Source organism: Algibacter marinivivus, from assembly GCF_003143755.1.
Lineage (GTDB): Bacteria > Bacteroidota > Bacteroidia > Flavobacteriales > Flavobacteriaceae > Algibacter_B > Algibacter_B marinivivus.
In genome coordinates, this window is record NZ_QFRI01000001.1 from 519,043 (window position 1) to 576,713 (window position 57,671).

Genomic DNA, 57,671 nt, shown 5'->3' on the forward strand with positions numbered 1-57,671 from the left:
AATCATAACAGCATCAGGGTTTTCTTTTTGGATTTTTAATGACGCATATAAAATACAAGGTGCTGTATTTCGCATTGCAGGTTCTAAAACTACTTGTCGTTGTTCTACTTCTGGTAATTGTTCTAAAACTAAATCATTATAACGTTCATTAGTTAAAATGAAAATATTTTCCTTTGGAATTAAATCCGCTAAGCGATGAAATGTTTTTTGTATTAAAGTGTCTCCAGTTCCTAACATATCATGAAACTGTTTTGGAAAATCTTGCGTACTTACTGGCCAGAACCTTGATCCTACACCTCCAGCCATTAATATGGCATAATAATTTTTATTCATTTTACTAATTTATCAATTCTACTTCTGCATTTGGATTAAACAAATATAATCTTCCTGTTTTAACCTCTGTACATTCATAACGTTTTACTCTCTTTTTTCCCATTTTAAATACTTTTCCATTATGTAATTTAAAAGTACTGCCCAAAGGTACCTGAAAAACATAGGTCTTGTTATTGTGTTCGTCGAATTGCTTTAAAGCTAAGGCCAATGGCGCATCTGTATCGCTAGAGGCTTTTGGGTTTTTAAAATGTTTAGCTAATAAAGGTAATAATTCATTTGGGAAAATTTCTGGGTTTATAAAAGGCAACATTAAATGCTGAAATGTACGCTTCCATTCTAAACCATGTGGTTTAATAAATCTTCCGTAGTTTTTATAAGCCTCAAAATGAGCTATTTCATGAATTAATGTGATTAAAAAACGGTACTGGTTCAAATTTGAATTTATAGTAATTTGATGTTTACCATTTGGTAACGGTTTATAATCGCCATGGCGTGTTTTACGTTCCTTTTTTATTTTAACAATAAGATTATCATGCTCTAAAAACGAAATAACTTTCGGGATTGCATGTTCTGGAATATACGCTTGAAGTTGTGATTGCATTACTGCTAAAATAATAGATTTCTCAAGAAAAGGTAATTCATTTCATTAGATATTTTAAGCTCTACAACATTCCTAAAAGGTCATCCATACTACCAAAAGTTTTATTAACTAAGGTTTCAAGTTCATTATTATAATCGTGCTCTGTATAGCCATAAACATCAAAACCTCCAGTTTTGGCTGCTTTTACTCCAGAGACACTATCTTCTATAACTAAACATTCGCTTGGTATAAATCCCATAGTTTTGGCCGCCCAAAGAAAAATATCTGGTTCTGGTTTCCATTTTTGAATGGCGTAGCAACTAAAAATATTCCCTTCAAAAAATGGCAACAAATCTGTGATTTCTAAATTAAGACGAATTTTATTTTCTGGTCCACTAGAAGCCACACAAAAAGGCACATTCAAACTCTGAACGACGTCTTTAATGCCCTTTATAGGTTGAATATCTTTACGAAATGCTTCAAATGTATTAATACGATAATCTTGTTCAAAATGAATTGGTAATGGATTATTAATACGTTTAGAAATAACATCCATACATAAATTAAGTGCTTTTCCTTTTAAACTAATAAGAGACTCTTTAAAATCCATATTAGCACCCAAATCATTAGCCATATCCACTAAAACCTTTATGGCTATAGATTCGCTATCAATTAAAACACCATCACAATCAAATATGATGCATTTGTATTTACTCATTAAATTTATATTTATGAATATTAATCTTTAATTATAAGAGCCTTTGAAGTGTTATTTGTTCTTAATATATATATACCCGAAGTTAAAAACATAGGTAAACTTATGCGCGTTTCTTTGGTGTATTCATTATAACTTTTATCAATAAAATTTATCAGTCTACCACTAATATCAAAAATATCAAAAGTATCTTCAGCGCTAGTATTGGTTATAAATAATTCCTTATTAATAATTGGGTTTGGATACACGATACTTGAAAGGTCATCACCTGAATTAGATGTTTTCCCAAAAAAATATGGCACTGCAAAATTAAATGCATCTACTCCCACTTTTTTACCAATTTTTCTTCCTGAAATATCATCAGCTGGTGGATGAATGCCTCCCCAAATTCTAGATAAGCTACATTGATCTGAGGCATCTCTATAGGTTGCCCATTGCAAAACAATATCTGTTGAAGGTCCTTCTTCAAATACTAAAAATTCGTTCTTTCTTGCTACAAACTCACCCATACCCCCAGGGAAATATTCATCACCTGTTATTAGTGTTAAAACCTCTGCTGCTGCTCTTGAATAGGTAGAATGACCAGAAACATATCCTGCAAATGGTGGTGTTACAAAAGATGGCCGTTGATATGGCCACCAATCTTCAGCTAATATCCAGCCTACTCCAGCTTGATCCGTTTCTACATTACCAATATAATCATGACCTTTCCAGGAATACACTTTAATCTTTCCTAAGTTTTGCGAATTAAATCCAACTAAAGGATCATTTTCTTCTACTGTTTCAATGTAACCATCAAATAATTTAACACCCTCAGGATGAAAATTAGATGCAGATGGGTCTGAACTTTGGCCTTTATCTGCCATATATCGAATAGCTGAAATAGGGCGTATATAATCATACCAACCTTTTATGCTCCAAGCAGAAATAGCTGAATCGTGCATAGCACCTCCTAAAATAAAATATGATTTCACATCCCATTCTATTGGAGAAAGAGATTCCCCTTCTCCTCTAAACTTTTTTGTTGACAATGGATGGTCACTTACATAATTAAGCAATGAAAACCAATGCCCTGGTGGTGTTTCAGAATCAGGTCCATCTGCCCAAAACTCTGCTAATACTCTAGCATAATCTCCTCTAGGGACTAATTGCTCATCGTATGCAATATTTGTTATAGGGTTTATGGTTCTACCTGTACCAACATCCCCACCTTCCAAGAGCTTATAAAATTGAGGATAGTCTTCAAAATTATCTGGTAAAGATTCAAAATCTATATTTCCAATCGATTTTGGTGAAATATCCCATAACACACCATCACTTGAATCTAAATGCGACGCCCATACTGATACTAACGAAAACCCCCACTTATATGCTTCACTTGATGCTGTTGTATTACTATCATCTAAGTAAGGTGGTGATAAAGGATCGTTATATACTAAATAATCATTTCCATCCCGTTGATAACTTGTTAAGTCATCATTTTTTAAAGAAAAAGGCAAAACATTTCCCCACTCAGGGTTTAAAAAATCTAGCACATTCCCTTCTATAGGATTTCCACTTTGATCTATAAACGTTTCTAAACTCAAAGGTTGCCATCTGTTTGGGTTTTCAATAAATTCATTACCTGAAAAATCTGGAGCCATAGGATTGTTTATAGGCTCATAATAAGCATTATCATAATTAGATGCTTCTCTAGAACCATCAGTGTTTCCGTAATTAATAATTTCTTGAGCAATGTAATTTCCTAATGCTGCTGCATTACCAGTTTCATAGTCTGTAGCGGTATAATTAGTATCATATCCTAATTGATTCATGATTAAATTGAACTTTTCCCCAGACACCTTAAATCCTGGCGAGCTGGAGAAACGATAATTAAGTAATCTATAAGCCGCATAACTTATTGCTTTGTTTATAGATTCCTCTTTACTTTCAAGAGGACTAAAATCTAAAAGTTCGCTATTATAGTTATTTATGGTATTACCCACTAAGTACGGTCTAGCAATCTCATCATAAATAGCCCAAGCATCATATAACGCTATACTGGTATGAAATAAATTTCTAGCATGAACTGTAGGGCGCGCAAAATCATTTCTAATAGCATCTAAAAGGGCTTCGTTCCATATTCTAGCAATTGATTTATCTAATTCAACATCATCAATACTTAAATCGACTTCTAAACTAGCTGTTAAACTAGAACAACTAGCTGTAATTTCTATAACAGATATAGTTCCAATTGCATCTACTCCCCATTTCACTTTAACACTATCGGTTCCTTGTCCTTCAAGTATTTCTCCTCCTACGATACTCCACTGCGTTGTTGAACTTGGTGGTATAGGGTAGCTATATGTTTCTTCTTTTAAAAAACCTGAAGCCATATTACCCGAAATGTTTTTAACTTCTAGATAAGTACAAGACCCATCATCAACATACGCATTTGGGTTGAAGGAACATGAAAGTGGATCTGTGCATCCAGAAATTTTTTCGCTTGGTTGAATATTTAAAACTTGATATCCTTGGCCTTCAATAGCCTTTATAGTCCTATTTGAATTTAGATTTTGATAGGTTTCAACCAAACCAGAGGGCCACTTAATAACTAATTCTGTAATATCAGTAGCATCATTTAATCCAAAATGAACGGGTGTTAAACTCTGACCTAAAAAACCTATTCCTGAATAGTGCCTTTTTATAGTTCTATTTGCTGTTGTTAAAGTTAATTGGGTTCCAATAGCATCTCTATTAGATTGAGTTCCTTGCAATATAACTTTAAACCAATTTAGACTATTGGTTTCATTAAAATTTAAAGTCTTATTTTCATAAAAATAAGATGGTCTATCATTATTAGTAACAAAAAGATCTATATCACCATCATTATCAAAATCAAAATCTACAGCGCTAACGCTAATCGTTAAATCCTTTAAATTTATACTTTCTGAAATCTCTTCAAATTCATCTTGACCTTCAACTAATAAATTTTTAAAATAGGCATTTTTCTCAGCACCAGAAAAGGAAAAAGAAAAGCCATTAACTACAAATAAATCATCATCTCCATCAAGATCAAAATCTGCAAATTTAGCATCCCAAGACCAGCCTACATCTTGTACATTTTTCTCTAAAGCTATATCAGTAAAAGTATTATCGCCATTATTTTCGAGCAAAATATTTTCGTTTATGTTTGTGACATAAAAATCAAAAAAGCCATCTCCATTATAATCTCCAATAGTAATACCCATATCATCTCCAGTATTAGCCAAACCATACGATTGAGCATCTTCAATAAATTGATTTCCAGATTGATTAATTAATAGTGGATTTGGGTTTTTTAAGTCATCTGAAATATACAGGTCCATCCATCCATCATTATTAAAGTCATAAGGGAAAGCTGAATATAGATTTTGTTTGCCTACTACTGGAAGTTTATCTGAAATATTAGTAAAAGTACCATCCTGATTATTCTCATAAAGTTTATCACTTTCGCAAGGTCCCCAAGTTGTAATGTGTAAATCTAAAAAGCCATCGTTATTATAATCAAACCATGTTGAACTAGGATTAATACAGCCATTAAAGCCTTCAATTCCCGAGCTCATTGTAACATCCTGAAAATTTTGACCTCCGTCATTTAAGAATAACTGAACTCTATTTGATGAGCTTACTAATATATCAGGAAAGCCATCATTATTATAATCTCCCCATGAAGCACCAAATTTATCTCCATTTAGAGCACCAGTTGGTATGGTTTCTTGTTGACTTAGAGTTGCAATTAACCCTGTAGCTTGGGTAACATCTGTAAATGTTCCGTCATTATTATTTCTAAAGAGTTTACTATGTGATTTTTCAACTCCATCAATATCTACACTTTTTGCAACAACATATATATCTAAATCATTGTCGCCATCATAATCTGCAACAGATGCTCCATTGTTTTCCTCTAGTGCATTTAAGGCAGCAATACTTTCTACGCGTTTAAAAGATTGCGCAGTAATTATATTATTAAAAACAAGGAGAAGTAGTAAACTACTCAAAAAGCGTAGTATATGCTGTTTACTTTTCATTAATTTTTTTTGATAAAGATACTAATTTGAGTGCTCCTTAAAAATGCACTTTACATATTCATTTTTTTTAGGGTGTAGAATTAGAAACTTGTAGTAGTTTGCCGTTGTAATATTTATTCCCATTAAGTGAAAAATCAAAAATATATTCTGCCATTTCTAAAGCTGTTGTAGGTGCTTGATACCCCGGAAAAGCTTCTTCTAACATTTCGGTTTGAACCGCTCCTAAAGCCAATACATTAAATGAAATCCCTGATTCTTTATACTCTTCAGCTAATAATTCTGTTAAAGTAATTACAGCTGCTTTACTAGAACTGTAAGCGGCAAGTCCTGGGAATTTCATACTGCCTTGAACACCGCCCATGGAGCTTATGGTTACAACATGGCTTGTTTTATTCATAAATGGTAAAACAACCCTTGTTAATTCTGCTACACCGTAAACATTAGTTTTATAAACACGCTCAAATTCAGACATAGAAGTTTCAGCAAATGGTTTATTTAAAAGTGCACCAGCATTGTTTATCAAAATATCTACATGTTTCCAATTCTCATTGATAAAATCTTCAACTTTCTTATAAGCTTCATTGTCATTCAAATCAAAAGAAAAGGATGTAACGTTCTTTAAATTTAAATTTTGAATCGGTTTTTCATTCCGCGAAAGCGCTAATACTTTATGTCCTGATTTAGCAAATAATTGTACCAACTCAAAACCAATACCTCTACTCGTTCCTGTAATTATGATGTGTTTACCCATTATTCATTTTAATTTCCTTAGTAGGAGTATTAATCATGCCTTCTAGCGCAGGAATCATTTTATTGATAAAGTTTGTCATGTGATTAAAATCCATTTTATCAGCCTCGTCATCTACGTGATGATAATATTCAAAATTAGTGAAATCAAAAGTAGAAATTGCATGTGCTGGCACTTTAAATTCCTTATAAAATGGATAATTATCTGATCTCATAAATAAGTTGAATTCTTTAGCTTTAGGAAAGAAACCAATCATTTCATCACCTCCATAGGCATTAAGTTTTTTAGCTAAATTAGACTTTCCATACCCAGACATATAAGCCATAATTTCGTTTTCAGCTCTTGGAACTCCAATCATTTCAAAATTAATCATGGTATAAAGGTCTAGATTTTGTTTTTTAAGGCGTTCTGCTAAATGCCCTGAACCTTTTAAACCCATTTCTTCTGCTGAGTACAATGTAAATAATATACTTCTTTTATTACTTTTAGTTTTAGAGAAGTGTTTTGCCCATTCTAAAACAGCCACAGTTCCAGAAGCATCATCATTGGCGCCATTTGCAATTTTATCTCCATTCACCTCTTTTGCTGTTCCTATATGATCATAGTGTGCACCAAGAATAACAAATTCGTCTTTCAACTTTGGATCATTCCCTTCAATATAGCCAACTACGTTATAGCCAACAATTTTCTTTACATTAAAACTGTCTCTATAAGTTTCAAAATAGGGTTTTATATTATTTTCTTTAAAAAGCTTCTCAATATAAACAGCTGCTTTTTCTATGCCTTCAGTTCCTGTATTTCTGCCTTCTAATTCATCTGAAGCTAAATACTCTAAACTTGTTTTTACATCTTTAAGATTGACATGTTTTTTTATTTCAATTGCTTTATTTTCAGCGATTTTTGTTTGTACTTCAGAAGTATTTTGAACTACTGTTTCAGGATTGGTTTCAATAATTTGCTTTTGTCCGCCACAGCTTAAAATGAAAACTAAAACGAGTAAACTGAATATTCTTTTCATAAGTTTTAAATATTAATTTTTAAAGATAAAAAAAACCTGCTTCAATTAATTGAAACAGGTTTTTAAATTTGAGGACTTAACTACCAACCTAACTTAAAGCCAAAAAGATTAAACTGATTATAATTCCATAGAAAAAAAGAAAAAATAGTTCTAGCTTATATTTTTTAAATTTTGAAACCATAATCAGCCATTTTCATTAACATCTAAAATATTGATAACTAATCTTGATTGCGTTTCTGATACACCATCTGAAACTTCAATGATAACTATGATAGATGTATTTTGCTCATAGTCAAAAGCACTTGCGTTAGCAATGTAAATCTCTCCATTTGTTGAGTTTATAGTTACGCTATTTGCTGGTGTTTGTGATACTATTGAATAAGTTAATACATCTTCATCTCTATCTGTTGCTATAATTGTAGTTAATAAATCTGATGTTGGATTTTCATCCATATTCATGGTTTGATTCTCAACTTCTGGTGCATTATTTTTTGGACTATCATCATTACTACAGCCTACTAGTGTTACTATTATAATTAATAGTATTAAGTTTTTAATTGTGTTCATAATTTTAAGATTTGGGGTTATTATTTATTTTATTCTTTAATGAGTTTTTTGGTGACAGTTCCTTTATCGGTTTTAATTCTAACAAAATAAACTCCAGAAACTAAGGTTTGGATATTATAACTATTAATATTCTTTTTGAAGAGCTTTAATTGCTTTCCTGAAATATCTAGAACTTCAACAGTTTCAATATTAGATTCTGTGTCAATTGAAAAACTATTTAATGTTGGATTTGGATAAAGTGAAATTGTATTTCCTAAGTCTATTTCTCTCACAGATAATAATGGATCTTTATACCTCCATAATTCATTACCTGCAGAACCATTATCTGCTGAAAAGAATAATAAATTATTAGCTACAATTAAATCTGTAGGGTTACTATTTCCTGATGGGTTTATATTACTAACCATAGTAGTTCCCGCATTTGTTCCATCAGTAACCCAAAGTTCTACACCATTAGTTCCATCTGTCGCAGAAAAATAAACTTTACCATTATACTCGGCAAAATCTGTAGGGTTACTATCTGGTGAAGAAGGAGATGTATTAATGTTCTTTACCAAATTTGTGGTAGCAGGAAACCCAGTAGTGGACCACAACTCAATTCCACTAATATTATCATCAGCTGAAAAATACAATCTTCCTGAGGAGGCATAAAGGTTTGAAGGGTTACTGCTACTACTTCCTGAAGCTATATTCTTCATATTAGTAAACGTTGTTCCACCCAATTTAAAGATTTCTGTTCCCAAAGATGGATGGGTTGCCGTGAAATAAAGTGCATTATTAAAAACAGTTAAGTTTTCTGGATTGTCCAAATCTTCAGCAACTGCATTTACATTTGCCATACGTTGAGTTCCAGCCAATGTCCCATCAGAAACCCAAAGTTCCCTACCATTCACACCATCATCTGCAGTAAAATATAAATTGCTGTTAAGAACAATTAAATCCATTGGATTAGAACTAGCACCACCGGAATTAATATTAATCAACATATTTGTTCCAGCATTTGTCCCATTGGTAACCCACAACTCCCTTCCATTTGTTCCGTCATCTGTTGCAGCGAAATATAGCAGATTATTAAAAACAGTATATGAATCTGGCGACGAGCTGTTTCCTAAAGGGTTTATATCCTTTATCATTATTTGGTCTCCTCCACCAGTCCAAGCATTCCCATTAAATCCGAGAATTTCCTCTCCATAAAATGGCGTAGATTGATTAAAAGCTGAAGGTCTTGCACTAAACACTAACAAATTCCCGAAAGTCGTAAGTAATCTTGGTGATGCTGAACCCGTACCACTTCTTATTGCTGGATAAGAGGAAATGGTTGTACCATTAGTAGAAAAAATATTGAACTTATTTTGTACACCAGCAGCTGAAAAATAAAGTTGAGAGTTAAATTCATGAAATCCATTTGGACTTGAATCGAGACCCCCAGATCTTACGTCGCTTAAAAGAATAGTTCCGGTACTCGTGCCGTCAGATTCCCAAAGTTCCATTCCATCTGCACCGTTATCGGCGGCAAATATGAGCTTCCCACCAAAAGCAATTCTATTTTTAGCATACGAAGGCATGCTACTTGGGAAACCCAAATTTATATCCTTAACTAAACTCTGCGCTTGAATAAAAGTATATGTCAATAATGACATAAAAAGTAATGTTCTTTTCATCATAAATAGGTTTTAAAAGTTTAATGTAAAAGTAAATTGGAGAGTAAAAGCATGTACTACCCAATTGGGTAGAAGTAAAAAAAGTATTTTTTAATGTGCTACAGCAAGTTTTCTTTATTTGCTTTCTGAACAGCTTCGATATTAGAGTTTACCTGAAGTTTAATATAAATGTTCTTTAAGTGAAATTTGATGGTATTTCTACTGATAAACAGTTGTTCAGCAATACTATCGTAAGTATTTCCCCGAGATAGCAGAGATAATACTTCTTTTTCTCTAGGAGATAATTCTATTTTACTAGGTTTTATTTGAAAAGAGCTTACCACCATTTTAGCAATTTTAATGCTCATTGGTGCTCCACCAGCTACACATTCGTTAAGTGCATCTTGAAGTTCTTTGGGACTTATGCTCTTTGTTAAATACCCTGATGCCCCAGCACATAATGCTTCAAAAACGATTCCAGAATTTTCAAAAACTGTAACCATTATTATATTAGCCTTTGGCGAAGCTTTTTTAATACGTTTTGTACCCTCTACACCATTCATTCCAAGTAATTCAATATCCATCAAAAAGATATTAGCATTATCGTATTTCAATCGCTCAATAGCTTCTTCACAATTATCATAACAGTTAATGAGTTCAAAATTATCAGTAGCTTTTATTACTTCCGCAAACCCATCTCTTAAAGGAATATTATCTTCAATTATTACTACCCTATGCTTCATCTTTTAATTTACCTATAAAAATTATGGTAGTCCCTTTTCCAATACTTGAATCAACATAAAGTTTACAATCAATTTTATTTGCTCTATCTTTCATATGAGATAACCCATTTAATGATTCCAAATCACTTTCTAAAACACCCACACCATCATCTTCACAAACAATTCTAAGTTCCATATTTTTATAATTAAACGAAAGTGTTACCACACTACTATTAGAATGCTTTAAGGCATTCGTAAGCGCTTCCTTAAAAATAAAAATCAACTGTTTACTCCAATGGTAAGGCAACTTTATATTATCAGAAATATTTTTGTTTACGATAAACTTAACTTCAGTTTTATTAAACATGTCTCCTCCAAAATCAGACAAATAAGTAGCAACCTCTTCTAAGTAATTACTATTAGATTTCAAAGAAAATATAAAATCTCTAGTTCCTTTATAAAGTCCATTAGCATCTTCACTAATTTGTTGAATCTTTGATTTTACTTGTGGATTTTTTATAGAAATTTCTCCACTTATTAAATTTGATAGTAGAGATATTCTTGCTAGTTTATTTCCAAGGTCATCATGAAAATCTTTGGCTATCTCATCTCTAACATCTGATAGTTCTTTTTCTAGTTTTAGTCGTTTTTCAATTGACAGTTTTAATTCTTGGTTCTTTCTTTGTGTTTTCTTTAATTGTATTCTTGTTCCAACAAATAAAATACATACAATTACTAATAATGCTATTATTAGCAATACTATTAGTCTTTTAATTTGAGCTTGCTTATTTTGAATTTCTAAAGTATTAATTGTTTTTTGCTGATTTAGACTTCTAATTTCGGCATCCTTCAATTCAGTTTCATATTTAGTTTCAAGCTCTTTAATTGACTTTATTCGCTCCAAATCATTTAATTCTCTAACAAATTGTTCTTTTTCTTCTAATGCTATTAATGCTAAATTAGAATTATTAAAGTGCTTATAAACTTCATGTTTAAAATTTGAAATTTCTATAGCAAAATACGGATCAGACTTAATTTTTAATAGATTTAACGAATCTATAAATGCTATGGCTTCACTCCTTTTATTTAATACCTTATTTACTCGCCCTAAAAGACAATAGGCATTTAAGATTAAAGGCTCTGTAATTAACTCTCTATTTTTTAATATTGAATTAGAGTAAGTAATAGCCTTTCTATAATCTCCATTTAAAAAACTGTGTTCACCTAAAACACAAAAACTAACTGGCTTTGTATAATCAAAGTTATTTTCTTCGGCAATTATTAATGCTTTTTCAGCATATCTCTTTGCTAAATCAGCTTCTTTAGCATATTTGTTTTTTTTTGATGCCTCCATATACTGCTCTGCAGCATAATTATATATAAGCGTTTCTAACAAATCATCTTGTATATCATTTTTTTCTATAACATCAACCGCTTTAGAAATATATTCTAATTGCTTTTCGTATTCTCGTTGTGCAGTATAAACCAAAGAAATACCGTAATAAGCATTTGCTTCTGATTTATAACTCTGCGTTTTATGTGAAGCCTTAGCTGCACTAAGGAAATGCTTAATTGCTTCGAAAAAGTTGTCTTGATTTTGATATAAAGTACCTAGTTTATTATGAAAATCCGTTTTTTTGACAATATCATTTATATGAGATGCTTTTTTAAGTCCCCTTTTGAAATAAGTTTCTGCTTCTTTGAAGTTTTGCTCAACTAAATGCCCTACGCCATTATATTTTAATGCTTCTATTTCTAAAGGAATATGTCTTATGGTCTGTGACAGCTTTAACGCCTTTCTTCCATAAAGAATAAGTGAATCTCCTTTCCCTGTAGTTTGATAATAATACTTAGCTAAATCTAAATAAGCATTTACCAGTAATGAATCATTAGACACTTCAATTTTCTTGCGTAGTTCAGACTCTAAGCTTTGAGAAAAAGTGAAATTTATTGCTAAAAGAAATAAGCAATGTCTAAAAAAACTATGTAAATACACCATTAGATTATTAAAACTTAAAAGTACAAAAACCTTTAAAAGCGAAAACCTACCCAATTGGGTAGGTTTAAAAAATCAATTCACAGTTTTCTTATGCTAAAAAGTAAAACAAAAGCATACTATAAAAAAGTGCTAAGAATAATTCTAGTTTGTATTTTTCAAAATAAGTCATCATATTTTCACTAACTTTTTAACACTTTTACCATTAATAGTCTTTATTGATACAAAATAAATTCCAGCGTCTAAACTTTCAATATCATAATAGTTCAAGTCGTTTTTGAAAGATATCATCTTTTTTCCTTCAAGATTTAATATATCTACTCCTTTTACAATCGCTTTCGTTTGAATAGTAAATCCTTTTTGAGAAGGGTTTGGGTATAAATTAAATTCATTTAATTCAGTATTGCTAATCGATAATGTAGGGTCTTTATACTTCCAAAGTTCTCTTCCAGACACGCCATCATCTGCAGAGAAAAACAATTCATTATTATATACAGTTAAACCTATTGGATCGCTGTCTGATCCTGCATTAATATTTGCAACCATAATCGTCCCATTTGTAGTACCATCAGTTACCCAAAGTTCTCTTCCATTTGTGCCATCATCTGCATTAAAATAAAGTTTTCCATTATATTCTGTAAAGCCCATTGGCGTGCTTTCTCCTATTGGGTCAATATCTTTAGTCATTACTGTTGTGAATGATGTTCCTGAAGTTTCCCACAATTCTATTCCATTTACACCATCATTTGTAGAAAAATAAAGCTTACCGTTAAAAACCGTTAAATTATTAGGAAAACTATCTGCTGCTCCAGGATTAATATTAGCTGCCTGAGTAATGTTCCCGTTAGTTCCAACGTAAAATAACTCATTCCCTACAACAGCGCTAGTAGCTGTAAAATAAAGCCTATTATTGTATATAGTTAAATTTTGAGGATTACTATCAACACTTCCTGGGTTTAAATCTAATACTAATTGTGTGCCACTAACCGTTCCATCTGTTTCCCATAGCTCACGTCCAGTTGTGCCGTTATCAGCTGTAAAGTATAATTTATTATTAAAGACAATTAAATTTTGAGGCCTACTATCATCATTTGGGTTAATATCAATTAGCAACTGTGTTCCTGATGTAGTTCCATCGGTAAAATAAAGCTCAATTCCTTCAGTAGCTATAGAGGTTCTGGCGGCAAAATAAAGCAATCCATTATACTCTGTAAATCCATCAGGATTGCTATCTGTGGTAGAAGTTGATGTATTTATATCTTTCAATCTTGTTGTTCCTGCATTAGTACCATCACTAATCCAAAGTTCACGTCCTGCGATACCATCAAATGCAGAAAAAATAAGATTTCCGTTATACTCTGTATAATATAATGGAGTTGAATTTGACGAACCAGGGTTAATATCTTTTAAAACAGAAAACGAAAGCCCGTTCCCTTTCCAAATTTCTTTGCCATCTGTATTGTTCTCGGCTGTAAAATACAAATTTCCATTATATGATATCAATCCAGTTGGCGAGCTATCTGCCGCTCCAGGATTATAATCTGCCACTCCATTTACAAACGCACCATTAGAATAAGACAATTCTTCACCTGTTAAACCAGTTACGGTAGTTGTAAAATATAACGTACCATTATGTACATGAAACTTTTGTGGAAAAGTACCTACTGACCCTGGAAAAAAATCATCTACAAGGCTTGCCTGCGAATTAGAATAAATTGATGTTAGAATAAAACATAAAAGTAATAATTGTTTCATAGTATATTAAGTTTAAAAGTTTTGAGTGCTACAAAACTATACCTAAGAAACATCTTTTCCGCCACCCCTCAGGGTAGAATTTCTATATCAAATTTTCTTTATTTGCTTTTTGAACTGCCATAACATTAGAGTTTACTTGAAGTTTAGCGTAAATTTTTTTTAGATGAAACTTAATTGTGTTTTTACTAATAAAAAGCTTGTTTGCTATAACACTATAACTATTTCCATCAGATAACATCATTAGGACTTCCTTCTCTCTTTCAGAAAGTGAAATTTCACTTTGTTTTTTTTGAAAGGAACCTACAACCATTTTTGCAATTTTTATGCTCATTGGCGCTCCACCTTCAATTGTTTCGTTTAAAGCATTGATTAATTTTTCTGGTGATAAACTTTTGGTAAGATACCCTGTTGCGCCAGCACATAAAGCATCAAAAACCATTGTAGAATTTTCATGAACCGTAACCATTAAAATATTACAATTAGGTTGCATGCTTTTAATTTGTTTTGTGCCTTCAACACCATTAATACCCGGCAAATCAATATCTACAAGATATATATCAGCATCATCCTTTTTTATATTTTCTATGGCAGTTTCACAAGTTTCGTATATACTAACAACATGAAAATTTTCTGTTTTATTTATACTGGTAGCAAAACCATGACTTAGCGGAATATTGTCTTCAATAATAACAACTTTATATTTCATTTTTATTCTTATTTATTCTGTTTTACCCTCAAAAGAAATAGTAGTTCCTTTATTTTCCACACTTATTATCTGTAGTTTTCCGCCAATTTTTTCAGCTCTTTTTTTCATGTTCAATAGTCCGTTTTTAGAGTCTAACAAAGCAGATTCAATACCAACCCCATTATCTTCACAACTAATTTTCAGCACTTCTTTAGCATACTCAAATTTTAAGATTAAAGTATCACTTTTTGAATATTTGAAAGCATTAGTCATCGCTTCTTTGAATATGTAAATGAGTTGTTTACTCCAATAATGAGGTAACTTTTTATTTAGATTGATATTTTTATCTAAAATGAAATTGATATTAGTTTTATCAAAATAATCTTCTGCAAAATCAGATAAATACGTAATTACTTCTTCCAAATAATCACTATTTGGTTTTAATGAAAAAATAAAGTCTTTAGTCCCTACATATAAACTTACTGTATCTTCTTTTACCTGTATTACTTTTTCTTTTACAGCGTTATTTGCTTCTGATAACTCATCTTCAACCAGTCTGGTTAAAAAAGAAATTCGAGCTAACTTATTTCCTAAATCATCATGAAAGTCTTGAGCTATATTATTTCGTACATTCATAAGCTCTTTTTCTAATTCTAATTGTTGCGTGATAGCTCGCTTTAATGCACGATTTTTTCCACGGCTTTTTTTAAGTTGAGTTATTTTTAGTATTAATCCTCCTAATAAAATAATGGCTATTGCAATTATTAATAACGTCCACAATCGCTTTATTTCAGCATCTTTTAGTTCAGTTTGGTATTTGGTTTCAAGTTCATTTATAGCCTTATTTTGCTCAATTTCTTTCTTTTTATTTTCAAAATCGAAATAACTATCTAAAGCTTCAAAAGCTAAATCAAAATCATTAAAAGTTTTATATGAAGTATACCTATACTTTTCAATTATTGAACCATAATAAGGACGTTCTCTTAGTTTTAAGTTATGAAGCGAATCCAAATAAATATAACATAATTCTTTTTCATTTTTTGATCTATGAATATGAGCTAAAGTCATAAAAACATTAAGCTTAGTATCCTGCTTCATATATTCCGTATAACCTAACGCTTCTTCTGAATATTTTTGAGCTAAATCAGAATTACCTACATTAATATGATGGGAGCTTAACACTATCAAATCTGATGGTATACGTTGATTCAATTGATTTTCTTTGGAAATTTTTAAAGCTTTTTGCGCATATACAAGTGAAGAGTCTTTATAATTTTCATATTCAGGTTCAGACCCTAAAACAGAATATTGTTGTGCTGCAGAACCATAAATAATATTTTTAGCCAAAGGTGAAATATCATTTTTAATACTACAAAAATTTATAGCCTTTGATAAGTAATGCAGCTGCTTTTCAGTTTGATTTTGAGTTGAATAAATTACTGAAATACCATAGTAAGCCATGGCAGCAGTTTTAAAATCCGATGTTTTTTCTGCATATTTACTAGCCTTTAACAAATGATTAATGGCTTTAGCTAGCTTATCTGTATTTTGATAAAGGCCTCCTAATCTATTATGGGTCTCTGCAAGTTCTTTTAAATTATTATTAGACTCAGCTAAACTTAAACTTTGATTTAAATAATTCTCAGCTTTATCATAATCCCTGTTAATCATATAACCAGAACCAATAAGTCTTAAACTTCCAATTTCATTATCAATATCATTTTTAATTTTAGATAACTTATATATTTTTTTACCAAAACCAATCATAGAATCTCCTTTTCCTGTAGACTCATAATAATGGTTTGCCAAATTGAAATAAGTTTTGATTTTAATTGAATCCGAAGAACTATTTAATTGACTTCTTAACTCAAATTCTTTATTTTGAGCATCAATAGGTATAGATAGAAATAAAAAGACAGTAAGAATGTAAAGGTTTATTCTACAATATTTTTTGAAAACAATAATCATAAAATTAAAAAAACCAAGTTACAAAAAGCTAAAACAAAAATAAGCTACCTTAAAGGGTAGTAATATGTAAGGGAAGGGATGAAATAAAAAAACCTATTTCAATTAATTGAAACAGGTTTTTTACTGTATGGTTATATCCCCTCATTCGAAGGAATGACAAAATATTCTATACTAACATCGTCACAGGATTCTCAATATAACCTTTCAAAGTTTGAAGAAATTGTGCTCCTGTTGCTCCATCAACTGTTCTATGGTCACAAGCTAATGATAATTTCATAGTATGTCCAACAACAATTTGACCATTTTTAACCACTGGTTTTTCAACAATATTTCCAACAGAAAGAATTGCTGAATTTGGTTGATTTATAATCGATGTAAATGTATCTATACCAAACATTCCTAAGTTAGAAACCGTAAACGTGCTACCTTGCATTTCGTCTGGTTTTAACTTTTTGTTTCTTGCTTTTCCTGCTAAATCTTTTACAGCAGCTCCTATTTGTGGTAATGTTTGCTCATTGGCAAATCTTACTACAGGCACAACTAATCCATCAGGAACAGCAACAGCAACTCCAACATGCACATGATTATTCAAACGCATTTTATCTGCAAACCATTGTGAGTTTACTTGAGGATGTTGTTTTAAAGCCAATGCACATGCTTTAACTATAATATCGTTATAAGAAATTTTAGTATCTGGAATCGAGTTAAACTGTGTACGGAATGCCATAGCATTTTCCATATCAAACTCAACACTTAAATAATAATGTGGCGCAGAGAATTTAGAATTTGTTAAAGCTTTTGCAATAGCTTTACGCATTTGCGAGTTATCAACATCATCAAAATCTTCTTGTCCAGATGGTACAAACTTACCAACCGCTGCTGCTCCTGCTACTGGTTCGTAATTTTCTATATCACGTTTAACAATACGTCCGTTTTCTCCAGAACCTTGAACTTTAGTTAAGTTAATACCTTTTTCCTCTGCTAATTTTTTAGCTAAAGGCGACACATATACACGTCCATTTTCTGTTACTGGAGTTGGTGCTGGTGCTTTTGATTTTGTTTCCGTTTTAGCTGGAGTAGCTTTTGGAGCTTCTACCTTAGCTTCAACTTTAGGTGCTTCATTTTTTGCTGGTGCAGATGATACCGAAAAATTAGCAGCAGCTCCAGAAACATCTGTTCCTGCAGGACCAATAATTGCTAATAACGCATCTACTTTTGCAGATTCACCTTCTTGTAACCCTATTTCTAATAAAGTACCAGATTGGAATGATTCAAATTCCATAGTCGCTTTATCCGTTTCTATTTCGGCTAAAATATCACCTTCTTCAACTGTATCACCAACCTTTTTTAACCAAGTTGCTACGGTACCTTCTTCCATGGTATCACTTAAACGTGGCATGGTTACAACTATAACGCCTTCTGGTAAATCAGCAGATGCAGCTGGTGCATCGTCAGCAACAGAAGCTTCTTCTGAACTTGACTCAGCAACTTCTTCTTTATTATCTTCTTTCGCTTCCGTGGAAGCACTACCACCTCCACTTAAAATACCAGAGATATCTTCACCTTCATCACCAATAATGGCTAATAGCTCATCTACTTTTGTAGTTTCTCCTTCTTGAACTCCAATATGAAGCAATGTTCCTTCATTGAAAGATTCAAACTCCATAGTAGCTTTATCAGTTTCTATTTCTGCTAAAATATCGCCTTCTTCAATCTTATCGCCTACTTTTTTTAACCAAGCAGCAACGGTTCCTTCTTCCATTGTGTCGCTTAATCGCGGCATGTTTACTACTATTGCCATATCTTATAATTTGTGTTGAATAAATGGATAATCTTCTTGCTCATAAACCATATCATAAAGTTGTTGCTTTTCAGGATATGGAGATTCGTCTGCAAACTTCTCACATTCAGCAACACGATCTTTAACACTTTTATCAATTGCTTTAATATCGTCTTCAGAAGCATATTTCTTTTCAAGAATTATATCCTTCACTTGAGTAATAGGATCTATTTTCTTGTATTCTTCAACTTCATCTTTAGTTCTATAATGTTGAGCATCACTCATTGAATGCCCTCGGTAACGGTATGTTTTTAATTCTAAAAATGTTGGTCCGCCACCTTTTCTTGCTCTTTGGATAGCTTCATCAAAAGCTTCAGCCACTTTTACAGGATTCATCCCGTCAACAGGTCCACATGGCATTTCATAACCTAAACCTAATTTCCAAATATCATCATGATTTGCAGTACGCTCAACTGAGGTACCCATAGCATATCCGTTATTTTCACAAACAAATACTACTGGTAAATTCCAAAGCATTGCTAAATTAAACGTTTCATGTAAAGAACCTTGTCTAGCAGCACCATCACCAAAACAACAAAGAGTTACAGCATCTTTATCGTGATATTTATCTCCAAAAGCAATACCAGCTCCTAAAGGAATTTGACCTCCAACAATACCATGACCACCATAAAAACGGTGTTCTTTAGAAAATATATGCATTGAACCTCCCATACCTTTGGAAGTTCCAGTTGCTTTTCCATATAACTCTGCCATAACACGTTTTGGATCTACACCCATACCTATAGGTTGGACGTGGTTACGATAAGCAGTAATCATTTTGTCTTTTGTCAAATCCATCGCATGTAAAGCGCCTGCTAAAACTGCTTCTTGACCGTTATATAAATGAAGAAACCCTCTTACTTTTTGTTGAATGTAAACTGCAGCTAGTTTGTCTTCAAACTTTCTCCAGAATAACATGTCTTCATACCATTTTAGGTATACCTCTTTTGTGATTTTTTGCATCTGCTACTATTAAGTTTTTAATTTCGCGAAATACAAAAGTAATACATTGTGATGTATTGCAAAAACGCAACCTCATTAAAGTAACAAAATTGTGAAAAAAAGGACTCTAAACGGCTTCAATTAACTAATTATTAATTTTTATAATGAATACTTAAATAATTAAAATTATAGTATAGATTAAAGCACTGATTTATCAAACCCTAATGGCAATAAATCTGCAAGTGAGCTTACTTTTGCTACCTCGCCAATTTCTCCCATAAAATAAATCTCTATTGGTGTCTCTTGCTTTATCTCATACTCCGCAATAGATTGTCTACAGGCACCACAAGGCGGAATTGGTTTTGTTGTTTGATTTCTTTTTGAACCCGCAGAAATAGCAATACGAATAATCTTTGCATTAGGAAATTGAGAACCTGCATAGTAAATAGCTGTACGTTCGGCACATAATCCTGATGGGTAAGACGCATTTTCTTGATTATTTCCTGTTATAACTTTTCCATTATCTAACAGAATTGCAGCACCTACATTGAAATTGGAGTAAGGTGCATAAGCTTGTCCTCTAGCTACAATAGCTCTTCTCATTAATGAAATAACATCTTCTGGTAATACCTCTAGGCTTTCAAAAAGATACAGAGTGGACTCAATTTTTATTTCCTTCATAATCAAATGTATTCAATAAATATAAGAAACGTCTGTAAACAAAAAAACTATTGCGTATTGCAATAGTTTTTTGTTTTAATATATTTTGAATTGTCTAGTATTCAACATACTCTCCTGCTCCAATATTGAACGTTAAAGAAAAACGTAATGTATTCTCTAAAGGGCTTTGTACTTTTGAGGCTGAAAATAAATACGATAAATCTATGTTAACCACATTTGCCTTAAATCCTGCACCCAAAGCTAAAAATTTTCTAGCGCCTTTATCTTCACTTTCATTAAAATAACCAGCTCTAAAAGCAAAAGAATCTTGATATAAATACTCTGCTCCTAAAGCCCAAGTAAATTCTTTTAATTCTTCACTAAACCCATCTGGTGCATCACCAAACGACTGAAACATCCCTGATAAAAAGCTTACATCTGGGTCTTTCCCTTCAACAATTATTGTTGGTTCATCACTATCTTGGTTTTCATCACCATCAGTATCAACATAACCTAAAACCGGTGGTGTTGGCACTAATAATTTTGCAACTTCTAATGTTAATCCGATTTTATTGTAATCATCAAATATGAAATCAAACCCTGTCCCTAATCTTAAGTTGGTTGGCTGAAAGTTCTCTTGTCCTCCTTCATCATATTTGAATTTAGGTCCGATATTTTGAATTGCAAATCCTGCTCTCCATCGTCCGTTAAAATCTGAATAAGCTTCTTCTTCACTTTGATAATACCCAGAAATATCCACACCAAATGTACTTGCCGGAGTAGCATCTCCATCTACACCATCTAACCTTAAATCTGAACGTAGATATCGCATAGCAACAGACATTGCAAATTGATCTGTTAAACGTAACGCATAAGATGCATCAATTGTTAACTCATTAGGTCTTTGTATTAACGCTTCAGAAAACTCATCAGTTACAAATTCTATATCTCCTAATGAGAAATACTTTAAACTAGCTGCAAAAGCACTTCGTTCATCAATTCTATTAAAGTAAGTAACATTTCCTAAAAAAATATCATTTACTAACTTACTTAAGTAAGGTGTATAACTTACCCCAATACCAGATTTAGTTTCAGAGAAAGCATATTTAGAGGAATTCCATTGTTGAGAAAAAGCATCTACAGATGTAGCTACACCCATATCTCCCATTGCAGCTGCACGAGCATCAGGAGCAATTAACAAAAAAGGCACTCCTGTTGTGATAACTCTTCTATCTTGATTAGGAAAAACAATTGTTTCTTGAGCATTAACTTTTAAAATAAAAGCAAAAGCCATTAATAGCAATATTCTATTCTTCATGAATTCTATTTTAGTTAGCAAATATAAATTTTATTTTGAGACTTGTTTTTTATTTCTTTAACATGTCAAAATTTTCGATTACAAACACTTATCAATTAAAGTATAACAAGTTTTTCTATTTTTTCTACTGTTTTATTTAACAAGTTAGAATGTACTTTTAACTTATAAATATAAACTCCTTTTCCTATTTTATCTCCAAAATCATCTCGTCCATCCCAAACTAAATCTCTAGACAAGGAGCTTGTTGCCTTAATACCTCCAGAAGTTTGTCCATTCAAGGTTCTTACTAATTTCCCTGAAACAGTGAATATCTGTATTGAAACGTCTAAAGGTTCTGAACTATTGTGATTAAACCAAAATTCTGTGTAATTAACAAATGGATTAGGGTAATTTAAGACATTATTTATAGCTAAACTTTGATCTTTATCAAAAACAACAAACTGAATTTCAGATATTGATGAATTATTATAAACATCCCATGCTTTTAAACTTAATGTATGCAACCCAGGTTCTAAATCTCTGAAAGGGAAACTCACAGTTCCTTTTGTATAATCATCAACGTCTGTTTGATAATAATCATTTAGCACAACTGGATTAGTTTCATCCCCATCAATAATTGCAACAATATCATGACCAATTCCACTAGCTGTATTTATACCATTTGCGTCTTCCATTTTAGCTAATAAAGTTGGTGATTCATTAGTAATTCCACCAGTAACAAAATTTTCATCATTCATATATAAAGTTATAACTGGACCTGTGTTATCTTCTGGAGCATTTTCATTTAAGCCTCCAATCCTAACAGAGTTTATATTTGCACCTGCTTGATCTTGAGTTAGAGCTTCGTTTTTTGAATAAAAACTAACTTTACCAAAACCTACTTGAATTCCAATATCTTTTGGCACAACAAAATCAAATTCAAATTGACCGTTTTCAACAGAAGCCTGCCCTCTAAATATAATTTCTCCAAGTGTTGTAAAGTCTAACTTTATAACCCCATTACTATCACTAATACCATCATTAGCTAACGTTTGTCTATTAATAACTTTATCATATATGGTAGTTGACAACGTACCTTTATAATTATTTAAAAGATTTCCTGCCTCATCCGTTACTTCACCTGCCAACTTAACATAACTTAATGCTTTGAGAGTATCTGTTGCTGTTTCTATTGGTGTGTCATTTATTCTTGTAAGCCTTATATTTGGTTTTGAAAATGCCAATTTCATAGCAGGATCTCCAATGTAGAATACCAAATTTTTCTGGCTATTCCCTGATACAGCTGGATCATTTTTTGCTAACCTCAAAGCTTCAGCTGCCGAAGGATATTCATTATCTCCATAGGTATCATTATCACTATATGAAAATAAATATTGACCTAATTCCCTATTAAAAGTAATTCCGAAATTAACAAAAACTTGTCTTGTGGTTGTAATTAAACCTACTGCACCAGTATCTTTATTCCAAAATGTAAACTCTCCTGCCGTTTCCCTGAAAGGATTATCAAATCTTGTAAATTCACAAGTAACTGTAACAAAACAATTTAGTTTACAGAAATTACGGAAGCCCACAATATCTGGCTTTACTAAAATGCGTTCTTCTGCAAGACCTTCTTCTCCTCCGTGTCCGAAATAATTAATCACTAATGCACCGTTATCTATTGCGTTAACTATTTCATTAGTAACAATAGGATATCTATTTCCTCCTGCTGAAGATTCTTGTTGAAAGGCATCAGAATGTATTTTTGTAACATTCAAAAATGGCTTTTCTTGAGAAATCAAATCACCAATATCATTTGTTGTAAATTGTAAATCGCCTTTTAATTTGTCATCATTATCATCAGAAATAACCACAACATTATTACGCCAACTACCAAAGGTTTCTTTAATGTAGTAAGATTCAATTTTATCAACCATTTCTTTACCTCTTTGAGGCGTATCAGCTAAAATTCTACCTACGGCAATATCTAGCTTATCACTAGAATTCATGGTACCTTCGTTATCATCCATCATACCATAAAAATCATCTGAAACAAATGAGGTTGCTAAACTAAAACTGTTATAAGAATACCATGAAGGGACAATATTTGTGTTATTTCTAATCCTATCTTTATAATCATAAGAGCCATCTCCGAATAAACACAAGTATTTTATTCTATTTTCTGGAGTGCTTGCATTATCGTAAACATACTTTACTAAATTCCTAATAGCTCCAACATCTTGATTTCCTGAACTAAACTCATTATATATTTCATCTAAACCAACAACTTTTACATTTATACCATACTGATTTCTGTTGATTTGAGCTAAACGTTCCGCATCTGAAAACATATTATTTGGTGTCACTATTATATAATCAACATCTTGAAAATTACCTTGTGAATTTTGAAAAATAGTTCCTTTTATATTCTGATTATTAATTATTGTTTGTGAATCAAATTTGGGAGTATAATAATCTGAAGAAGAAACCGCAACATAACTTTTTAAAGTACCAAGAACATCAGTAAAACTTAAAGTTGAAGCTTCATCAGTATTCTCATAGTTTGATACATTATATAAATCTGTTACATTCCAAATTTCTGATAGCTGAGTAGCATTTTCAATATTATATTGAACAGTTCCTGATGCTGTAGCTACATTATTGTTTTTAAATAAAAATTGCTTATTATCAAAATTCAACTTTCGTGTAGCTTCAATCGCAATAAAATCTAAATACCCTATAGTACTGGGATTACCTAAGTTATCAAAATCTAAATCTATTGAGATATTTGAAGAGTTAACATCAACATTTCCGAAAAACTCTCTTCCATTAGCCAAACTTGGCGTGGTAACTCCACCTATAAATAATGAAGAAACCTCAACATTATTTACACTAACTTTCATTTGACTATCACTTCTAGATGCAGTAGCTACAGAAACTCTTAAAGTTACAGGTTCTGATGTAACCAAATCCGGAAATTCAAATTCAAATTTTTTGGAACTATCTATATCAAATTTATCACCAAACCAGCGCCTACCTAATGATATTAAATTATAGGTGTCAATTTCATGAAATAAATAATCTTGATAAGTATCAACAACCATATCAACAGCACCTTCTGGTTGATTAAAATGCTGTATTCGCTTACCATTACCAGAGCTTACATTTATATAATAATATGTTTTATCAGTGTAACAATTAATATGTGTTCTACTTTCTTCGTTATATTCTTTAGGGCCTTGAGCATAAAACAATAAATAATCATTATTATCAAAGCTCCCATCTTCTTCACCAATAAATTTTATAGCATTTTCTGGAACATCATAAGGATATGCTATAGCGTTTGAATAAGGAATCATTCGTCCTCCATGACCATATAACTTAATGGTTCTAGGGTCTACACTATTAACTTGAACACCTAAACGCTGTAAAAAACTTTTAGACAACTTAAAAACTCCAGTTGTATCAACATAAAAACGAAACCACTCTCCAGAATTTAATACTGAATTAGTTATGACTCTTGATCCATTATTCCGTTTTAATAATGAAGACCTACTATCTGATCCATTTTTATAATTTATTTGAAAAGAAGTTACTTTTTTATAGTTGCCATTTTCATCCTTTATTATAGGAGACAGTTGAAAAAATGCATAAGTCTTATTTCGTGAAGTTGAATTTTTTAGGCTATACCTTAATTTAGCTGGTATTTTATTAACATCCAAGTCCTTTAAATCTGTTTTAGATACTGTTTGATATAAAACATTTGTGAGAGAAACTGAAGACTCATTTATTACAGTTTTAGATTCCCATTGGTCTACAAACAATATACCTTCATCCAAACTGTAATTAAAATAAGGTTTATTAAATGCAGGAACTTCCACAGAAAAACTATCTCCAGAAAGCTTTTGAGATTCACCCCAAACTATATTATATTGTTTTTGTTGTGCAAACACTCCTGCCGAAATAATCAACAGTAAAAATAAAATCTTCTTTTTCATTGGTAAAATAACGTAGTTAACGCATTGTTATTATTAAAAAAACAACAATTTTAAAAACAGTTTCAAAAATACAATAATAAATTAGGAAAACACACGTTAATACAACACAAAACTATGGTTTAAAAGGCTAAAATCATCGTTGTAATGCATAAAAATAGGACGAAATACACTATTTTTTGGTTAAAATGCAAAAAACAGCTTGCGTTATTGGGTTTAATTCTTATATTGCAGCTCCAAAATTAATTAGCTTACTTAAAAGTATGGATATGAAAAAAATAGTAGCATTCAAGGTTTTATTAGTTTTAGCACTAACAGTAGCTTCAACTAGTTGTAAAAAATCTTCGAGTTCAAAAAATAGCTCCAGAGCTACTGGATGGAACATCAACGACAGAAATGGTGGTTTCCAGTACAATACAGATTTTAAAGAACAAGAAACTGCTCCAGGTTTAGTTTTTATAGAAGGTGGTACGTTTACAAAAGGACGTGTCCAAGACGATGTTATGCATGATTGGAACAATAGTCCTAATCAACAACATGTACAGTCTTTTTATATGGATGAAACTGAAGTTACCAATGCTATGTACATGGAGTACTTAGATTGGATCAAGCGTGTTTACCCACCATCAGATGAAAACTTCAGAGCTATATATCATGGCGCTTTACCTGATACTTTAGTATGGAGAAACCGTTTAGGTTTTAACGAAGTAATGACAAACAACTACTTACGTCACCCAGGTTACGGTGAATACCCTGTAGTTGGAGTTAGCTGGATTCAAGCAGTTGAATTTGCAAATTGGCGTTCAGATCGTGTAAACGAGTTTAACTTAGAAAAAGCAGGATACTTGAAACGTGATGCTAAATTAACAGACGTAAATTCTGAACAAACTTTTAGTACAGATACTTATATTAATGCACCTACGCTAACTTATGGTGGTAATGAAGAAATTATCAACGGAGATGGTCGTAGAAAAAGAAATACTCAAGTTGATGCTGATGGCAATGAAACAGGAATATATGCTACACGTCAAACTGGTATCATCTCACCAAAATATAGACTACCAACTGAAACAGAATGGGAATATGCTGCTTTAGGTTTAAGCGAATTGAGAAGCTATAATTTATACCGTGGTAGAAAAAAATACCCATGGGATGGACAATATACACGTTCTGGTAAACGTAAAATACGTGGAGACCAATTAGCTAATTTTAAACAAGGAAAAGGTGATTACGGTGGTATTGCAGGATGGTCTGATGATGGTGCTGATATTACAAACGCTGTAAAATCTTATGACCCTAATGATTTTGGGTTATATGACATGGCTGGTAACGTTGCCGAATGGGTAGCTGATGTTTACAGACCTATAGTAGATGATGAATTTAACGATTTTAACTACTACCGTGGAAATGTTTATACCAAAAATGCATTAAATGAAGATGGTACCGTAAAAGTTGTAACATCTGACGATATTGTTTATGACACTTTATCTAATGGTAAGGTAGTTGCAAGAAACTTACCAGGTGAAATTTTACAAGTACCTGTTGATGAAAACGAAACCTATCTACGTACCAACTTTGATAAAAGCAACCAGATTAACTTTAGAGATGGAGACAAACGTTCTTCGCGTTATTTTGAAAGCTTTAATGATGATGAAGAAGTAGAAGGAGAAGAATCTTCAACTAGAAAAATGTACAACTCACCAAAACATAATATTACTAGAGATTCTTTAGGAAATATTGTTAGAGAATATGACAAGAGAAATAACAGAACATCTTTAATAAATGATGAAGTAAGAGTTTACAAAGGTGGTTCTTGGAAAGACAGAGAGTACTGGTTAGACCCTGCTCAAAGACGTTACTTCCCGCAAGATATGGCAACAGACTATATTGGTTTTAGATGTGCAATGTCTAGAGTTGGATCAAAAAGTAAAGGAAAAGGTAAAAAGAAGAACTAAATTTAAGGTTCTAAAATATATTAAAGGTTCTAACCATGGTTAGAACCTTTTTTTATACTTTTATTTTCATAAAAAAAAATTTAATTTTTGAAAACAGAAAAGCTCCATAAACTCTTCCTAGAGTGTCATTCAGTATCAACTGATACAAGAAAAATTGTTAAAGATGATATGTTTTTCGCTCTTAAAGGCGAAAATTTTAATGGTAATAAATATGCTGAAGTCGCATTAAATAATGGTGCTAAATACGCCATAGTAGATGAAGCTGAATTTAATAATTCTGCTCAAACTATTTTAGTAGATAACGTTTTAGAAACACTGCAAACATTAGCTACATTTCATAGAGATTATTTAAACAAGCCTATTATTGCTCTTACAGGTAGTAATGGTAAAACAACTACGAAAGAATTAATAAATTCTGTCCTATCTGAAAAATATATCACGACTGCTACAATAGGCAACTTAAACAATCACATAGGCGTTCCGTTAACTTTATTATCTCTAACAAATGAAACCGAAATTGGCATTGTAGAAATGGGCGCTAATCATCAAAAAGAAATTGAATTTTTATGTAGTGTAGCAAAACCAGATTATGGATACATAACAAACTTTGGAAAAGCTCATTTAGAAGGTTTTGGTGGAGTTGAAGGTGTAATTAAAGGAAAAAGCGAAATGTATGATTATTTAATTTTTGAGAAGAAACACATTTTCGTTAACGCTAATGACCCAATTCAGGTTAAAAAAACAGAAAATGCTAATATATATACTTTTGGAAACCAAATTAACCAATGTGATGTTACGATTAATTTTATTGAAGCAAAACCTTTTGTTAAATGTTCATTCAATAATATAGAAATTCAAAGTCAACTTATAGGTGATTATAATTTTAACAATATTGCTATTGCTATAACAATCGGTAAATATTTTAAAATTGATGATTCTGCTATAAAACGAGCTATAGAAAGTTATATCCCAACAAATAATCGTTCTCAAATTATAGAGAAAGCTACAAACAAGATAATTCTTGATGCATATAATGCTAACCCAAGTAGTATGCATGCTGCACTATTAAATTTTGAAAAGCAATCAGGAAAAAAAACAGCTATTCTTGGCGATATGTTTGAACTTGGTGAAAACGCTAAATTAGAACATCAGAATATTACTGATTTAGCTTTATCTCTTGATATTGATGAAATTATTTTAATTGGAGAAAATTTTTATCGAACAAAATCAAATAAGGCTAAACAATTTAAATCTTTCGACTATTTTAAAAATGATTTTGATTTTTCAAAAATAAATAATAGAACATTATTAATTAAGGGTTCTAGAGGTATGGCATTAGAACGCTTATTAGATTTATTATAATAAACAAAAAAAGTGTCAGTTTAAATTAAACCAACACTTTATTTAATATAATTCTCCCTAAGAACTAATTAATAGCACTGTAAAGATGCACAATAAATTCCATTAACGCAATACTCAAATTGAGTATTTAAACATTTTAAATGAGATTTTTGTTTATTTTCAGCATTCCTATAAGTTCTCCTGTAGAAGATATATTTAGTTTCTTAAGTATATTTCTTCTATGCGTATCAACAGTATTTGCTGCTATATTAAGTTTTTCAGCAATTTCTTTACTAGAATAATTCAAAACTAATAGTCTTATAACATCTCGTTCTCTATTACTTATACCTGTTGACAGTAATTTTTGTGAAAAGTTATTAAAATAAACAGTTTCGTATTCATTCTTTTTATTCAATAACTTAGCTGAAGCGCATATTTGCATCTCAACATTTGTAGAAAGTACCGTGTAGTGTGCTAAACCTATAATGGGTTTATTCTCACTATCAAACTCTAAAGGTGTTGTATTCTGAACTATATTAACGTAGTTTCCCTTGCCGTCTTTAAGCCTATAATTCCAAGTATAGCTCATAAGACTCCTATCTGAAACAGAAATCTCCGTTAGTGTAAAATTCATGAGTTCATTTAACGCCTTTAACCATATATCCAAATCATCTGGATGCATTCTACTCCATAAGTAACGCATCCCTTTTATATCTAATTCATTACGATCTATACCAAGACAGGCACTCATGTTTTTACTGATATATTCAAAAGATAGATTTTGCGTGTTTGTTATACAGAAAAATGTAGAACTATAAGGTAAATAAGTATCTAGCTCTATTATTTTTTCGATATGTTTTTTGAGTGATGGATTGTCGTGAGATTTAAATATTTCTTTGTAAGTATCTTTAATGCGACTTTTATCCATGTACGAGAGATTTCTTTAAAAATAGAAAAAAAATCTGAATAGTATGTTTAGTTATTGAGTATAAAAAAATCCTAAAGTAAAACTTTAGGATTTTTTGTGGGCGCGAAGGGATTCGAACCCCTGACCCTCCCGATGAAAATCGGGATGCTCTAACCTGAGCTATCAGATTTTTCAATGAGACTTTCAATCATCTTTCTACTTTTCCATTTTTTTATCTGAAATTCTCGCCTTATTGATTCACTTTTAGAATCATACGTCTCTGTATATTTTAAAACCCAATCTTTTGCTTTTCCTGTAAAGCCTTTATGGCTTTGCAAATGCTTATCTAACCTAATATTTACATCCTCAGAAGAACCTACATAATATTTATTTAGCTTTGAAGAATAAAGAATGTAAACATAGTAAGACATTACTGAAATAGGTTTAAATAAAAAATCCCAAAGTAAAAAACTTTGGGATTTTCTGTGGGCGCGAAGGGATTCGAACCCCTGACCCCTTGGGTGTAAACCAAGTGCTCTGAACCAACTGAGCTACGCGCCCGAATATTTTTTAAAAGGATTCGATACCTTTTTTGACCCTCCCGATAGTAAATCGGGATGCTCAGAACTAACCGAGCTTGATGCCCTCTAAATTGGACTGCAAATATAACCTAGTTTTTAATATTGCAAAAACTTTTTCAATAAAAATTTAAATTATTTCAGCTACAACAAATGTACTACCTCCAACAAAAATAAAATCGTCTTTACTAGCCGTATTTAATGCTGTTTTGTAAGCTTCACTTACAGATTTATAATCACTTCCTTTTAAATTATACTCAGAAAACTTTTCCCTTAATACTTTAGCATCTAAACCTCTTGAAATATTAGGTTTGCAAAAATAGTATGTCGCTTCTTTTGGCAATAAGTCAACTATAGATCTTAAATCCTTATCACTTACTACCCCAAAGACCATATGCAACGAATCAAATTTTTCATTTTTAAGCTGTTGCATTACATAGGTTAGCCCTTCCCTATTATGCCCTGTATCGCAAACTACTTTTGGTTTGTCATTCAGAATTTGCCAACGCCCTAACAAACATGTGTTTTTAATAACGCTTAAAAGCCCAACTTTTAAGTTTTCATCAGATATACTAAAACCTTGTTTTCGAAGCTCTTTTATTGATTGAATAGTAGTTTTTATATTCTTTGATTGATAAGTACCAACTAAATCTGATTTGTAATGTTCTTTAATAACTTTATCTGCAAATACAAGTTCTGTTTTATTCTTTTCAGCTAGAGTCTTAAAAACGTGGGTTGTTTCATCTTGAGTTTCTCCAATAACTACTGGAACATTTGGTTTTATAATTCCGCCTTTTTCGAAAGCAATAAGTTCTAAGGTATCGCCTAAGAACTGTGTATGATCTAATCCTATGTTTGTAATTACTGAAACTTTAGGTGTTATAATATTTGTAGAATCTAATCGACCTCCCAAACCAACTTCAATAACAGCAATATCAACCTTTTGTTTAGCAAAATAATCAAATGCCATTCCTACAGTCATTTCAAAGAAAGACAGCTTGTTCTTTTCAAAAAAAGGTTTATTACGCTTTATAAACCCAATAACAAATTGCTTACTTACTTCTTCTCCATTGATTTTAATACGTTCTCTAAAATCTTTTAAATGTGGAGACGTGTACAATCCAACTTTATAGCCTGCTTCTTGTAAAACAGATGCTAACATGTGACTTGTAGACCCCTTACCATTAGTTCCTGCAACATGAACTGTATTAAATGTATTTTCTGGATTTTTTAAATGCGAAGCTAGCTTTATAGTATTAGATAAATCTTTTTTAAAAGCTATTTTGCCTTGGCGTTGATACATTGGCAGTTGAGAAAACATCCAATTGAGCGTATCTTGATAGGTCATTTACTATTGACTTAATTTGAAATTAACACTAACAAATCCAATTTGACGTGTTGGTGCTTTGGAATCTGATGGCCATTTATGAGACATGGCAATTTTTTTTGCTGGTTCTAATAAGCATTGTGCGGTATTTGTTGTACCACGAACTCCAGGAGTAGCTTCAACAACATTTCCACTTTGATTTACCACAATTTTAACGATAACCATTCCTGATTCGTTACAATCTTGTTTTAATCTTTTAAAAGATGCTTTACCTCTTCCGTTTAAACCATATCCAACACCTCCACTACCTGTACCTTGTCCGCCAAAATAACTAGGCGCATATGAGTTACCATCTAACTGTCCTTTATCGCCAGCTTTATTATCGTTGCCTTGACTCCCACTTTCGGTACCTTCAGATTTACTTACACCTCCAATTAAGGCATCCAGTTTTTTCTTTTTTTCTTCTTGTTCTCGCTTTTCTTTAGCAATTCTATCTGCTTCTGCTTTCGCTTTCGCTTCTGCAACAGCTTTTGCTCTAGCTTCAGCTTGCTTTTGCTTTTTTATAGCTATTTCTTCAGCGTTATCAGCAGTTAAAACCTCTTCTTTAGCTTCTGTAGATTTTGCTGGTTCTGGCTCAGATTTTGACGCTTCTGGTTGTGGTGGTTCTTCAACCTTTCGAGGCTCAGATTTAACTGGTGCTTTAGGTTGAACATTCCCTTTTCCAAAATTCGAATTACCAAAATTTACAGCTACACCGTACTCTTCTGGCGGATCCATATATGTTGTACCTACTACAAACAACAAAAGCAACAAAATAACAGCTATAAGCCCTGTTAATTTTGCTGAGTTTCTCTCGTGTTTTGTTTTAAAGTACTTTTTCATACTACTTTGGTTTTACCGCTAAAATAACTTTAAATTTATTTCTGTTAGCGATGTCCATCACTTTAACTACGTTTTCAACAGGTACTGATTTTTCGGCCCTTAATACAATTGTTGGTTTTTCTTGAGATGATAATGCTGCCAATAACTCATTCTCTAAAACACTAACACCAACACGCTTTTGATCTATGTAATAGGTTAAATCTTTCTTTATGCTTACTGCAACAGACTTTTTATTTTCTGTTTTACCACTTGCTTTGGGTAATAAAATATCAATAGCATTTGTGGTAACTAATGTAGAAGCAATCATAAAAAAGATAAGTAACAAGAATACAATATCCGTCATAGAAGACATATTGAATTCTGGTGTAACCTTATTTCTTCCTCTAAAATTCATACTACGTTGGCTCGTTTAAGTGATCTAAAAATTCTAATGAATTAGCTTCCATTTGATACACCACTTTATCAGTTTTTACTACCAAGTGATTGTATGCCATATAAGCCACAATACCTACAATTAAACCTGCAACTGTGGTTGTCATAGCTGTATATAAGCCACTTGCTAAGACATCCATCTGAATGGTGCCTCCTGCGTTTGCTAATTCGAATATTGCTAATATCATTCCAATTACCGTACCAAGGAATCCTATCATTGGTGCTGCTCCTGAAATGGTTGCTAGAATACTAACGTTTTTTTCTAGTCCGTAAATTTCTAAACGACCTGCGTTTTCAATAGCTGTATTGATATCTGCTAATGGTTTTCCTATTCTAGAAATCCCTTTACCAATTAATCTTGATACAGGCGAATTTTGTTGTGCACATAGCATTTGAGCAGAATCTATTTTACCATTACTAACATGGTCTTTAATTTGATTCATGAAATTAGCATCTACTTTTGATGCTGCTTTTATAGCGAAAATGCGTTCGAAATAGATATAAATAGCACCTACTAGCAGTAAAAATAATACAGCGATAATGAGTTGTCCTGCAAGACCTCCGCTACTTATTAATTCTATAATTGAAAGTGTTTTTTCAACAGATTCAACATCAGTAAGAACTTCTGTTCCTTCTTGAGTGTTTTGTAATAATGTATTTAGCATATATTAATAATTTATTGCAAATGTATAACGTTTCGTTTTTTATTAAAGTATAATGGATAATTTAATATGCACCGTAAACATGATATTTTGTTAAAACTCTAGATAGAATCTGGATTTGCGTTAGGGATTGCAGTGGAAAGCCCACAGTCCGATCCCGATAGCTATCGGGAGAGGTGCGAGGACTTGCAACGTAAAGCCCGACCCTTGGGTAACGCCCAAATAACTTTTATTTAAATTTTAAAACATGGTTCTGGTAACCATAAACGCCGCAGAGCCTACAAGGAAACCTACAAGCGCTAACCAAGCGATTTTTTTTAAGTACCAAAAGAAATCTATTTTTTCCATACCCATAGCAACTACGCCCGCAGCAGAACCAATGATTAACATACTACCACCTGTACCTGCAGAAAAGGCTATAAAGTGCCATAGCTCGTGATCTATAGGCTCTGAGAACATACCTAAACTAGCTGCAACTAGTGGCACATTATCAATTACCGCAGAACCAACACCGAGTAATAAAACTACTAAATCTGAAACTCCTCCAGAGTGTATTTCTGTACCTAATTGAGGCATAGAATCTTGCAATGAAGTTGCGAAATTGAATAGAATACCCAGAGATTCTAAAGCGGCAACTGCCATTAAAATACCTAAAAAAAATAGAATACTTGGTAATTCGATTTTTGCTAAAGCACTATGTACTGGACTATGGTGAGCGTGAGCGTCACTCTCTTCTGAATCGTGACTTGACATACTAAATTTAGAACTACTGTATATCTCAGCAAATGTTGCAACAATACCTAAAGACAACATCATACCCACGTAAGGTGGTAAATGAGTTACCATCTTGAAAATTGGCACAAATACTATAGCACCTAAGCCTAAATATAACATGGTTGCACTGAACCTAGATTTTGGCTTATTGTCACTTTCTTCCATTTGCAAATCACCTTTGAAAGCAGGTAAGAATGAAGCTATTAACGTTGGTACTGCCATACATAAAAATGATGGTAATAATAGGTAACCTATTAAATGTCCTGTAGTTACTTTTTTACCAATCCAAAGCATGGTTGTTGTAACATCTCCAATTGGAGACCAAGCACCACCAGCGTTTGCAGCAATAATTATTAAACCTGCGTACCAAATACGAACATTTCTATCTTTTACAATTTTTTGAAGAATTGAAATTAAAACTATAGTAGCTGTAAGATTATCTATTATAGCTGATAAAATGAAGGCTAGTATGGCGAAAATCCAAAGAATTTTACTTTTCTTTTTTGTTTTTATAAAGTTTTTTATAGTTGCGAAACCGTCGAAATAATCAATAATTTCAACAATAGTCATAGCTCCTAAAAGAAACACTAAAATCTCAGAAGTTTTACCTAAATGGTGGAGCAATGTTTCCTCCATCATATGCACTTTTTCTTCGTGTCCAAGCAATCCAAAATTTTCTAAGAGTGCGTGTTTTCCAGAATCAAACCACTGTGGAAAAGCATCCAACCCCAAAGCAATTAAAGCCCAACAAATAGCCATCATGACTAGTGCCGGAATAAGTTTGTCAATTTTTATACTATGCTCTAAAGTAATGGCTAAATAGCCCATGACGAATACTAAAATAATTGCTGTTTCCATATTATAAATTGGTTATAAAAGTTGGTTTAGTGCTATTTCAAATGCTGTAGCACTGATCTCAGTTTTTGATTTATTTTTATTGTGAACTTTTTCTAAAGCTTGTCTGATTATATTTGATGTGTCTTTAAAAATGGCTTCATCAGTCATTTGTACTTTGCGCTCCATAAAATACGCAAAAACTCTGGCCATTCCACAATTTGAAATAAAATCTGGTATTAAACTTACTTTATAATCGGTATGTTCCATAATTGGACCAAAGAAAATCTCTTTATCTGCAAAAGGAACGTTAGCACCACAAGATATAATTTCTAGACCGCTATCAATCATTTCATCTATTTGATGAATAGTAATAAGTCTAGATGCCGCACATGGTGCGAAAATTTCGGTTTTTAGAGCCCAAATGTTTTTATTTATCTCTTCAAAAGGTATTAAATTGTCTGCTATTAATGTATTTCCTGTTTTGGCTAAAAATAATTCAGTGATTTCTTCGAAAGTAAATCCATCTTCATTAATCAGACCTCCAGCAATATCAATAATTCCAACAATTTTTGCTCCCATTTGAGATAAATAGAAAGCTGCTGCGGCTCCTACGTTCCCAAAACCTTGAACAACTGCTCGTTTCCCTTTTACATCGCCTCCATAAATATTATAATATTGCTTTACAGCTTCGGCAACCCCAAAGCCCGTAATCATATCTGCTATAGTATATTTTTTAGATACACTTGGTGAAAAATCAGGATTTTCAATAACCTTAATAACCCCCTGGCGTAACTGCCCAATTCTGTTTATTTTATCAGCTTCAGTGGGTTTAAAATGCCCATTAAAAACACCTTCTTGCGGATGCCAAACACCACTTTCTTCAGTTATAGGAATAACCTCGTGAATTTCATCTACGTTTAAATCACCACCTGTTCCGTAGTAACTTTTTAGTAACGGTGAAACAGCTCCATACCAACGCTCTAGAACGCCTTTTTTTCTTGGATCTTTGGGATCAAAATTGATTCCAGATTTAGCGCCACCAATAGCAGGACCAGAAACCGTAAACTTGATTTCCATAGTTTTTGCTAGAGATAAAACTTCATTCATATCAAGTCCTTTACGCATTCTTGTTCCTCCACCTGCAGCACCTCCACGAAGAGAGTTTATTACCACCCAACCTTCAGCTTCTGTTTCAGAATCTTTCCAATTAAAGACAATTTCTGGTGTTTTATTTTCGTATTTTTTTAATAATTCTTTCATTTTTTCTTGTTGATTCGTTTGTATAGCTTTCTTATAATTTATCCGGAGGTAAGTTTAAGTGAAGTTATAATTGAGTCATTGGAAAAAAATTTAAATTATTAATATAACAAATATAAAAAACTAAAAACCTTTTGTTATTAATTTATCATGAATTTTAAGGAAGATATATCCTACCAGAACTATGATCTTTAGAAGCGCCAGTAACGCTTTTTAAACAATTAACTTCGTTTCTTATTTTTAAAACCCCTAAAAAACCAAAAATTAATGCTTCTTTAAATTCTACAATATTATTTGATGGGATAATTATTTCAGTGTTTGATAAATGCTTTATTCTTTCTATTAAAAATGTGTTATAGACCCCACCACCAGTAATCAAAACTGTAGCCTTTTCTATCTTTTTTATTTCTGAAGCTATTTGATATGCAATATGTTCCAGAAAGGTTCTTAAAACAGTTTTTGTTTCAAGTTGAAAATTATTTATTATTGGAAAAACATTTCGATTCACCCATTCTAAACCTAAAGATTTTGGGTAGTTTTCTTTGTAAAAATCTAGCTTATTTAATTGATTAAGCAAGTTTTCATTAATAGTTCCAGTTGATGCAATTCCACCTCTATCATCATAATCGAATCCCAACTTATTCACATAATGATTCATTACAATATTAACAGGGCAAATATCATAGGCAATTCTTTCATTATTTAAATGCATTGAAATATTAGCAAATCCGCCCAAGTTCAAACAAAAATCGTATTCAGAAAACAACAGTTCATCACCAATGGGAACTAAAGGAGCTCCTTGTCCACCATGTTCAACGTCTTGAACTCTAAAATCACAAACTACTTTTTCATTTAATATTTTTGCCAATAAAGGTCTATTTCCTATTTGATAAGTTAATTTGTTTTCTGGTTGATGCAATGCTGTGTGTCCATGTGAGCATACAGCATCAATATGTTTTATTTGGTTTTTATTAATAAAACCCTTTATTACATTAGCTAGATATTCAGTATAGTTAGCATCAATGTTTTTTAATTCTTCAAAAGAAAAAGAAACTAAACGCTTTAAAATATTAAACCATTTTGCATCATATTTAATGGTTTCAGCATAAACAATCTCAAAACCCCAAACCTCATCATAATAAAAATTAGCATATACTAGGTCTATTCCATCTAATGATGTTCCAGACATCACTCCAATAACACTATATTTTGATTTTGACATAGAAAGTAAAAGTAATAATCTTGTATAAATAAATGAAAAGATTCAACACGTAATATCAGTACTTAATTTTTAAGAATTCACACTAAAAAGCTATATTTGTAAACATTTTTTACCAAAACAACATTTTAATTACGAATTATGAATTTTAATCTTTCAGAAGAACATATAATGATTCGCGATGCAGCTCGCGATTTTGCCAGAACAGAATTACTCCCTGGTGTTATAGAACGTGATAACAAACAGGAGTTTCCTAAAGAACTCGTTAAAAAAATGGGTGATTTAGGTTTTCTAGGAATTATGGTTGACCCAAAATATGGAGGAAGTGGAATGGATGCCATTTCTTATGTTCTAATTATGGAAGAACTTTCTAAAATTGATGCTTCAGCTTCAGTAATTGTTTCAGTTAACAATTCATTAGTTTGCTATGGTTTAGAGGCATATGGATCAGAAGATCAAAAACAAAAATATTTAACAAAGTTAGCAACAGGAGAATTTGTTGGTGCATTTTGTTTAAGCGAACCAGAAGCTGGTAGTGATGCCACATCGCAGCGTACAACTGCAATTGACAAAGGCGACCATTATATTATAAATGGCACAAAAAACTGGATTACTAGTGGTGGTCGTGCTGATGTTTACTTAGTTATTGCACAAACCGACAGAGATAAAGGATCTCATGGCATCAACGCATTCATTGTTGAAAAAGGCACTAAAGGTTTTGATATTGGCCCCAAAGAAGATAAATTAGGTATTCGTGGAAGTGATACACATACACTCCAATTTAACGATGTTAAAGTGCCAAAAGAAAATAGAATAGGTGTAAACGGTTCTGGTTTCCGTTTTGCTATGAAAACACTTTCTGGTGGACGAATTGGTATAGCAGCACAAGCTTTAGGTATAGCTTCTGGTGCTTACGAGTTAGCTTTAAAATACTCTAAAGAGCGAAAAGCTTTTGGAACCGAAATATGTAACCATCAAGCCATTGCATTCAAATTAGCCGATATGTATACTGATATTGAAGCTGCAAGAATGCTAGTTATGAAAGCCGCTTGGGATAAAGATCAAGGCAAAAATTATGACAAATCTAGCGCCATGGCTAAACTATACGCCTCTAAAGTAGCTATGGAACACACCGTAGAAGCAGTTCAAATACACGGAGGTAATGGGTTTGTAAAAGAATACCATGTTGAACGTCTAATGCGCGACGCCAAAATCACACAGATTTATGAAGGCACTTCAGAAATTCAAAAAATAGTTATTTCTAGAAGTTTAATTAAAGAATAAACATATAGTTTCTCCATAAACTATTATCTACTTTATAAAAAATCGCCATTTAATATATTATTTGGCGATTTTTGTTAAGTTGCGTTAAACCTTCCGACTTAATAAATTAGATTTCTATCTTTAGACAAAAATATTTTCAATGTCAAAAACATATTACGATCCAGCCGACTTAAGAAAGTTTGGAAAAATAACAGAATGGAGTGAAGAGCTCGGAAACAAGTTCTTTGATTATTATGGTAAAGTTTTCGAAGAAGGCGCGCTTTCCGCAAGAGAAAAATCTTTAATAGCACTGGCCGTTGCCCATACAGAGCAATGTCCATATTGCATAGATGCATACACGAAAGATGGTTTGCAACGCGGTGTTACAAAAGAAGAAATGATGGAAGCCATACATGTAGGCGCAGCCATAAAAAGCGGTGCAACTTTGGTACATGGCGTACAAATGATGAATAAAGTGAATAAGTTAGACGGTTAATATTTTGGGTGTTACCACAAGGGTCGGGCTTTTCGTTACAAGTCCTCACTCTCCCGATAGTTATCGGGATCGCTGTGGGCTTTCCACTGCAATCCCTAACGCAAAACCAGAACTCTAATTTTACCGTAGTAACTATATATTATTAAAAATAATTAATGGCAACAAAGTCTCTACATAAACGAGAAAGCGATTTAGCAAACAGCAATAGGCAGTTAGAAATTCTATCAAACGGTATTTTTCAAAACGGAGAATTACCAACCTTTAAAAGTAAAATTGCCGAAACAAATCAATTTCCTCTTAAAGCAAAAAAATTGGAAATTCTACAAATCAATGTAGGCTACATGTGTAATCAAGTTTGCGACCATTGTCATGTAGATGCTGGTCCAGATCGAAAAGAAATCATGACGCGAGACACCATGCGTCAATGTTTGGACGTTATAAAAAATACAGGTGCACACACCTTAGATTTAACAGGAGGTGCTCCAGAAATGAATCCAGATTTCCGTTGGTTTGTTGAAGAAGCTGCAAAAGCAGGAATTAAAGATTTTATAGTTCGCTCTAACTTAACAATCATCAGAGCCAATAAAAAATATTACGATTTACCAGAGTTTTTCAAAAAGCATAATGTTCATGTGGTTAGTTCTATGCCACATTGGACTCGAGGAAAAACTGACAAACAACGTGGCGACGGTGTTTTTGATAAATCTATAAAAGCACTTCAAGAATTAAATGCAGTAGGTTACGGTATGCCAAATAGTAATTTAAGATTAGATTTGGTTTACAATCCTTCAGGGGCCTTTTTACCAGCAGATCAAATGTCTATGGAAAAAGATTTCAAAAAAGCTTTAATGGAAGATTTTAGTATTCACTTTCATAATTTGTTTGCCATAACAAACTTGCCTATTTCTCGTTTTCTCGATTATTTAATAGCTTCAGAAAACTATGAAGATTACATGTACGCACTTGTTGAAGCCTACAATCCAACAGCTGTTGAAAACGTCATGTGTACCAATACACTTTCTGTAAGTTGGGACGGATATTTATACGATTGCGATTTCAACCAAATGCTTGAACTTCCTGTAAATAGCAAAGCAAAACACATTTCAGAATATAACGAAGATTTACTTGAAGGCAGAAACATTGTTATTTCACAACATTGCTACGGGTGTACTGCAGGAGCAGGAAGTAGTTGTCAAGGAACAGTAGCATAAAACAACCACATGAAAAAGGTATTACTCTTTATTTGTATTGGGATTTCAATTTCTGGATTTGCTCAAAAAACGCTTTCAAAATTATTGAAGCAGCAAAACAAAGAGAGTATTCCTTATATTTCGGTCGAAGATTTAAAAACTGAGAAAGCGTCTGTTATTCTATTAGATTCAAGAGAACAAAAAGAGTTTAATACAAGTCACTTACAAAATGCTATTTGTGTAGGTTATGATTCCTTTAACTTGGATATTGTAAAACCCAAACTACCAAATAAAAACTCAAAAATAGTAGTGTATTGCTCTTTAGGTATTCGTTCTGAAGATGTTGCAGAAAAACTTAAAAAAGCAGGCTATTCAAATGTATACAATTTATATGGAGGCATTTTTGAATGGAAAAATAACGATTTAGAAGTCTTAAATTTACAAGAACAACCAACAGATTCCATTCATACTTTTAATAAAGCATGGAGTAAATGGTTAAAAAAAGGCGTAAAAGTATATGAGTAAAGCATTAGTTATTGTTTTTGTAAAAAACATAAAACTTGGAAAAGTAAAAACCAGACTTGCCAAAACTATTGGCAATCAAGGCGCTTATGATGTTTATAGCGAACTCGTAAAAGTTACCGAACAAGCTACCGAAAATGTATCAGCAGATAAACGTATTTATTTTTCTGATGCTGTAGTTGACACGAAATGGAAGAACGATTCTAAAGCAGTTCAACATGGTATAGATTTAGGCGAACGCATGAAAAATGCTTTTCAAAAAGGTTTTGAGGATGGTTATGACCGTATCGTTCTAATCGGCTCAGATTTGCCAGATATCACAGCAAATCATATCAATAAAGGTCTTGACGTTTTGAAAGAAAATGAAGTGGTTTTCGGACCCGCAGAAGATGGCGGCTATTACTTAATTGGGCTTTCAAAAATGAATAAGTCTGTTTTTGAAAACAAGCCTTGGAGTCAAACCGATTTATTAGAGGAAACACTTCAAGAATTGAATAAAAAACAAGTTACATTTACTACTTTAGATACTTTAAATGATATTGATACTTATGAAGATTTAATAGCTTCAAAGTTTTATCAATCTAACATACAATTACAAGAAAAAATCAAACAATTACATGATTAAGTTTATAGAAGAAACAGTTGATTATTTAAAAAACAAAGGCTTTGATAGCCCTGAAATTGGCATCATTCTAGGCACAGGGTTAGGTCAATTAATCAACGATGTAGAAGTAATAAAAGAAGTAAGTTATAACCATATTCCTAATTTTCCAACCGCTACGGTAGAGTTTCATAAAGGAAAACTTATCTATGGAGTTATGGCTGGGAAGAAAGTTATCGTCATGCAAGGACGTTTTCATTTATATGAAGGTTATTCATTACAAGATGTTACTTACCCTGTTCGCATCATGGAAAAACTAGGCATACACACACTATTAGTTTCTAATGCTTCTGGGGCTATTAATCTTGACTTCAAAAAAGGAGAATTGATGTTGATTGAAGACCATATTAATCTTCAAGGTAGTTCACCATTAGCCTTTAAAGGCGTTGAACTTTTAGGCGAACGTTTTACGGACATGAGTGCACCTTATAACGCAGATATAAATTCAAAATTTAAATCTATAGCCGAAACTAATAACATTACATTACATGAAGGTGTTTATGTAAGTGTTGTTGGTCCGCAACTAGAAACCAGAGCAGAATATCGCATGTTAAAAATCATGGGAGCCGATGCTGTTGGAATGAGTACGGTTCCAGAAATTATTGTTGCCAATCATTTAAAATTAAAAGTAGCTGCGGTGTCAGTTTTAACAGATGAATGCGACCCAGATAATCTAAAGCCTGTTGATATTAGTGAAATTATCGCCATGGCAGAAAAAGCAGAACCAGATATGGTTATACTTTTTAAAGAATTAATCAAATCACTTTAAACGCACATTAATAGCATGAGTACCTATTTAGAAACTACACACGACGTATATAAAGAAGCGGCCCTAACACCAGATGTTGGTTTATGCTGTACAACCAATCCTATTTGGGAATTACCTGGTTTAAAAATTCCAAAAATAATGCAAGAAATGAACTATGGTTGTGGTTCTACGGTACATGCTCGTGACTTAACAAATAATCCAAAAATGCTTTATGTTGGTGTTGGAGGTGGTATGGAGTTACTTCAATTCTCATATTTTAATCGTCAAAAAAATGGTGTTATTGGCATTGATGTGGTTGATGAAATGCTAGAAGCCTCACGTAAAAACTTCATAGAAGCTGAAGCTCAAAACGATTGGTTTAAAAGCGAATTTGTAGATCTTAAAAAAGGAGATGCTATGCATTTACCTGTTGAAGATAATAGTATCGATGTAGCAGCTCAAAATTGTTTATTCAATATTTTTAAAGCTGACGATTTAAAGAAAGCTATTGCTGAAATGTATCGGGTTTTAAAACCTCATGGGCGTTTAGTAATGAGTGACCCTACCTGTGAGCAACCTATGAATGATACGCTTCGTAACGATGAACGATTACGTGCTTTGTGTCTAAGCGGAAGTTTACCAATTTCAGAATACGTTAAAGCATTAACCGATGCTGGTTTTGGCACTATTGAAATTAGAGCCAGAAAACCATACCGTATATTAGACCCAAAAAATTACCCAACAGACGAGTTAATCTATATAGAATCTATAGAGGTTGCCGCCATTAAAGACCCAATGCCTGAAGATGGGCCTTGTATTTTTACTGGAAAAGCAGCTATTTACTTTGGTTCTGAAGATTATTTTGATGATAAAAAAGGACATGTTTTAGTTAAAAATCAACCTTTAGCAATTTGTGATAAAACTGCTGGAGCTATTGCAGACCTTGGTAGAGATGATATTTTCATCAGCGAATCTACTTATCATTATGATGGTGGTGGATGTTGCTAAGACTATATTGTTATTTTTACATAATAAGCAATCTCTGAATCTTATTATATAATAGATTCCTGCCTTTGCAAGAATAACAGATGGAAAAATACATAGACATCATAAAAAACTCCTACGTTGGATATTGGAATTATCTAAAAAACGAGATACTCTTCCAAAACCATTGGGATAATTATTTTTATGGACTAATAATTATTTCACTTCTAGTTTGGGGTTTAGAGATTGTTTTTCCTTGGCGAAAGAAACAATCTATTTTCAGGAAAGATTTTTGGCTGGACACGTTTTATATGTTTTTCAATTTCTTTTTATTGAATCTTATCATTCTTATTGCACTTTCAAATACAGCAGCTCAGTTTTTTAATGATGTTTTAGGAAGTATTGGCTTATCCATTAATAGCTTCCAACTTTTTGATGTAGACAATTTACCAAAATGGTTAGGATTGTTTGTTTTCTTTATCGTTTCTGATTTTGTACAATGGAATACCCATCGTTTATTACATCGTGTGCCTTTTTTATGGAACTTCCATAAAGTTCATCATTCAGTAAAAGAAATGGGGTTTGCCGCACATTTACGCTACCATTGGATGGAACCTGTTGTTTACAAATCGTTACTCTATATTCCTATTGCTATTATTGGAAATTATGATGCTAAAGATGTCGCTATTGTTTACTTTTTCACCATTACAATAGGTCATTTAAACCATGCTAATTTAGGTTGGGATTACGGTTTTTTAAAATACATTTTCAATAACCCAAAGATGCATATTTGGCATCATGCCAAAGCTTTACCAAAACATGTTAGGTTTGGCGTTAATTACGGACTAACTTTAAGCATTTGGGATTATTTGTTTAAAACAAATTACATCCCACATAACGGAAAAGATATTGAGCTGGGTTTTTCTGGTGATGAAACATTTCCTAAAGATTTTATAAAACAAGAACTATATCCCGTATTTTCAGAAGACAAAAATTCTGATTAATTAAAAACCTAAGCTTTAAATGAAATACCTACAACTATTAGCTATACTTATTTTTATTAGTTCTTGCTGTAGCACAAAACGTATTAGTGAATCATCTTCCAATAAACCAAAAACTGAAGTAGTAGAAATCACTAAAGATTCTATTGTTGCAGAAATTGAGGACACAATAACTATTATTGAAACTGACACTACTAAAGTTTCAGAACCAAACAATAAAGATGTTATAAACACTGAAGAAGAAGAAGAAACATCGATTATATTTAATCATAATAACTGGAATAATCTGCTTCAAAAACATGTATCAAATCAAGGGAATGTTGATTACAAAGGCTTTAGAACAGATAGAAAAGCGTTATTAAATTACATAACAAGTTTAAGCGAAAATCTACCAACTGACACTTGGACTAAAAATGAAAAACTTGCTTATTGGATTAATGCTTACAATGCTATGACAGTAGATTTAATCCTCAGGCATTACCCAATTAAAAGTATTAAAGACATAAAAAAACCTTGGCAACAACGCCATTGGAAATTAGGAGAAAAATGGTATGATTTAAATGAGATAGAACACAAAATTCTCAGAAAAATGAAAGAACCAAGAATTCATTTTGCTATTGTTTGTGCGTCTTTTTCTTGTCCTCAATTACAAAACAAAGCTTTTACTGCAGAGCATTTAGAAACGCAACTAACAACAGCGACTAAAGCATTTATAAACGACCCAAAAAGAAATTATATAACACCAACTAAAATAGAACTTTCTAAAATCTTTGCATGGTTTGATAAAGACTTTTTGGTTAATGGTACTGGAAGCATCATACAATACGTTAATAGGTATTCGAATACTAAAATATCTCAAAAAATGACTAAGCGCTTTATGGATTACAACTGGGATTTGAATGAATAAACTCCAAATGAAAAATCATCAAATATCAATTATAGTTCCTGTTTTAAATGAAGAAACCTGTATTGGCAAACTCTTAGAGCATATACAAATTAACTCCTCTGCTAAAAATATTGCAGAAATTATTGTGGTAGATGGAGGAAGTAGCGATAGCACTAAAAGTATTATAAAAGCATTTTCAAATTTTACTTTTATTGAAAACATTGCTGCTTTTAACTATATAGATCAAACTGCTTTAGAGAAAAAAACACTTTTTGATCATGATCAAACTGCTCCAATAAAATTATTAGAGTCGGAAAAAGGACGCGCTAAACAAATGAATTTAGGTGCTGAATCTGCAACTGGAAATATTCTTTATTTTTTACACGCGGATTCGCTTCCTCCAAAAAACTTTGACCAATTAATCATTAACGAAGTTAAAAAAGGTAACAAAGCGGGGTGTTTTAGAATGCAGTTTGATAGTAATCATTGGTGGTTACGCTTAGCGAGTTGGTTAACACAATTTAGATGGCGTGCTTGCCGTGGTGGAGACCAAAGTCAGTTTATAGCTAAAAGTCTTTTTAATGATATTGGCGGTTTTGATGAACGCTATATTATTTATGAAGACAATATTCTAATTAACGAACTGTACGCTAGAAAACAGTTTGTAGTCATTAATAAAAAAATAAAGTCTTCAGCTAGAATGTACCGTAAATTTGGAGTTTGGAAACTGCAATATATTTATTGGTCTATTTATGTAAAAAAATGGTTTGGGGCTGATTGTAATGAACTATATAATTATTACAAAAAGCAAATCGAATAACCTTTATTTATTCCGTCCCTTTTCATTTGGATACAATGCAGGTAAATTATCACTTTGAAACACTTCTTTAGTATCAATATTTATTCCTGATATTTTCCCAGTAAATGCCGCTCCTGTATCTATATTCCAAACGTTAATAGCATTCATAGGTACATCACAATTAAAGTTAATAGTAGGTGTGTGCCCAATATAAATTTCTTTGTAATGTTTTAATCGGTTTGGATAAATTGCTGAATCTTTTTCAATACGCTTATCCATAGTCAGAGCCATTTCCCAAAGAGTTCTATCAAAATAAAATGTAGTTTCAAAAACTTCCTTTTTTACACCATACATAGATGTAAACCCTGCATGAAGAAACAATCTGTTTTCATCATCTATATGATACAATGGCATATTCTCGAAAAATTCTAAATGTGCTTTTTTATCTTCTTTTGAAAACTCTTCGTAGCTTTCCATGGTTTCTTTCCCTCCGTGCATGTACCATGTTGGATTTACATCTTCGCTTCTTAGCCACTCTTCACACCAAACATCATGATTTCCTTTTATAAATACACAGTTTATTTTTTCAGAAAGTTCGACTAAAAATTGAATCACTTGAGCAGATTCACTCCAGCCATCTACATAATCGCCAACAAAGATTAATTTATCCCCATCTTTAACTTCAATTTTATTTAAAACTTGAATTAAAGCTTTTAAGCCTCCATGTATATCTCCTATTGCAAAAGTTCGCATATGCTATTAATTTTTTGGCAAAACTAATCGATTCAAATAAAACTTCACACTTTAAATATTAAATTTAGTATATCAAAAAATAATTTCTTGTATGCTTTAACGACTTGCTTATCTTTATAGAAATGAAACCTCAAGAAGTTTTACTTACTGTTTTACTATGTATTGGAGCTATTCAAGGCTTAATTTATGGTATTATATTATGGCGAAATAAAAGCCAAAATAGTATTGCGCATAAATTTTTAGCAGCTATTTTATTTTTCTTTTCTTATCGGTTATTAGTAGAGATTTTAACGCTATTTAATATTGGTTTTTATGATTTTTGGTATCATTTTCTTATTGAATACAATTGGATTTACGGTGCGTTAATTTATTTTTTTGTTAAAGCTTACATTACTCCAAACTTTAAGCTAAATCTAAAAAAAGATTGGATTCACTTTCTACCAGTTTTTATTGAATTCATTTGGAGTAACTTTATAAAGTCTCAAAATTTCTATTGGGATGGTACACGTGAAAGTTTATCATGGCTCGGATATTACGGTTATATTACTTGGATGCATTATCCAACTATGTATGTTGTTTCTGGATTGCTAATTATTTACTATTCGTTTAAAGCTGAAAAACTTTTGAAAGTAGATAATTATGAAACTTTTGAAATCATCACAGAGCATACACTCTGGATTAAACGGGTATTGAAAGTACTCAGGTATTTTTCGATTTTAATTATAGTTATTGTACTTATTGATTTAATATTCTTTGATTATGCTTTTAACCAATGGTATCGCTATCCGTTGTTTATAATAATGGCATTAATTACTTACTGGCTAGGAATTGAAGGTTTTAGCAAACGAAATAAATCTGTTATAAAACTTAAAACGGTACTTACATCTAAAGAGAAGCAGCAATTAGAAGCGTTATCAAAAAAAATAAAACATCTTATGGTTGAAGATGAAGTTTTTAAAAACCCTGATTTGACTTTGAGTTTACTTTCTGAACAATTAAATGTAAAACCTTACCTCACAACTAAGTGTTTAAACTTAATTTTTAATAAAAAATTTAATGATTTTGTAAATGAATTTAGAATTGAAGAAGTAAAAAGATTAGTTAATAAGCCAGAAAATAATCAATACACATTACTTGCTTTAGCTTACGATTCTGGATTTAATTCGAAAGCTTCATTTAATCGTGCAGTAAAGAAGCTAACTGGAAAATCTCCTAGTGCTTTAAAAAACAATTAGCACGGTTCAATTACATAATTGACACGTTTTAAGCATCAAAAAAAGGTCTCATTTGCCTAATTGAGACGATTAGCACTTCTTTTAATCTCACTTTTGTTTCATCAAAAACATATATGATGAAAACAACACTCTTTTTACTCCTACTTACATTTCAAATAGGTTTAGCTCAAACAAGTTATGGCACTCCAAATAATGAGACTCCATTACCTGAAAAAATTAAAGATTTAAAAATTGCTATTGAAGTTGCACATTTCCCAAAAGAGAATGATCCTATAAAAATTGATAATACATATTATTGGAAACACGCAACTGCCATTTTATGTAAGAAAAGTGAAATTAAAATTATAGAATACGGTGCTTATTTATTTTATAACAACAAATGGAATCTGAGAAAGAGTTACCCCTTAAAAGACCTTGATAAAACTTTTGGAACCAAAAAACAAACCATGCTACAAGGGCAACCTTATGTATGGCAAAATAATTGGCGCATTGGCAACAAACTATTTGGCGGTTGGGCCATGTGGTACTTTATTGGAAAAACCAAAAATGGAGAAACTATTTGCGGTTATGAAACTATAAATACAACCTCTAACCTTTTAAACTAAGAAACATGAAACTATTAAAAATTTCGACAATACTTTGCGTTTTATTTCTAACTTTTAAATCTTATGCGCAAATCAAAAATTTAAATATTGAGAAAAGTCTTTTAAATTGGACTGGTAAAGCAGCATTTAGCTCTTATACCCTAACTGGTAATATACAAGTGAAACAAGGACAAATAGAGATTAAAAATGATAGTATAACTTCTTTAAAGATTATTATTGATATGAAAAGTATTAATCATGAATATGGAGATCTTGAAAAACATTTAAAAAGCAAAGATTTTTTTGAAATTAAAAAATTTGAAAACGCCTATTTTGAATTAACTGAACCATCAATTATAACAAACAATAAAGCTATTTTAATTGGCAATATCACAGTAAAGAATATAACGCACCAAGAAACATTTTCTGTTACTTTTGGAAATGATTACAATTCAATTTTCTTCAATATAGAGTTAGACAGAACAAAGTATGGTGTAAAATTTAATTCTCCAAGTTTCTTTAAAAAGATGAAAGAAAATGCCATAGCTGATGAATTTAAACTTGAAGGATTATTAAAATTTGATGATTAATTAAAAATATTGCCCAATTCCAAACACAAAACCTTTACTTGAATTTGGAGTAACACCAACTCCATAGTCGATTCTAAAAATAGCGTTGTAAATCTTTTTATGAATAAAACGAAGTCCCAATCCTGGATATACTTTAATATTATCGTCTTGACTAAAATCACCTAAATCGCCACCTGGGTTTCGCCATGAACCAGCATCAATAAAAGCATTACCTTGAAGTACAAACCAACCTTTTTCAATAAGTGTTTGGCGGTATTCAGAGTTTAAAACAACAGCACCAGTACCCCTATCAATGGTGTTCCCAACACCTCGAATGTTTATATTATTATCTACTGAGAAAGGCGCAAATGGTGTTTCGTCGTTTGTTGACAAACCTAAACGTAATCTGCTTGCCCAATTACCCTTTTCACCTATGCGCTTGAATAGAAAAAAATCGTTCCAACCAATAAAAAAATCAGGCAACATATCGTTTGTTGATGTTACATATTGAAAGTTAAACTGACTTTTAAAACCTGATACATATTGATAGAAATAATCTAATTTATTGTATTCATAAATACCCTTTGCCAACCATTTATGAACGTTTAAAGCTTGCGGAACATTGGGGTTCGTTGCTCCAAACTTATATTGATAATCTTCAACAAAATAGTTAATTCCCAATTCTAACCTATTTTTAAAGTTGAATTCATATAACCCTAAAATTTCAATAGAGTTATTATTATACTTATAGTTTGAAGAAGTATTATCAAAAAAAACAGGCTCTTGAGTAGTTAAATCTTGATAATTAATTGCCAACCCTAATTTATTAGAAAACAGATAAGGTGCTCTGAAATTAAAGGCATAACTGCTATAAATATCTTTTTGATAAAAACCTCCAAAAGTAATATTTCTACCAAATAAATTGAATTCGTAAAGACCTAAACGGTAAGCAAACTCATCATTATCTGTTGTAAATACATTTGCAGATGGAATCAGTGTAAAGTTTTCCTCAATATTGTAAAACACATTATATTGATTATCTTCTGATGGAAACACTTGATAATAGGCATGCGATACGGAAGGCAAACGTTTTAATCTTAAAATATCTTGCTCAATGATTGTTGAATCTAAGACACTTCCTGATTTAATAGTAGAAATGCTTTTTATAAAAGTAGTTTTTAACTTTTCATTTCCTTGGATTTTTAAATCGTGTACTATATTCTGTCCAAATAGGTTTGATGCTATTAGGCTAAAAAAAACAAAAAATAATACTACTTTTTTCATTCTGCTACAAACGATTTTTGAATGACCCAATTTACCCAATTATCCAGACTTACATCCATTAAGGTAAAATTATAATTTTTCATGAGAGTTAAATCAGGTGGTAGCTGAGTCGTTACATTCAATACAACATTACCCGTTTTATAATATTGAAAGTTGTTTTCATAGGTATAAGTTCCTGATAACAAATTATTTGTTTCATCTGAAACCACTTGAAAATAAATAGCATTATCACCTTCTGGATTATCTTCCCACATAAAATGTGGCATTTCAGATTGAGATTGATTTATTAAGACCTCATTATTCCAAACAGTTGGCTTAGATATTTGTTTAGTTCGAATAGGGTTTGAAATCTTAATTTCCTCATCTAATTCAAAAGTGATAATAACCCATTTTTCGTTTGATGCGTTTTGTGTAAACTTCCCTAAATGACCGTTAAAAAACGGTTCAGGGTTTAACTTATTTTCAATATAATTCTTGAAATCATTTTCATCAATATCAACATTTGTTGTCTCATAGAATTTCACATTGGATGCTCCTGCTTCTGGGTAATAAAAAGTAAGAGTTTCACCAGTATTTTCATCACTTGCAGCACACGCTATAACAGCCCCCATTTCAATAGCTCGCCCTTGAGTATAATTAGCTAAAGTTTGTATAATAGCATCATTATCTTTAGAACAAGACAACAAGACAACAAAACATATAGCGATATACTTTATTTTATTCATTTGGTAATTTATACTGTTTTCGTAATAGTGCCTCAACAGGTTTATTTTGTGGTGTAAATCTTGAATTATCTTCCCCTCCTACTTTGTCGTGTTCATGAAACCATTTCCAAATAAACCCTCCAGCAAACCATTCTTCTTTCCAAAAGGTTTCAAATAAAGCTTGTGTTGTATTTGTTTGCGCTTCTAGATTTACTTGATTCATACTTCTATCACTTACCCAAGGTGCTTTCCCAGAAAAATCTACACTTCTATATCCGTATTCAGTAAACAAAATAGGTTTTTGATATTTTTGAGACATGTTATAAATAACTGCTTTGTGTTTTTTCCAACCTTCCAAACAGTCTACAACTGAAGGTGTTTTTTTGTCACTCACAGGAAAATAAGCATCTACACCTATATAATCCAATTTGGTCCAAAAAGGTGTTCGCTTAAATTCGTCCCAATTAGCAGCATAGGTTAATTTGCCTTTATATTTAGCTTTTATTTTTTCAATTAAATTACTCCAGTATTCTGGTCTGTTTTCTATGAATTTTTCCAACTCCGTACCAATGCAAAATAGTTCTGCTTTTACCTCGTTTGCCAAATCTGCATATTCTAAAATAAAACTTGTATAAGAAGCTTCTAAAGTTTTCCAATCTGCTTCATTTTTCATTTCAATAAATCCAGTAAACTCACCATGCCAAACCCAAATTTGAGGTTTAATCATGATTTTAACACCCCTCTTTCTTAGTTCTCCAATGTATTGTTTTGCACCTGCTCTTGTTTCACCAAACCATTGTCTGTCAGTATTATGATTTATCTCTGGGTCATTTAAATTTCTAATAAATCCAAAAGGCATAATCGCTGCATAATTTGCATTTACATTAACTACCGGCTTTACATCTGTTTGATTTATAGCTTTACCAGAAGCTACAAAACTCACACCATTAATTTTATTGGTTTGAGTTTTGCATGATTGAATACTAAGTATGGATAAAAAAATTAGGAACTTAAATCGTTTCATAAAACAGGTTTAAGTCCCTAATTTACTATTAATCATTAAAATAACGCTCTTAAACCTATGTTAAATGTTTGTCCTAAACCTGTATCATTTCCTCTTACAAAACCTGTATAAAGTGTTTCTATATTTAAAACATCTGTTAATTGATATTTTACGCCTCCTCCTAAAGCTGTAAAGTCTTGAGAAAAATTATTTTCATTTCCAGAGCTTATGAGTTGAGAGTGTTGAACTAATCCCAATATTGTGAATTTTGAACTTGGAAAATAACTTAAAAACACACCTGGAGTTAAACGAAAGCTATTATTAGCAAAACTACCTTCAATTTGAGTGCCGTTGGTATCTCTCTCAACTTTCTTACCAAAATTATACTCTGTATTTAACTCAGTAAACAATTGCCAATCGCCTCCTTCAAAACTATAATCGTAGAAAAATCTATTCTGAAAAGTAAATCCTTTTTGGTCTAAAAACACACCGTTTTCAACTTCATTATCTACTAAAGGAATATGAATTGCTGTTTGAATCGTGAAATTAGAAATACTTTTAATAGGGTTAAATTTTATGGCTGGCGCAAAAGATGTAAATCCAGAACGTGCAGAATTTGCTTCCCCATCAAATTTAAAAACATCTAAAGCGTCTCTACCTCCAATAACATTTGAACGAAACTCTAATAATAATCCAACATTAAAATTATTATTATCTGAAACTCCTGTAAAAACATCTACAGTAGAAGTAAAAAATGTATTTCTTGGGATACTTTGTTTATCGCCATTTGGTCCGAATAAATCTTTAGTTTCTGTGTATAAATTGTTAAACCATTTTATATCCCATTGTCCTTTCTTTAATAATTTAGAGGGTGTATAGGTTTGGATGACACTGCCTTGATTTTCTTCAGAATCTTCCTGTGAGTAGCCAGTAAATGTTACAGCTGTTAATACTAATATTGCGATTAATTTTTTCATTATTTCTATTTTGATTTGTTGTTTTTTGGTTTATTGTTTGTTTACTTTCCAATCATATGGAAAGTAGCTTAATTTGTATTTACCCTCTAATTTCTCTGTTCTGTATTGATTTATAAAATCGATTTCAGATTTACCATTCATAGTAAAATCTTCTTTATACCACTCCATGATTTGGGATGCCTGAACACGTTTCTTTTTGGTATTCACTTTTAAAAACGAGCCGTTTAAAGCTAGTTTTGTTTGTTTTTCTAATTGAGAGTTAAGTGTGTTTGGTAAGTAAGCTTTATTAATTAATGGCGGACACCCAACTGCACCACATACTAATACAAAGTGAAAACGAGCATCTTTAAAATTGCCTCTTAAAAGTTTATGTTCAATATCATTTAAAGTGATATTTTTTCCGCCTAAACTATAGGTTGTTTTATCAAAAAAACCTTTATTATCTAATGGTGAATTAGTAGGGTAATTGTCTATAATTCCTTTAATTACAGATACATTATAAGCGTTTATCCAAAAGGCTTGATAATTATTCGCATCACTTTTTGATACCGAAATCCCTTCAGCTATTTTCAATAATGCATTTAATGATTCTGGATTGGAATGAATTTTAGAATACGCCACCCTTCCATTAGACACATTGGCTTTAAAAAAAGCATCAGCTTTACTAAAAAACGTATTTAAATCTTGAGAAATCCCTTCAAAAGATACAAGTGCTATTAATATGATTATAAATTGTTTTTTCATTTTTTTTTGTTTTCTTTTTATGTCTTCAATTTAATTTTAGACACATTTCAAATTTTAAGCTTTGCAAAGTAACTGCCATTAGGTCGAACAAAATTTCAAGTAATTACAGATAACCTAAAAGTTTTTTCGCGTCTCAAACGATTAATCTTCCTTACAAGAGTTTTTCAATTTAAACCGATTCTAAATTAACCCTCATTTTTAAGTTCTTATCTTTAGCTACGACCTAACATCACATAACAATCAAATTATGCAAGAACACATCGTTATTATAGGAAACGGAATTTCTGGTGTTACAGCAGCTAGACATATTAGAAAATTGTCTGACAAAAAAATTACCATTGTTTCTGCTGAAACCGAATATTTCTTCTCAAGAACAGCGCTTATGTACATATACATGGGACACATGAAGTTTGAACACACACAACCTTATGAAAATTGGTTTTGGGAGAAAAACAGAATCGATCTCAAAAAAGGCTACGTTAACAATATAGATACTGATGCTAAAACACTTCATTTTGCTGAAGGAGACTCCTTAAAATACGATAAACTTATTATTGCAACAGGTAGTAAACCAAACAAATTTGGGTGGCCAGGGCAAGATTTAGAAGGCGTTATGGGCATGTACCATAAGCAAGATTTGGAAAACCTTGAAAAGCACGCACCTAATAAAGACGTTTGTAAACGTGCCGTCATTGTTGGTGGTGGATTAATTGGTATTGAATTGGCAGAAATGCTTAATTCAAGAAGTATTCCTGTGACGTTCTTAGTCAGAGAGGATAGTTTCTGGAATGGTGTTTTACCTTCTGGTGAAAGTGAAATGATTAACCGTCATATTAAAAATCATCACATCGATTTACGTTTGGGTATGAATCTGAAGGAAATCAAATCTGATGAAAATGGAAAGGTAAAATCAATTATAATTCAAGAAACTGGTGAAGAAATTGAATGTGATGTGGTTGGATTAACTGCTGGTGTATCTCCTAATATTGATTTTATAAAAGATTCTAATATTGAAACTGGTAGAGGCGTAAAAGTAAATCGTTATTTAGAGACTAACATTCCTGATGTTTATGCTATTGGCGATTGTGCAGAACAACACGAAGGTATAAATGGCCGTAGACCCATTGAAGCTGTTTGGTACACAGGCCGTATGATGGGCGAAACTTTAGCGCAAACCGTTTGCGGAAACAGAATACAATACAACCCAGGACATTGGTTTAACTCTGCTAAGTTTCTAGATATAGAATACCAAACGTATGGTTGGGTGTTTAGTGAGCGTAGTAAACAAGATTATGAAAAACATTTTCATTGGAAACATGAAGATGACACTAAATGCATCACTGTTGCTTATAACAAAGACACCAATAAATTCTTAGGCATAAACACTTTTGGAATAAGAATGCGACATGAAACTTTTGACACTTGGCTTACTGAAAATCGCGATGTAGATTATGTGATGAATCATCTTTCTGAAGCCAATTTCGACCCTGAATTTTATAGCCATTATGAAGCTGAAATTTTATCAGCCTACAACAAACAACTACAAATAGCATAACCATGAGTAATAAAATAAATCACAGCATGTCTTTAGCAAAACCAGACGCTATAGATATAACAAACAAACAAAAAATTGCTCTTGCTATAGGCGTTATTGGGCTATTCATTTTAACATTAGCCCTCTTTAATACTGATTTTCCTAATAAAGGGTTATTCTTAACACTTTCGCTTGGATTAATATCTGGAGGAATTATAATTTACTCTAGAGAAGCTTATTTAACAAAATTAGAAGGTATAAAAAACGATGGCGTTTGGTTTAAATCTATATCATCAAGAGGTATTTGGGGATGGATTGTTGGTATTATACTCACAACATTTTACATTGTATTATACTTCTTTCCAAAATACTTAGGCCTAGGAACAGATGGCGCTGAAAACTCAGGACTAATAAGCTTATTTGATCCATTAAGTCAACTTTTAAGTGGCAGAAATGCAAGCCAATGGTTTGTTTACGGTACACTTTATACGGTTGCTATTTTAGCCTTTGGATATAAATTTATTTTAAAATATAGACACAATCGTTACCAACAAGTACGTACGGTATCAGTCATGTTTTTTCAATTAGGTTTTGCCTTTTTGATTCCAGAATTTATGTATGTGATGAATAATAGTTTACCATACTACGATTTAAAATCTATGTGGCCACTTAACTATTATATTTTTGATGAATGGTCAGTAAACGGGTTTCTTTCAAACGGAAACATTGGTTTAGCCTTAATCTTATTTGGTATTATTTCAATTTTTGTGATTTCGCCAATTTTAACATACAAATACGGAAAACGTTGGTACTGCTCATGGGTTTGTGGCTGCGGTGGATTAGCTGAAACCGCTGGAGATTCTTTTAGACAATTATCATCTAAAAAAATGTCGGCTTGGAAATTAGAACGCTGGTTAATCCATACTGTTTTAGTCTTTTCTGTAGTGATGACAACAGCTATGATATACACATATTTAGGTTATGACAAAAATGATTTTTGGTTAACTAGAGGGTTATTTATAGCTCTAGTTATCGGGTTCTTAACATTGGTCTTTGCAGGCGTTATGTTTTTTAAAGGCAAAGAATTTGGTAAAGACGCAAAATATGGTGCCATTGGTTTCTTTGTAGTTATTGCTGCATTATTAATTATGCATTTTACAGGAACTACCGATAATATCTTTTTCATTAAAGGTGGTACATTAAGATCTGCTTACGGTTTATATATTGGCTCAATATTCTCAGGTGTTATCGGAACAGGGTTCTACCCTATTTTAGGAAGTCGTTCTTGGTGCCGATTTGGTTGTCCAATGGCTGCTATTCTAGGATTTCAACAACGCTTATTTTCAAAATTTAGAATTACAACTAACGGCGGACAATGCATTTCTTGCGGAAACTGCTCAAACAGTTGCGAAATGGGAATTGATGTTCGTGCCTATGCTCAAAAAGGCGAAAACATTGTACGCTCTAGTTGTGTTGGTTGTGGTATCTGTTCTGCAGTTTGCCCAAGAGGTGTTTTAAAACTTGAAAATGATACTATGGAAGGTCGTATCAACCCAACAGAAATCCTTCTAGGAAATGATGTAGATTTAATGGATTTAGTGAATAAAAAATAGTTTTTGAATCTCAATTTGCAGTTGAGCAACTTTTGGAATCAAAAAAAAAGAAACGATTAATGAAAACATTAATTTTTGCATTAATAATCTCAATCACTTTCAACGCTGTCGCGGAAAAAAAATACCAGAGGACCTTCTTTGAAAATGGTAATATTCAGTCTGAAGGCTGGATTGAAAACAACAAAAAAGTAAAATTCTGGAGGTTCTATTATGAAAACGGAACTCTAAAAAAAGAAGGACATTTTTCAGAAGACAAGGAAAATAAATACTGGAAATTTTACACTAAAAATGGACGTTTAGAGAAAGAAGGACATTTTAAAAATGGTAAAAAAAATGATTGGTGGTTGTTTTATGATACTATGGAAAAAGTAAATCATAAATGCCAATTGAAAGACAATCAAAAAAACGGCTATTGCCTTATGTATGAAAACGAAAAGTTA

51 protein-coding genes and 2 tRNA genes (2 of these 53 only partly in view) are annotated in these 57,671 nt (G+C 32.0%); 18 read left to right on the forward strand and 35 right to left on the reverse strand.

The annotated features are described in order from the left end of the window. The 18 genes from DIS18_RS02520 to porU all read right to left on the reverse strand — a co-directional run. Window positions 1-333, reverse strand: the 5' end (the start) of a protein-coding gene (locus DIS18_RS02520) for a mannose-1-phosphate guanylyltransferase (RefSeq protein WP_109351458.1). 747 nt of this gene lie to the left of the window's left edge; 333 of the gene's 1,080 nt are visible here — the first part of the coding sequence; it begins with the start codon at window positions 331-333; its stop codon lies off the left edge, out of view. 4 nt (window positions 334-337) lie between these two features. After that, a complete protein-coding gene (locus DIS18_RS02525; RefSeq protein WP_109351459.1) occupies window positions 338-934 on the reverse strand; it encodes a SprT-like domain-containing protein in 597 nt (198 codons plus the stop codon). Window positions 935-995: 61 nt separating this feature from the next. Further along, window positions 996-1,631 (reverse strand): HAD family hydrolase, encoded by a 636-nt coding sequence (locus DIS18_RS02530; protein WP_109351460.1) that lies wholly within the window; start codon window positions 1,629-1,631, stop codon window positions 996-998. Between the two features lie 20 nt (window positions 1,632-1,651). Then, window positions 1,652-5,677 (reverse strand): FG-GAP-like repeat-containing protein, encoded by a 4,026-nt coding sequence (locus DIS18_RS02535; protein WP_109351461.1) that lies wholly within the window; start codon window positions 5,675-5,677, stop codon window positions 1,652-1,654. Window positions 5,678-5,744: 67 nt separating this feature from the next. Beyond that, window positions 5,745-6,428, reverse strand: coding sequence for an SDR family NAD(P)-dependent oxidoreductase (locus tag DIS18_RS02540; RefSeq protein ID WP_109351462.1), 684 nt, complete (start codon window positions 6,426-6,428; stop codon window positions 5,745-5,747). Beyond that, window positions 6,421-7,443 (reverse strand): M28 family metallopeptidase, encoded by a 1,023-nt coding sequence (locus tag DIS18_RS02545; RefSeq protein WP_109351463.1) that lies wholly within the window; start codon window positions 7,441-7,443, stop codon window positions 6,421-6,423. Before DIS18_RS02545 ends, DIS18_RS02540 begins: the two co-directional genes overlap by 8 nt. 183 nt (window positions 7,444-7,626) lie before the next feature. Further along, window positions 7,627-8,010: a cadherin repeat domain-containing protein gene (locus DIS18_RS02550; protein WP_109351464.1), complete on the reverse strand. Its 384-nt coding sequence runs from the start codon at window positions 8,008-8,010 to the stop codon at window positions 7,627-7,629. A 29-nt stretch (window positions 8,011-8,039) separates the two neighbouring features. Next, window positions 8,040-9,671, reverse strand: coding sequence for an ELWxxDGT repeat protein (locus DIS18_RS02555; protein WP_181363975.1), 1,632 nt, complete (start codon window positions 9,669-9,671; stop codon window positions 8,040-8,042). A gap of 98 nt (window positions 9,672-9,769) precedes the next feature. Next, a complete protein-coding gene (locus tag DIS18_RS02560) occupies window positions 9,770-10,393 on the reverse strand; it encodes a response regulator (protein WP_109351466.1) in 624 nt (207 codons plus the stop codon). Next, a complete protein-coding gene (locus DIS18_RS02565) occupies window positions 10,383-12,371 on the reverse strand; it encodes a tetratricopeptide repeat-containing sensor histidine kinase (RefSeq protein ID WP_109351467.1) in 1,989 nt (662 codons plus the stop codon). The genes DIS18_RS02560 and DIS18_RS02565 overlap by 11 nt, the downstream gene beginning before the upstream one ends. Before the next feature lie 168 nt (window positions 12,372-12,539). Next, window positions 12,540-14,123 carry an ELWxxDGT repeat protein gene (locus DIS18_RS02570; protein ID WP_109351468.1) on the reverse strand — a complete coding sequence of 528 codons (1,584 nt, stop codon included), beginning with the start codon at window positions 14,121-14,123 and terminating at the stop codon, window positions 12,540-12,542. 82 nt (window positions 14,124-14,205) lie between these two features. Then, window positions 14,206-14,829, reverse strand: a complete 624-nt coding sequence (locus DIS18_RS02575; protein WP_109351469.1) for a response regulator — start codon at window positions 14,827-14,829, stop codon at window positions 14,206-14,208. Window positions 14,830-14,841: 12 nt separating this feature from the next. Next, the gene (locus DIS18_RS02580; RefSeq protein ID WP_109351470.1) at window positions 14,842-16,776 is read right to left on the reverse strand and encodes a tetratricopeptide repeat-containing sensor histidine kinase; all 1,935 of its coding nucleotides are present in this window, start codon (window positions 16,774-16,776) and stop codon (window positions 14,842-14,844) included. Window positions 16,777-16,942: 166 nt separating this feature from the next. After that, window positions 16,943-18,577, reverse strand: a complete 1,635-nt coding sequence (locus DIS18_RS02585) for a pyruvate dehydrogenase complex dihydrolipoamide acetyltransferase (RefSeq protein WP_109351471.1) — start codon at window positions 18,575-18,577, stop codon at window positions 16,943-16,945. 3 nt (window positions 18,578-18,580) lie between these two features. Then, window positions 18,581-19,579 (reverse strand): pyruvate dehydrogenase (acetyl-transferring) E1 component subunit alpha, encoded by a 999-nt coding sequence (gene pdhA, locus DIS18_RS02590; protein WP_109351472.1) that lies wholly within the window; start codon window positions 19,577-19,579, stop codon window positions 18,581-18,583. A gap of 177 nt (window positions 19,580-19,756) precedes the next feature. Then, the gene (gene cdd / locus DIS18_RS02595; protein ID WP_109351473.1) at window positions 19,757-20,239 is read right to left on the reverse strand and encodes a cytidine deaminase; all 483 of its coding nucleotides are present in this window, start codon (window positions 20,237-20,239) and stop codon (window positions 19,757-19,759) included. A gap of 94 nt (window positions 20,240-20,333) precedes the next feature. After that, entirely contained in the window at window positions 20,334-21,536 is a 1,203-nt protein-coding gene (gene porV / locus DIS18_RS02600) for a type IX secretion system outer membrane channel protein PorV (RefSeq protein WP_109351474.1), read from the reverse strand. A 95-nt stretch (window positions 21,537-21,631) separates the two neighbouring features. Beyond that, complete coding sequence (gene porU / locus DIS18_RS02605) at window positions 21,632-25,513, reverse strand: type IX secretion system sortase PorU (RefSeq protein ID WP_109351475.1); 3,882 nt, start codon at window positions 25,511-25,513, stop codon at window positions 21,632-21,634. 260 nt (window positions 25,514-25,773) lie between these two features. Between porU and gldJ the strand changes: the two genes are divergently transcribed. Further along, a complete protein-coding gene (gene gldJ / locus DIS18_RS02610) occupies window positions 25,774-27,465 on the forward strand; it encodes a gliding motility lipoprotein GldJ (RefSeq protein ID WP_181364013.1) in 1,692 nt (563 codons plus the stop codon). Between the two features lie 87 nt (window positions 27,466-27,552). Further along, the gene (locus DIS18_RS02615; RefSeq protein WP_109351476.1) at window positions 27,553-28,827 is read left to right on the forward strand and encodes a UDP-N-acetylmuramoyl-tripeptide--D-alanyl-D-alanine ligase; all 1,275 of its coding nucleotides are present in this window, start codon (window positions 27,553-27,555) and stop codon (window positions 28,825-28,827) included. Between the two features lie 136 nt (window positions 28,828-28,963). Here DIS18_RS02615 and DIS18_RS02620 read toward each other — a convergent pair whose 3' ends face one another. The 11 genes from DIS18_RS02620 to DIS18_RS02665 form a co-directional block, all read right to left on the reverse strand. Beyond that, window positions 28,964-29,734 (reverse strand): response regulator transcription factor, encoded by a 771-nt coding sequence (locus tag DIS18_RS02620; protein ID WP_109351477.1) that lies wholly within the window; start codon window positions 29,732-29,734, stop codon window positions 28,964-28,966. A gap of 97 nt (window positions 29,735-29,831) precedes the next feature. After that, window positions 29,832-29,895 (reverse strand) — tRNA-Lys (locus tag DIS18_RS14900). Next, the gene (locus tag DIS18_RS02625) at window positions 29,884-30,144 is read right to left on the reverse strand and encodes a GIY-YIG nuclease family protein (protein ID WP_109351478.1); all 261 of its coding nucleotides are present in this window, start codon (window positions 30,142-30,144) and stop codon (window positions 29,884-29,886) included. Before DIS18_RS02625 ends, DIS18_RS14900 begins: the two co-directional genes overlap by 12 nt. A 55-nt stretch (window positions 30,145-30,199) precedes the next feature. Then, a tRNA-Val gene (locus DIS18_RS02630) sits at window positions 30,200-30,274 on the reverse strand. A 147-nt stretch (window positions 30,275-30,421) separates the two neighbouring features. Then, window positions 30,422-31,639 carry a bifunctional folylpolyglutamate synthase/dihydrofolate synthase gene (locus DIS18_RS02635; protein WP_109351479.1) on the reverse strand — a complete coding sequence of 406 codons (1,218 nt, stop codon included), beginning with the start codon at window positions 31,637-31,639 and terminating at the stop codon, window positions 30,422-30,424. A gap of 3 nt (window positions 31,640-31,642) precedes the next feature. Then, a complete protein-coding gene (locus tag DIS18_RS02640) occupies window positions 31,643-32,500 on the reverse strand; it encodes an energy transducer TonB (protein WP_109351480.1) in 858 nt (285 codons plus the stop codon). A 1-nt stretch (window position 32,501) separates the two neighbouring features. Next, entirely contained in the window at window positions 32,502-32,894 is a 393-nt protein-coding gene (locus tag DIS18_RS02645; protein ID WP_109351481.1) for an ExbD/TolR family protein, read from the reverse strand. Window position 32,895: 1 nt separating this feature from the next. Next, window positions 32,896-33,597, reverse strand: coding sequence for a MotA/TolQ/ExbB proton channel family protein (locus tag DIS18_RS02650; RefSeq protein ID WP_109351482.1), 702 nt, complete (start codon window positions 33,595-33,597; stop codon window positions 32,896-32,898). Window positions 33,598-33,834: 237 nt separating this feature from the next. After that, window positions 33,835-35,226 (reverse strand): sodium:proton antiporter NhaD, encoded by a 1,392-nt coding sequence (nhaD, locus tag DIS18_RS02655; RefSeq protein ID WP_109351483.1) that lies wholly within the window; start codon window positions 35,224-35,226, stop codon window positions 33,835-33,837. Window positions 35,227-35,238: 12 nt separating this feature from the next. After that, complete coding sequence (locus tag DIS18_RS02660; RefSeq protein WP_109351484.1) at window positions 35,239-36,465, reverse strand: Glu/Leu/Phe/Val dehydrogenase dimerization domain-containing protein; 1,227 nt, start codon at window positions 36,463-36,465, stop codon at window positions 35,239-35,241. A gap of 154 nt (window positions 36,466-36,619) precedes the next feature. Next, a complete protein-coding gene (locus DIS18_RS02665) occupies window positions 36,620-37,684 on the reverse strand; it encodes an anhydro-N-acetylmuramic acid kinase (protein ID WP_109351485.1) in 1,065 nt (354 codons plus the stop codon). Between the two features lie 138 nt (window positions 37,685-37,822). Here DIS18_RS02665 and DIS18_RS02670 point away from each other — a divergent pair, with 138 nt between their 5' ends. From DIS18_RS02670 to DIS18_RS02715, 10 genes are all read left to right on the forward strand, one after another. Further along, window positions 37,823-38,965 (forward strand): acyl-CoA dehydrogenase, encoded by a 1,143-nt coding sequence (locus DIS18_RS02670; RefSeq protein ID WP_109351486.1) that lies wholly within the window; start codon window positions 37,823-37,825, stop codon window positions 38,963-38,965. Between the two features lie 139 nt (window positions 38,966-39,104). Further along, entirely contained in the window at window positions 39,105-39,440 is a 336-nt protein-coding gene (locus DIS18_RS02675; protein WP_109351487.1) for an arsenosugar biosynthesis-associated peroxidase-like protein, read from the forward strand. Between the two features lie 155 nt (window positions 39,441-39,595). Beyond that, window positions 39,596-40,651, forward strand: a complete 1,056-nt coding sequence (gene arsS, locus DIS18_RS02680) for an arsenosugar biosynthesis radical SAM (seleno)protein ArsS (protein WP_109351488.1) — start codon at window positions 39,596-39,598, stop codon at window positions 40,649-40,651. 9 nt (window positions 40,652-40,660) lie between these two features. Continuing rightward, window positions 40,661-41,155: a rhodanese-like domain-containing protein gene (locus tag DIS18_RS02685; RefSeq protein WP_109351489.1), complete on the forward strand. Its 495-nt coding sequence runs from the start codon at window positions 40,661-40,663 to the stop codon at window positions 41,153-41,155. Further along, a complete protein-coding gene (locus tag DIS18_RS02690) occupies window positions 41,148-41,777 on the forward strand; it encodes a TIGR04282 family arsenosugar biosynthesis glycosyltransferase (RefSeq protein WP_109351490.1) in 630 nt (209 codons plus the stop codon). The genes DIS18_RS02685 and DIS18_RS02690 overlap by 8 nt, the downstream gene beginning before the upstream one ends. Further along, complete coding sequence (locus tag DIS18_RS02695) at window positions 41,770-42,582, forward strand: purine-nucleoside phosphorylase (protein ID WP_109351491.1); 813 nt, start codon at window positions 41,770-41,772, stop codon at window positions 42,580-42,582. The genes DIS18_RS02690 and DIS18_RS02695 overlap by 8 nt, the downstream gene beginning before the upstream one ends. Window positions 42,583-42,597: 15 nt before the next feature. Further along, on the forward strand, window positions 42,598-43,569 hold the full coding sequence (gene arsM / locus DIS18_RS02700) for an arsenosugar biosynthesis arsenite methyltransferase ArsM (RefSeq protein WP_109351492.1): 972 nt from the start codon (window positions 42,598-42,600) through the stop codon (window positions 43,567-43,569). A gap of 80 nt (window positions 43,570-43,649) precedes the next feature. Beyond that, window positions 43,650-44,549 (forward strand): sterol desaturase family protein, encoded by a 900-nt coding sequence (locus tag DIS18_RS02705; RefSeq protein ID WP_109351493.1) that lies wholly within the window; start codon window positions 43,650-43,652, stop codon window positions 44,547-44,549. Between the two features lie 19 nt (window positions 44,550-44,568). Then, window positions 44,569-45,453 carry a DUF547 domain-containing protein gene (locus DIS18_RS02710; RefSeq protein ID WP_109351494.1) on the forward strand — a complete coding sequence of 295 codons (885 nt, stop codon included), beginning with the start codon at window positions 44,569-44,571 and terminating at the stop codon, window positions 45,451-45,453. After that, a complete protein-coding gene (locus DIS18_RS02715; protein ID WP_245925562.1) occupies window positions 45,446-46,252 on the forward strand; it encodes a TIGR04283 family arsenosugar biosynthesis glycosyltransferase in 807 nt (268 codons plus the stop codon). The genes DIS18_RS02710 and DIS18_RS02715 overlap by 8 nt, the downstream gene beginning before the upstream one ends. Before the next feature lie 3 nt (window positions 46,253-46,255). Here DIS18_RS02715 and DIS18_RS02720 read toward each other — a convergent pair whose 3' ends face one another. Further along, on the reverse strand, window positions 46,256-46,984 hold the full coding sequence (locus tag DIS18_RS02720; protein ID WP_109351495.1) for a metallophosphoesterase family protein: 729 nt from the start codon (window positions 46,982-46,984) through the stop codon (window positions 46,256-46,258). A gap of 122 nt (window positions 46,985-47,106) precedes the next feature. Between DIS18_RS02720 and DIS18_RS02725 the strand changes: the two genes are divergently transcribed. The 3 genes from DIS18_RS02725 (at window position 47,107) to DIS18_RS02735 (ending at window position 49,393) form a co-directional block, all read left to right on the forward strand. Beyond that, on the forward strand, window positions 47,107-48,219 hold the full coding sequence (locus DIS18_RS02725; RefSeq protein ID WP_109351496.1) for a helix-turn-helix domain-containing protein: 1,113 nt from the start codon (window positions 47,107-47,109) through the stop codon (window positions 48,217-48,219). Window positions 48,220-48,335: 116 nt separating this feature from the next. Continuing rightward, window positions 48,336-48,824, forward strand: coding sequence for a hypothetical protein (locus DIS18_RS02730; RefSeq protein ID WP_109351497.1), 489 nt, complete (start codon window positions 48,336-48,338; stop codon window positions 48,822-48,824). 5 nt (window positions 48,825-48,829) lie between these two features. Beyond that, complete coding sequence (locus DIS18_RS02735; RefSeq protein ID WP_109351498.1) at window positions 48,830-49,393, forward strand: YceI family protein; 564 nt, start codon at window positions 48,830-48,832, stop codon at window positions 49,391-49,393. On the opposite strand, the gene DIS18_RS02740 is transcribed toward DIS18_RS02735, so the two are convergent. The 5 genes from DIS18_RS02740 to DIS18_RS02760 are packed head-to-tail and all read right to left on the reverse strand — an operon-like array spanning window position 49,394 to window position 54,084. After that, window positions 49,394-50,656 carry a POTRA domain-containing protein gene (locus DIS18_RS02740; protein WP_109351499.1) on the reverse strand — a complete coding sequence of 421 codons (1,263 nt, stop codon included), beginning with the start codon at window positions 50,654-50,656 and terminating at the stop codon, window positions 49,394-49,396. It abuts the gene before it with no gap. Beyond that, window positions 50,653-51,381, reverse strand: a complete 729-nt coding sequence (locus tag DIS18_RS02745) for a hypothetical protein (RefSeq protein ID WP_146191787.1) — start codon at window positions 51,379-51,381, stop codon at window positions 50,653-50,655. The genes DIS18_RS02740 and DIS18_RS02745 overlap by 4 nt, the downstream gene beginning before the upstream one ends. After that, window positions 51,374-52,384, reverse strand: a complete 1,011-nt coding sequence (locus tag DIS18_RS02750) for a glycoside hydrolase family 113 (RefSeq protein WP_109351501.1) — start codon at window positions 52,382-52,384, stop codon at window positions 51,374-51,376. The genes DIS18_RS02745 and DIS18_RS02750 overlap by 8 nt, the downstream gene beginning before the upstream one ends. 35 nt (window positions 52,385-52,419) lie before the next feature. After that, on the reverse strand, window positions 52,420-53,340 hold the full coding sequence (locus DIS18_RS02755) for a transporter family protein (RefSeq protein WP_109351502.1): 921 nt from the start codon (window positions 53,338-53,340) through the stop codon (window positions 52,420-52,422). A 30-nt stretch (window positions 53,341-53,370) separates the two neighbouring features. Beyond that, window positions 53,371-54,084 (reverse strand): DUF547 domain-containing protein, encoded by a 714-nt coding sequence (locus tag DIS18_RS02760; RefSeq protein WP_109351503.1) that lies wholly within the window; start codon window positions 54,082-54,084, stop codon window positions 53,371-53,373. A 247-nt stretch (window positions 54,085-54,331) separates the two neighbouring features. Here DIS18_RS02760 and DIS18_RS02765 point away from each other — a divergent pair, with 247 nt between their 5' ends. The 3 genes in view from DIS18_RS02765 to DIS18_RS02775 are tightly spaced (at most 59 nt apart) and all read left to right on the forward strand, a layout consistent with a single transcriptional unit that may run on beyond the window. Continuing rightward, on the forward strand, window positions 54,332-55,639 hold the full coding sequence (locus DIS18_RS02765; protein ID WP_109351504.1) for an NAD(P)/FAD-dependent oxidoreductase: 1,308 nt from the start codon (window positions 54,332-54,334) through the stop codon (window positions 55,637-55,639). Between the two features lie 2 nt (window positions 55,640-55,641). Then, window positions 55,642-57,231: a 4Fe-4S binding protein gene (locus DIS18_RS02770; protein WP_109351505.1), complete on the forward strand. Its 1,590-nt coding sequence runs from the start codon at window positions 55,642-55,644 to the stop codon at window positions 57,229-57,231. A gap of 59 nt (window positions 57,232-57,290) precedes the next feature. Further along, window positions 57,291-57,671, forward strand: the 5' portion of a protein-coding gene (locus tag DIS18_RS02775) for a toxin-antitoxin system YwqK family antitoxin (protein ID WP_109351506.1). 96 nt of this gene lie beyond the right edge of the window; the window shows 381 of its 477 coding nt (coding positions 1-381); the start codon lies at window positions 57,291-57,293; its stop codon lies beyond the right edge, outside the window.

Bases quoted from the DNA above. Each gene is read 5' to 3' on its own strand.
- DIS18_RS02545 (WP_109351463.1), bottom strand. From the start codon at position 7,443: ATGAAAAGAATATTCAGTTTACTCGTTTTAGTTTTCATTTTAAGCTGT.
- DIS18_RS02555 (WP_181363975.1), bottom strand. From the start codon at position 9,671: ATGAAAAGAACATTACTTTTTATGTCATTATTGACATATACTTTTATT.
- DIS18_RS02570 (WP_109351468.1), bottom strand. From the start codon at position 14,123: ATGAAACAATTATTACTTTTATGTTTTATTCTAACATCAATTTATTCT.
- DIS18_RS02585 (WP_109351471.1), bottom strand. From the start codon at position 18,577: ATGGCAATAGTAGTAAACATGCCGCGATTAAGCGACACAATGGAAGAA.
- DIS18_RS02635 (WP_109351479.1), bottom strand. From the start codon at position 31,639: ATGACCTATCAAGATACGCTCAATTGGATGTTTTCTCAACTGCCAATG.
- nhaD (WP_109351483.1), bottom strand. From the start codon at position 35,226: ATGGAAACAGCAATTATTTTAGTATTCGTCATGGGCTATTTAGCCATT.
- DIS18_RS02730 (WP_109351497.1), top strand. From the start codon at position 48,336: ATGAAAACAACACTCTTTTTACTCCTACTTACATTTCAAATAGGTTTA.
- DIS18_RS02750 (WP_109351501.1), bottom strand. From the start codon at position 52,384: ATGAAACGATTTAAGTTCCTAATTTTTTTATCCATACTTAGTATTCAA.
- DIS18_RS02725 (WP_109351496.1), top strand. From the start codon at position 47,107: ATGAAACCTCAAGAAGTTTTACTTACTGTTTTACTATGTATTGGAGCT.
- DIS18_RS02540 (WP_109351462.1), bottom strand. From the start codon at position 6,428: ATGGGTAAACACATCATAATTACAGGAACGAGTAGAGGTATTGGTTTT.
- gldJ (WP_181364013.1), top strand. From the start codon at position 25,774: ATGGATATGAAAAAAATAGTAGCATTCAAGGTTTTATTAGTTTTAGCA.
- DIS18_RS02705 (WP_109351493.1), top strand. From the start codon at position 43,650: ATGGAAAAATACATAGACATCATAAAAAACTCCTACGTTGGATATTGG.
- DIS18_RS02645 (WP_109351481.1), bottom strand. From the start codon at position 32,894: ATGAATTTTAGAGGAAGAAATAAGGTTACACCAGAATTCAATATGTCT.
- porU (WP_109351475.1), bottom strand. From the start codon at position 25,513: ATGAAAAAGAAGATTTTATTTTTACTGTTGATTATTTCGGCAGGAGTG.
- DIS18_RS02755 (WP_109351502.1), bottom strand. From the start codon at position 53,340: ATGAAAAAATTAATCGCAATATTAGTATTAACAGCTGTAACATTTACT.
- DIS18_RS02675 (WP_109351487.1), top strand. From the start codon at position 39,105: ATGTCAAAAACATATTACGATCCAGCCGACTTAAGAAAGTTTGGAAAA.
- DIS18_RS02525 (WP_109351459.1), bottom strand. From the start codon at position 934: ATGCAATCACAACTTCAAGCGTATATTCCAGAACATGCAATCCCGAAA.
- DIS18_RS02665 (WP_109351485.1), bottom strand. From the start codon at position 37,684: ATGTCAAAATCAAAATATAGTGTTATTGGAGTGATGTCTGGAACATCA.
- DIS18_RS02660 (WP_109351484.1), bottom strand. From the start codon at position 36,465: ATGAAAGAATTATTAAAAAAATACGAAAATAAAACACCAGAAATTGTC.
- DIS18_RS02765 (WP_109351504.1), top strand. From the start codon at position 54,332: ATGCAAGAACACATCGTTATTATAGGAAACGGAATTTCTGGTGTTACA.
- DIS18_RS02620 (WP_109351477.1), bottom strand. From the start codon at position 29,734: ATGGATAAAAGTCGCATTAAAGATACTTACAAAGAAATATTTAAATCT.
- DIS18_RS02770 (WP_109351505.1), top strand. From the start codon at position 55,642: ATGAGTAATAAAATAAATCACAGCATGTCTTTAGCAAAACCAGACGCT.
- DIS18_RS02625 (WP_109351478.1), bottom strand. From the start codon at position 30,144: ATGTCTTACTATGTTTACATTCTTTATTCTTCAAAGCTAAATAAATAT.
- arsM (WP_109351492.1), top strand. From the start codon at position 42,598: ATGAGTACCTATTTAGAAACTACACACGACGTATATAAAGAAGCGGCC.
- DIS18_RS02580 (WP_109351470.1), bottom strand. From the start codon at position 16,776: ATGATTATTGTTTTCAAAAAATATTGTAGAATAAACCTTTACATTCTT.
- DIS18_RS02710 (WP_109351494.1), top strand. From the start codon at position 44,569: ATGAAATACCTACAACTATTAGCTATACTTATTTTTATTAGTTCTTGC.
- DIS18_RS02715 (WP_245925562.1), top strand. From the start codon at position 45,446: ATGAATAAACTCCAAATGAAAAATCATCAAATATCAATTATAGTTCCT.
- DIS18_RS02695 (WP_109351491.1), top strand. From the start codon at position 41,770: ATGATTAAGTTTATAGAAGAAACAGTTGATTATTTAAAAAACAAAGGC.
- DIS18_RS02640 (WP_109351480.1), bottom strand. From the start codon at position 32,500: ATGAAAAAGTACTTTAAAACAAAACACGAGAGAAACTCAGCAAAATTA.
- arsS (WP_109351488.1), top strand. From the start codon at position 39,596: ATGGCAACAAAGTCTCTACATAAACGAGAAAGCGATTTAGCAAACAGC.
- porV (WP_109351474.1), bottom strand. From the start codon at position 21,536: ATGAAGAATAGAATATTGCTATTAATGGCTTTTGCTTTTATTTTAAAA.
- DIS18_RS02745 (WP_146191787.1), bottom strand. From the start codon at position 51,381: ATGAATAAAATAAAGTATATCGCTATATGTTTTGTTGTCTTGTTGTCT.
- DIS18_RS02690 (WP_109351490.1), top strand. From the start codon at position 41,148: ATGAGTAAAGCATTAGTTATTGTTTTTGTAAAAAACATAAAACTTGGA.
- DIS18_RS02650 (WP_109351482.1), bottom strand. From the start codon at position 33,597: ATGCTAAATACATTATTACAAAACACTCAAGAAGGAACAGAAGTTCTT.
- DIS18_RS02760 (WP_109351503.1), bottom strand. From the start codon at position 54,084: ATGAAAAAACAATTTATAATCATATTAATAGCACTTGTATCTTTTGAA.
- DIS18_RS02740 (WP_109351499.1), bottom strand. From the start codon at position 50,656: ATGAAAAAAGTAGTATTATTTTTTGTTTTTTTTAGCCTAATAGCATCA.
- DIS18_RS02530 (WP_109351460.1), bottom strand. From the start codon at position 1,631: ATGAGTAAATACAAATGCATCATATTTGATTGTGATGGTGTTTTAATT.
- DIS18_RS02735 (WP_109351498.1), top strand. From the start codon at position 48,830: ATGAAACTATTAAAAATTTCGACAATACTTTGCGTTTTATTTCTAACT.
- DIS18_RS02670 (WP_109351486.1), top strand. From the start codon at position 37,823: ATGAATTTTAATCTTTCAGAAGAACATATAATGATTCGCGATGCAGCT.
- DIS18_RS02575 (WP_109351469.1), bottom strand. From the start codon at position 14,829: ATGAAATATAAAGTTGTTATTATTGAAGACAATATTCCGCTAAGTCAT.
- DIS18_RS02550 (WP_109351464.1), bottom strand. From the start codon at position 8,010: ATGAACACAATTAAAAACTTAATACTATTAATTATAATAGTAACACTA.
- DIS18_RS02535 (WP_109351461.1), bottom strand. From the start codon at position 5,677: ATGAAAAGTAAACAGCATATACTACGCTTTTTGAGTAGTTTACTACTT.
- DIS18_RS02685 (WP_109351489.1), top strand. From the start codon at position 40,661: ATGAAAAAGGTATTACTCTTTATTTGTATTGGGATTTCAATTTCTGGA.
- DIS18_RS02720 (WP_109351495.1), bottom strand. From the start codon at position 46,984: ATGCGAACTTTTGCAATAGGAGATATACATGGAGGCTTAAAAGCTTTA.
- DIS18_RS02560 (WP_109351466.1), bottom strand. From the start codon at position 10,393: ATGAAGCATAGGGTAGTAATAATTGAAGATAATATTCCTTTAAGAGAT.
- DIS18_RS02565 (WP_109351467.1), bottom strand. From the start codon at position 12,371: ATGGTGTATTTACATAGTTTTTTTAGACATTGCTTATTTCTTTTAGCA.
- pdhA (WP_109351472.1), bottom strand. From the start codon at position 19,579: ATGCAAAAAATCACAAAAGAGGTATACCTAAAATGGTATGAAGACATG.
- cdd (WP_109351473.1), bottom strand. From the start codon at position 20,239: ATGAAGGAAATAAAAATTGAGTCCACTCTGTATCTTTTTGAAAGCCTA.